The organism is Anaerococcus obesiensis ph10 (assembly GCF_000311745.1).
In the GTDB taxonomy this organism is placed as follows: domain Bacteria; phylum Bacillota; class Clostridia; order Tissierellales; family Peptoniphilaceae; genus Anaerococcus; species Anaerococcus vaginalis.
This window is the reverse complement of sequence record NZ_HE978531.1, coordinates 57,672-115,342: the sequence shown is the minus strand read 5'-3', so window position 1 is coordinate 115,342 and position 57,671 is coordinate 57,672. Positions and strand designations below refer to the sequence as shown.

Annotated in this window: 51 protein-coding genes and 6 pseudogenes (2 of these 57 cut by a window edge); 11 read left to right on the top strand and 46 right to left on the bottom strand. The window is 28.6% G+C overall.

Features of this window, described 5'->3' with window-relative positions:
• From asnS to hflX, 15 genes and pseudogenes are all read right to left on the bottom strand, one after another.
• A protein-coding gene (gene asnS / locus HGAG_RS00630; protein WP_019117474.1) for an asparagine--tRNA ligase crosses the window boundary here: on the bottom strand, positions 1-659 show its beginning. It extends 730 nt beyond the left edge of the window; 659 of the gene's 1,389 nt are visible here — the first part of the coding sequence; it begins with the start codon at positions 657-659; the stop codon falls past the left edge of the window.
• Positions 640-1,971 carry a replication-associated recombination protein A gene (locus HGAG_RS00625; protein ID WP_019117473.1) on the bottom strand — a complete coding sequence of 444 codons (1,332 nt, stop codon included), beginning with the start codon at positions 1,969-1,971 and terminating at the stop codon, positions 640-642. Before HGAG_RS00625 ends, asnS begins: the two co-directional genes overlap by 20 nt.
• Before the next feature lie 89 nt (positions 1,972-2,060).
• Positions 2,061-2,510 (bottom strand): annotated as a pseudogene (gene nrdR / locus HGAG_RS00620) (transcriptional regulator NrdR); the annotation flags it as partial.
• 1 nt (position 2,511) lies between these two features.
• Positions 2,512-3,597, bottom strand: coding sequence for a cell division protein FtsZ (gene ftsZ, locus HGAG_RS00615; protein WP_019117471.1), 1,086 nt, complete (start codon positions 3,595-3,597; stop codon positions 2,512-2,514).
• 121 nt (positions 3,598-3,718) lie between these two features.
• Positions 3,719-4,342 carry a cell division protein FtsQ/DivIB gene (locus tag HGAG_RS10310; protein ID WP_244263785.1) on the bottom strand — a complete coding sequence of 208 codons (624 nt, stop codon included), beginning with the start codon at positions 4,340-4,342 and terminating at the stop codon, positions 3,719-3,721.
• A 79-nt stretch (positions 4,343-4,421) separates the two neighbouring features.
• Positions 4,422-5,506 (bottom strand): annotated as a pseudogene (gene murG / locus HGAG_RS12430) (undecaprenyldiphospho-muramoylpentapeptide beta-N-acetylglucosaminyltransferase).
• Positions 5,507-6,817, bottom strand: a complete 1,311-nt coding sequence (gene murD, locus HGAG_RS00600; protein WP_019117469.1) for a UDP-N-acetylmuramoyl-L-alanine--D-glutamate ligase — start codon at positions 6,815-6,817, stop codon at positions 5,507-5,509.
• The gene (gene mraY / locus HGAG_RS00595) at positions 6,814-7,764 is read right to left on the bottom strand and encodes a phospho-N-acetylmuramoyl-pentapeptide-transferase (protein WP_019117468.1); all 951 of its coding nucleotides are present in this window, start codon (positions 7,762-7,764) and stop codon (positions 6,814-6,816) included. The genes murD and mraY overlap by 4 nt, the downstream gene beginning before the upstream one ends.
• 5 nt (positions 7,765-7,769) lie before the next feature.
• The gene (locus HGAG_RS00590) at positions 7,770-8,183 is read right to left on the bottom strand and encodes a septum formation initiator (RefSeq protein WP_244263784.1); all 414 of its coding nucleotides are present in this window, start codon (positions 8,181-8,183) and stop codon (positions 7,770-7,772) included.
• Positions 8,170-9,090 carry a 16S rRNA (cytosine(1402)-N(4))-methyltransferase RsmH gene (gene rsmH, locus HGAG_RS00585; protein WP_019117466.1) on the bottom strand — a complete coding sequence of 307 codons (921 nt, stop codon included), beginning with the start codon at positions 9,088-9,090 and terminating at the stop codon, positions 8,170-8,172. The genes HGAG_RS00590 and rsmH overlap by 14 nt, the downstream gene beginning before the upstream one ends.
• A 1-nt stretch (position 9,091) precedes the next feature.
• Complete coding sequence (mraZ, locus tag HGAG_RS00580; RefSeq protein WP_019117465.1) at positions 9,092-9,505, bottom strand: division/cell wall cluster transcriptional repressor MraZ; 414 nt, start codon at positions 9,503-9,505, stop codon at positions 9,092-9,094.
• Positions 9,506-9,903: 398 nt separating this feature from the next.
• Positions 9,904-10,665 (bottom strand): prolipoprotein diacylglyceryl transferase, encoded by a 762-nt coding sequence (gene lgt / locus HGAG_RS00575; RefSeq protein WP_019117464.1) that lies wholly within the window; start codon positions 10,663-10,665, stop codon positions 9,904-9,906.
• 1 nt (position 10,666) lies between these two features.
• Positions 10,667-11,404: a YebC/PmpR family DNA-binding transcriptional regulator gene (locus HGAG_RS00570; protein ID WP_004839067.1), complete on the bottom strand. Its 738-nt coding sequence runs from the start codon at positions 11,402-11,404 to the stop codon at positions 10,667-10,669.
• A 14-nt stretch (positions 11,405-11,418) separates the two neighbouring features.
• A complete protein-coding gene (locus tag HGAG_RS00565; RefSeq protein WP_026074021.1) occupies positions 11,419-12,066 on the bottom strand; it encodes a YigZ family protein in 648 nt (215 codons plus the stop codon).
• Positions 12,041-13,276: a GTPase HflX gene (hflX, locus tag HGAG_RS00560; RefSeq protein ID WP_004839069.1), complete on the bottom strand. Its 1,236-nt coding sequence runs from the start codon at positions 13,274-13,276 to the stop codon at positions 12,041-12,043. The genes HGAG_RS00565 and hflX overlap by 26 nt, the downstream gene beginning before the upstream one ends.
• Before the next feature lie 180 nt (positions 13,277-13,456).
• Here hflX and HGAG_RS00555 point away from each other — a divergent pair, with 180 nt between their 5' ends.
• Positions 13,457-16,336 (top strand): penicillin-binding protein 1A, encoded by a 2,880-nt coding sequence (locus HGAG_RS00555; RefSeq protein WP_019117462.1) that lies wholly within the window; start codon positions 13,457-13,459, stop codon positions 16,334-16,336.
• Positions 16,337-16,380: 44 nt separating this feature from the next.
• Here the strand turns inward: HGAG_RS00555 and HGAG_RS00550 are convergent, their stop codons facing one another.
• From HGAG_RS00550 to HGAG_RS00540, 3 genes are all read right to left on the bottom strand, one after another.
• Positions 16,381-16,887 (bottom strand): AAA family ATPase, encoded by a 507-nt coding sequence (locus tag HGAG_RS00550; RefSeq protein ID WP_019117461.1) that lies wholly within the window; start codon positions 16,885-16,887, stop codon positions 16,381-16,383.
• Positions 16,888-16,938: 51 nt separating this feature from the next.
• Complete coding sequence (gene thyA / locus HGAG_RS00545) at positions 16,939-17,802, bottom strand: thymidylate synthase (protein ID WP_019117460.1); 864 nt, start codon at positions 17,800-17,802, stop codon at positions 16,939-16,941.
• A 103-nt stretch (positions 17,803-17,905) separates the two neighbouring features.
• Complete coding sequence (locus tag HGAG_RS00540; RefSeq protein WP_019117459.1) at positions 17,906-18,148, bottom strand: GlsB/YeaQ/YmgE family stress response membrane protein; 243 nt, start codon at positions 18,146-18,148, stop codon at positions 17,906-17,908.
• 172 nt (positions 18,149-18,320) lie between these two features.
• On the opposite strand from HGAG_RS00540, the gene HGAG_RS00535 reads away from it, so the two are divergent.
• From HGAG_RS00535 to HGAG_RS10295, 4 genes and pseudogenes are all read left to right on the top strand, one after another.
• Positions 18,321-19,034 (top strand): response regulator transcription factor, encoded by a 714-nt coding sequence (locus HGAG_RS00535; RefSeq protein WP_004839074.1) that lies wholly within the window; start codon positions 18,321-18,323, stop codon positions 19,032-19,034.
• A pseudogene (locus HGAG_RS10300) lies at positions 18,985-20,330 on the top strand (sensor histidine kinase). The gene HGAG_RS00535 and the pseudogene HGAG_RS10300 overlap by 50 nt, the downstream one beginning before the upstream one ends.
• 65 nt (positions 20,331-20,395) lie before the next feature.
• Entirely contained in the window at positions 20,396-20,611 is a 216-nt protein-coding gene (locus HGAG_RS11795) for a hypothetical protein (protein WP_019117458.1), read from the top strand.
• Positions 20,612-20,675: 64 nt separating this feature from the next.
• Positions 20,676-21,794 (top strand): S41 family peptidase, encoded by a 1,119-nt coding sequence (locus HGAG_RS10295; RefSeq protein ID WP_019117457.1) that lies wholly within the window; start codon positions 20,676-20,678, stop codon positions 21,792-21,794.
• Positions 21,795-21,916: 122 nt separating this feature from the next.
• Here HGAG_RS10295 and HGAG_RS00520 read toward each other — a convergent pair whose 3' ends face one another.
• From HGAG_RS00520 to ulaG, 12 genes are all read right to left on the bottom strand, one after another.
• Complete coding sequence (locus tag HGAG_RS00520; RefSeq protein ID WP_019117456.1) at positions 21,917-22,990, bottom strand: hypothetical protein; 1,074 nt, start codon at positions 22,988-22,990, stop codon at positions 21,917-21,919.
• 190 nt (positions 22,991-23,180) lie between these two features.
• Complete coding sequence (locus HGAG_RS00515; protein ID WP_019117455.1) at positions 23,181-24,107, bottom strand: hypothetical protein; 927 nt, start codon at positions 24,105-24,107, stop codon at positions 23,181-23,183.
• Between the two features lie 128 nt (positions 24,108-24,235).
• Complete coding sequence (tkt, locus tag HGAG_RS00510) at positions 24,236-26,224, bottom strand: transketolase (protein WP_019117454.1); 1,989 nt, start codon at positions 26,222-26,224, stop codon at positions 24,236-24,238.
• A 96-nt stretch (positions 26,225-26,320) separates the two neighbouring features.
• The gene (fsa, locus tag HGAG_RS00505) at positions 26,321-26,968 is read right to left on the bottom strand and encodes a fructose-6-phosphate aldolase (RefSeq protein ID WP_004839080.1); all 648 of its coding nucleotides are present in this window, start codon (positions 26,966-26,968) and stop codon (positions 26,321-26,323) included.
• Between the two features lie 26 nt (positions 26,969-26,994).
• A complete protein-coding gene (locus HGAG_RS00500) occupies positions 26,995-27,630 on the bottom strand; it encodes a 3-keto-L-gulonate-6-phosphate decarboxylase UlaD (protein WP_019117453.1) in 636 nt (211 codons plus the stop codon).
• 10 nt (positions 27,631-27,640) lie between these two features.
• Positions 27,641-28,060 carry a TIM barrel protein gene (locus tag HGAG_RS11790; RefSeq protein WP_244263782.1) on the bottom strand — a complete coding sequence of 140 codons (420 nt, stop codon included), beginning with the start codon at positions 28,058-28,060 and terminating at the stop codon, positions 27,641-27,643.
• Positions 28,061-28,077: 17 nt separating this feature from the next.
• On the bottom strand, positions 28,078-28,470 hold the full coding sequence (locus tag HGAG_RS11785) for a TIM barrel protein (protein WP_019117451.1): 393 nt from the start codon (positions 28,468-28,470) through the stop codon (positions 28,078-28,080).
• Positions 28,457-29,149, bottom strand: coding sequence for an L-ribulose-5-phosphate 4-epimerase (locus HGAG_RS00490; RefSeq protein WP_019117450.1), 693 nt, complete (start codon positions 29,147-29,149; stop codon positions 28,457-28,459). The genes HGAG_RS11785 and HGAG_RS00490 overlap by 14 nt, the downstream gene beginning before the upstream one ends.
• 10 nt (positions 29,150-29,159) lie before the next feature.
• Complete coding sequence (locus HGAG_RS00485) at positions 29,160-29,456, bottom strand: PTS sugar transporter subunit IIB (RefSeq protein WP_004839084.1); 297 nt, start codon at positions 29,454-29,456, stop codon at positions 29,160-29,162.
• Positions 29,457-29,465: 9 nt separating this feature from the next.
• A complete protein-coding gene (locus HGAG_RS00480) occupies positions 29,466-30,929 on the bottom strand; it encodes a PTS ascorbate transporter subunit IIC (protein WP_019117449.1) in 1,464 nt (487 codons plus the stop codon).
• A gap of 9 nt (positions 30,930-30,938) precedes the next feature.
• Positions 30,939-31,394: a PTS sugar transporter subunit IIA gene (locus tag HGAG_RS00475; RefSeq protein WP_019117448.1), complete on the bottom strand. Its 456-nt coding sequence runs from the start codon at positions 31,392-31,394 to the stop codon at positions 30,939-30,941.
• 54 nt (positions 31,395-31,448) lie between these two features.
• Entirely contained in the window at positions 31,449-32,513 is a 1,065-nt protein-coding gene (gene ulaG / locus HGAG_RS00470) for an L-ascorbate 6-phosphate lactonase (RefSeq protein ID WP_004839087.1), read from the bottom strand.
• 226 nt (positions 32,514-32,739) lie between these two features.
• On the opposite strand from ulaG, the gene HGAG_RS00465 reads away from it, so the two are divergent.
• On the top strand, positions 32,740-33,495 hold the full coding sequence (locus HGAG_RS00465) for a DeoR/GlpR family DNA-binding transcription regulator (protein WP_004839088.1): 756 nt from the start codon (positions 32,740-32,742) through the stop codon (positions 33,493-33,495).
• A 152-nt stretch (positions 33,496-33,647) separates the two neighbouring features.
• Here HGAG_RS00465 and HGAG_RS00460 read toward each other — a convergent pair whose 3' ends face one another.
• On the bottom strand, positions 33,648-34,139 hold the full coding sequence (locus HGAG_RS00460; protein ID WP_019117447.1) for a macro domain-containing protein: 492 nt from the start codon (positions 34,137-34,139) through the stop codon (positions 33,648-33,650).
• Between the two features lie 182 nt (positions 34,140-34,321).
• On the opposite strand from HGAG_RS00460, the gene HGAG_RS00455 reads away from it, so the two are divergent.
• Positions 34,322-34,594, top strand: a complete 273-nt coding sequence (locus HGAG_RS00455) for a YkvA family protein (RefSeq protein ID WP_019117446.1) — start codon at positions 34,322-34,324, stop codon at positions 34,592-34,594.
• A 21-nt stretch (positions 34,595-34,615) separates the two neighbouring features.
• On the opposite strand, the gene HGAG_RS00450 is transcribed toward HGAG_RS00455, so the two are convergent.
• The 8 genes and pseudogenes from HGAG_RS00450 to HGAG_RS00415 all read right to left on the bottom strand — a co-directional run bounded on the left by HGAG_RS00450 (position 34,616) and on the right by HGAG_RS00415 (position 43,662).
• A complete protein-coding gene (locus HGAG_RS00450; RefSeq protein ID WP_019117445.1) occupies positions 34,616-36,247 on the bottom strand; it encodes a hypothetical protein in 1,632 nt (543 codons plus the stop codon).
• On the bottom strand, positions 36,240-36,995 hold the full coding sequence (locus HGAG_RS00445; RefSeq protein ID WP_026074020.1) for an ABC transporter ATP-binding protein: 756 nt from the start codon (positions 36,993-36,995) through the stop codon (positions 36,240-36,242). Before HGAG_RS00445 ends, HGAG_RS00450 begins: the two co-directional genes overlap by 8 nt.
• A gap of 118 nt (positions 36,996-37,113) precedes the next feature.
• Positions 37,114-37,754: pseudogene (gene pcp / locus HGAG_RS10285) on the bottom strand (pyroglutamyl-peptidase I).
• Positions 37,729-39,036 (bottom strand): amidohydrolase, encoded by a 1,308-nt coding sequence (locus HGAG_RS00435; protein WP_019117443.1) that lies wholly within the window; start codon positions 39,034-39,036, stop codon positions 37,729-37,731. Before HGAG_RS00435 ends, pcp begins: the two are co-directional and overlap by 26 nt.
• A gap of 59 nt (positions 39,037-39,095) precedes the next feature.
• Positions 39,096-40,103, bottom strand: coding sequence for an alpha/beta fold hydrolase (locus HGAG_RS00430; protein ID WP_019117442.1), 1,008 nt, complete (start codon positions 40,101-40,103; stop codon positions 39,096-39,098).
• Between the two features lies 1 nt (position 40,104).
• On the bottom strand, positions 40,105-40,305 hold the full coding sequence (locus HGAG_RS00425; protein ID WP_019117441.1) for a cold-shock protein: 201 nt from the start codon (positions 40,303-40,305) through the stop codon (positions 40,105-40,107).
• A 2-nt stretch (positions 40,306-40,307) separates the two neighbouring features.
• Positions 40,308-40,922 carry a class I SAM-dependent DNA methyltransferase gene (locus HGAG_RS10280; RefSeq protein WP_244263781.1) on the bottom strand — a complete coding sequence of 205 codons (615 nt, stop codon included), beginning with the start codon at positions 40,920-40,922 and terminating at the stop codon, positions 40,308-40,310.
• Positions 40,923-41,034: 112 nt separating this feature from the next.
• On the bottom strand, positions 41,035-43,662 hold the full coding sequence (locus tag HGAG_RS00415) for a valine--tRNA ligase (RefSeq protein WP_019117440.1): 2,628 nt from the start codon (positions 43,660-43,662) through the stop codon (positions 41,035-41,037).
• 447 nt (positions 43,663-44,109) lie between these two features.
• On the opposite strand from HGAG_RS00415, the gene HGAG_RS00410 reads away from it, so the two are divergent.
• Positions 44,110-44,931, top strand: coding sequence for a pyruvate, water dikinase regulatory protein (locus HGAG_RS00410; RefSeq protein ID WP_019117439.1), 822 nt, complete (start codon positions 44,110-44,112; stop codon positions 44,929-44,931).
• Positions 44,924-47,555: pseudogene (ppdK, locus tag HGAG_RS10275) on the top strand (pyruvate, phosphate dikinase). Before HGAG_RS00410 ends, ppdK begins: the two are co-directional and overlap by 8 nt.
• Positions 47,556-47,653: 98 nt before the next feature.
• Here ppdK and HGAG_RS00400 read toward each other — a convergent pair.
• The 3 genes from HGAG_RS00400 to HGAG_RS11560 are packed head-to-tail and all read right to left on the bottom strand — an operon-like array spanning position 47,654 to position 49,608.
• Entirely contained in the window at positions 47,654-48,583 is a 930-nt protein-coding gene (locus tag HGAG_RS00400; protein WP_019117438.1) for a TlpA family protein disulfide reductase, read from the bottom strand.
• The gene (locus HGAG_RS00395; protein WP_019117437.1) at positions 48,573-49,499 is read right to left on the bottom strand and encodes a 4Fe-4S binding protein; all 927 of its coding nucleotides are present in this window, start codon (positions 49,497-49,499) and stop codon (positions 48,573-48,575) included. Before HGAG_RS00395 ends, HGAG_RS00400 begins: the two co-directional genes overlap by 11 nt.
• Positions 49,486-49,608, bottom strand: coding sequence for a CD1871A family CXXC motif-containing protein (locus HGAG_RS11560; protein ID WP_425277031.1), 123 nt, complete (start codon positions 49,606-49,608; stop codon positions 49,486-49,488). Before HGAG_RS11560 ends, HGAG_RS00395 begins: the two co-directional genes overlap by 14 nt.
• Positions 49,609-49,745: 137 nt before the next feature.
• On the opposite strand from HGAG_RS11560, the gene HGAG_RS00390 reads away from it, so the two are divergent.
• Together HGAG_RS00390 and HGAG_RS00385 are read left to right on the top strand one after the other, a co-directional pair.
• Positions 49,746-50,420: a response regulator transcription factor gene (locus HGAG_RS00390; protein ID WP_019117436.1), complete on the top strand. Its 675-nt coding sequence runs from the start codon at positions 49,746-49,748 to the stop codon at positions 50,418-50,420.
• A complete protein-coding gene (locus tag HGAG_RS00385) occupies positions 50,417-51,541 on the top strand; it encodes a HAMP domain-containing sensor histidine kinase (protein ID WP_019117435.1) in 1,125 nt (374 codons plus the stop codon). Before HGAG_RS00390 ends, HGAG_RS00385 begins: the two co-directional genes overlap by 4 nt.
• Positions 51,542-51,587: 46 nt before the next feature.
• On the opposite strand, the gene HGAG_RS00380 is transcribed toward HGAG_RS00385, so the two are convergent.
• The 4 genes and pseudogenes from HGAG_RS00380 to secA form a co-directional block, all read right to left on the bottom strand.
• Positions 51,588-52,838: a dicarboxylate/amino acid:cation symporter gene (locus tag HGAG_RS00380; protein WP_019117434.1), complete on the bottom strand. Its 1,251-nt coding sequence runs from the start codon at positions 52,836-52,838 to the stop codon at positions 51,588-51,590.
• 141 nt (positions 52,839-52,979) lie between these two features.
• Entirely contained in the window at positions 52,980-54,068 is a 1,089-nt protein-coding gene (gene trpS, locus HGAG_RS00375; RefSeq protein WP_019117433.1) for a tryptophan--tRNA ligase, read from the bottom strand.
• A 34-nt stretch (positions 54,069-54,102) separates the two neighbouring features.
• The gene (prfB, locus tag HGAG_RS00370; RefSeq protein WP_019117432.1) at positions 54,103-55,212 is read right to left on the bottom strand and encodes a peptide chain release factor 2; all 1,110 of its coding nucleotides are present in this window, start codon (positions 55,210-55,212) and stop codon (positions 54,103-54,105) included.
• Positions 55,213-57,671: pseudogene (gene secA, locus HGAG_RS10270) on the bottom strand (preprotein translocase subunit SecA) (it continues 255 nt past the right edge of the window).

Genomic DNA, 57,671 nt, shown 5'->3' with positions numbered 1-57,671 from the left:
ATATTAGATAAGGCAAGAGCATAATCTTCTGCCTCAAGTTGTCCTGAAACTGTCAAATAAGATTTTTTTCCAAAGAAATCTTTAGAATAATCAACTTTTCCATCCTTATTTAAATCTAATTTATCTAAATTTTGGGTAGTAACTTGGAACATTTCTCCAGCACCTTCTGTATCAGATGCAGTAATTAATGGAGCATTTAAATAAATAAATCCTCTTTCTTGGAAAAATTTATGAAGAGCATAGGCAAGTTTTGACCTTAATCTAAAAACTGCCCTGTAAGTATTAGTTCTAGCTCTTAAATGAGGAATGGTTCTCATATATTCAAGAGATTGTTTTTGTTTTTGAATAGGAAATTTCTCATCACTGTGACCTAAAACTTCTACAGATTTTGCTTGAAGTTCGTAGGCTTGTTTGGCATTATTTGTTTTTACAAGAATTCCTCTAATTTTTAATGATGCTGAAAGATGTTCTTTTTGTAAATCTTCAAAATTTTCTAATTCTTTTCCAACAACAATTTGAAGATTTTTAAAAATTGTCCCATCATTTAATTCAATAAATCCGACATTTTTTGTAAATCGCGCCTGTCTAATCCATCCTTCAACTGTAATTTCTTGGTCGATGTATTTTTCAACATCTTTTTTAATCTCTCTTAATTTCATCCTTATTTCCTCTCTTAATTTTTTCTAAATTTTCATTAAGTATTTTTTCATAACCTATATTTTTTGGCTTATAAAATTTTTCATCTACAAATCCATCTGGAAGATAGTCTTGTTTTACATATCCATCATAATCATGAGGATATAAATAAGTATCTTTAACTAAATTTTTACTTCCTTTATAATGGGTATCTTTTAATTTATTTGGTACTTCCAAATCTTTTTCATTTTTTACAAAATCCATAGCCTTATTTATAGCAAGGTATGTAGAATTATTTTTCTTTGCTAAAGATAAATATATACAAGTCTCTGCCAAAATAATTCTTGCCTCTGGCATACCTACAGTATTAATTGCTGTAAAAGTGTTTGTCGCAAGGCTTAAAGCGTAGGGATCAGCAAGCGAAATATCTTCTGATGCAAAAATAATCATTCTTCTTGCTATAAATTTTATATCTTCTCCGCTATTTAACATTTTTGCCAAATAATAAACCGCTGCATCAGGATCTGAGCCACGCATAGATTTTATAAAAGCAGAAATAGTATCATAATGTCTATCTCCATCCCTATCATAAATAGAAATTTTCTTTTGGATAGAATTTATAATACTTTTTCGATCAACTACTATTATACCTTCTTTATCTTCTTGTGAAAATATTGCAATTTCTAAAGCATTCAACAAGGCTCTACAATCCCCGTTAGAATATTTAACCAAAGTATTTCTGGCATCATCATCAATTTTTATATTTTTATTTTGTAAAAGCCTATCTCGACTTAAAGCCATATATATTAATTTTTTTAAATCATCATCTGTATGTGCTTTTAATTCAAATACATACATTCTAGAAATTAAAGCTTTATTTACTTCAAAATATGGATTTTCTGTTGTAGCTCCTATCAAAATAATCGTAGAATCTTCAACAAAAGGCAGTAAATAATCTTGTTGACTTTTATTAAATCTATGAATTTCGTCAATAAATAAAATAGTTTTTTTATTTTCAAATTTCAAATTATCTTTTGCAATTTGAATTTTTTTCTTTAAGTCATTGATTCCACTAGCTACCGCAGAAACTTTTTCAAAAGCCATATTAGTTGAATTTGAAATAATTTTTGCAAGAGTAGTTTTGCCAACTCCTGGAGGTCCATAAAAAATAGAAGAATAAATTCTATCAGATTTTATCATTCTTCTTAAAATTTTTCCTTCTCCTAGAAGATGATCTTGTCCTAAAAAATCTTCAATTTTTTCAGGTCTCATCCTGTCAGCTAATGGCGCAGACTTTTCTAGTTCTCTTAATTTATTTAATTCAAATAAGTCCATTTTATCCAATCTTTCAAAAAAAGGACTGTTGCAAAATGAATTTGTTTTTTGTCATTTTCATCTTGCAATAGCCCCTTAAATTTTCTAATTTTTTCTTTTAAATTTTTAATCTCTCTATAGAAACTCTCAACATCTTTAAATTCCCTATATACTGATGCAAATCTCACATAAGCTACAGGATCTAATTGTTTTAGATGCTCCATGACAAATTTTCCTATGGTAGTGGATGATACTTCCTTTTTACCAATATGATTTATAGAAACTTCTATATCATCTGCTATTTTTTCAATGTCTTCCATGCTTACAGGTCTTTTTTCGCAAGATTTTACAATTCCACTTATAAGTTTTGACCTATCAAAAGATTCTCTAGTATTATCTTTTTTTACAACCATTAAAGTTTGGTCTTCATATCTTTCATAAGTTGAAAATCTTTTATTACAAGCTTGACATAGCCTTCTTCTTCTAATAGCATGATTATCTTCTGTTGCTCTAGAGTCTATAACTTTTGTATCATTTGAGTCACAATATGGACACTTCATTTTATTTTAAGAAATCTGGAAGATCTATATCGTCAAATGGATTTGAAGAACTTTGTTTTTTTGGTGTTTGTCTTTGGCTAACACCTTGTGAAGATCTTCTGTTTTCTAAAACTTCTCTTCTTGTTTGGTTGTCTTGATCAAATCCTGTGGCAATTACAGTTATTTTAATGTCATCGCCCAATGATTCATCGCTTCCTACACCAAAAATTATATTTGCATCTGAATCTATATGTTCTCTAATTAATTCTGCTGCTTCGTTTGCTTCCATTAAACCAACTTCTGCTGCAGTTACGTTTAATAATACTGCGTTAGCTCCTTCGATTGATGTTTCAAGTAATGGAGAATTTACAGCTGCTTTTGCTGCATCTACTGCTCTGTTTTCTCCGCTTGCTCTACCAATTCCCATGTGAGCTATTCCTTGATCTGACATAATTGATTTAACATCAGCAAAATCAAGGTTGATTACATTTGGTACAGCTATAAGTTCTGAAATACCACTTACAGCATCCATAAGTACTTGGTCAGCCATTTTAAATGCGTCTACCATTGATGTTCTTTTTTCTACAATTTGTAAAAGTCTATCATTTGGTATTGTAATTAATGTATCCACACATTCTTTTAATGCTTCAATTCCACCTTCTGCAGATGTTTGTCTTTTTCTTCCTTCAAATGTGAAAGGACGAGTTACAACACCTACTGTAAGTATTCCTTGTTCTTTTGCTTTTCTTGCTACAACAGGGGCTGCTCCAGTACCAGTTCCACCGCCCATTCCAGCAGTGATAAATACCATGTCTGCTCCCTTTAGTGATTCATCAATTTCTGATTCACTTTCTTCAGCAGCTTTTTCACCAATTTCAGGATTAGCTCCAGCTCCAAGTCCTCTTGTAAGCTTTGCTCCTATTTGTAATTTGATGTCAGCATTTGCTTCATTTAAAGTTTGAAGGTCTGTATTTAATGCAATAAATTCAACTCCAGAAAGGCCGCCCTCTCTCATTCTACTTATAGCATTATTTCCGCCACCACCAACTCCTATTACTTTTATTTTGGCTAAGGCGTTATTTTCTACTTCCATGTTAATATTTGCCATCTTCATCCCCCGTTTCATTAAGATTAATATTTTTAATTATTTTCATCTTTTTCGTCAAGACTTTTTTCTTCAACTTCAACTACTGGATTCTTACCCTTATTTAGGCTAATTGAATAAGCTTTTATTTTTTATTTTCTATATCCTTTAAAACTGAATCAAGTAGTTTAAGTTTATAATTATAATTTTTTAAATCTCCGAAATTAATCTGAATATCATTTATTATTATACCAATTTCATTATAGTTTTCCAAGTCTATTTCTTTTATGTCTTTAGCATATTTTAGCTTTTGAATAGAATCGATAAATTTTATTAGATTTTTTTTATCGGTAAAATTTTTTCCAATTTCTGGTTTGTTTTTTATTCCTTTGATTTTTAGTAAATTATTATTTTCTTCATTTGCTGTTTTATCCAATACTTTTCCTGTATTTGCAATAACATAGTTATCTTTTTTGTATCTTGCAAGCATATAAGGATATTCTTCTTTTACTCTTACTATAATTTTATCTGGAAGTTCTTTTTCTATTTTGGCGCTTTTTATTATTTTTTCTTTTTTTAGATTTTCTATGCTTTCTTTCTCATCGTATAAAATTATATTTGTTCCCATTGGATTATTTAATTTTGATAAAATTTGATCATTTGATAAAATTTTATTTCCTTTTATGTATACTTGAGAAATTTTATAGTAATCATGCCTAAACAAATTAACAATTAATATAGCTGCGATTACTATTATTAAAAAAATCACAAAAAAAGGAGTAAATAATTTTTGTTTTCTTTTTAATTTTTTTCTGCCTTTATTTTTTTGTCTATTTTTTTTGCTCATTTCACATACCCATAACTTTTTTTATCAAATCATAAATTTCATCACTTGCATTAGGATTTTGTAATAAGCTTGCCTTCTCGCCCATTTCCTTTATTTTTTCTTTATCTTCTACAATATCAAGTATATTTTCATAAAGAATCTTCCCATTTAATTCTTTTTCTAAAATCATTGAGCAAGCACCTTTTTTTAAATATGATCTTGCATTATATTCTTGATGGTTTTCTGTTGTGTAGGCTTTTGGTATTAAAATTGATGCTTTTTTTAGATTTGATATTTCGCTTAAACTCATAGCCCCAGATGATGCTATTACCAAATCACTTACCGCATAAAATAAATCTATATTATCTATATAAGAAAATGCCTTTATAAACTCATTTTCTTTTGTATTTTTTATAAATTCATCATAATTTTTTAATCCAGTTTGATGGAGCAAATAAAATTTCCCGTCCAAAAATTCACTCATTTGTTTTACTGCATCATTTAGATATTTTGAACCATTAGAACCTCCAAAAGAAAAAACTACTGGTCTATCTTTTTTTATTCCTAACTTTTCCAAATCTTCTTGACTGTATGATGTATTAAAATTAGTTCTTACTGGATTTCCTGTTACATAAACATTTTTTTATTTTTCAAATGTTTTTTTGCTTCTTCAAATGATATACAAACAAGATCGACTTTGTTTGACAAAAATCTTGTAGTAACTCCTGGAAAAGAATTTGATTCATGTATCAAAGTTTTTATATTTTTCTTGCTTGCTTGATAGAGAATTGGTGCACAAACATAACCACCTGTTCCTATAACAAGATCTGGTTTGAATTCTTTAATAATTTTTTTTGCTTCTTTGAAACCTCTTAAATTTGTCAAAAGAGATTTAAAAAGTCTTTTGGAAATTTTTCTTGGTAGACCCATAGCCTCAATAGCTCTAAATTTGTAACCATATTTATTTACAATTCTTTTTTCTGGGCCATCATTTAATCCCACATAAAGAATTTCCAAATCATCTATTTCTTCTTCTAATTTTTGGCACATGGCTATGGCTGGATAAATATGTCCGCCAGTTCCACCGCCAGATACTATTACTCTCATCTAATCTTCCTTTTCTAAAACTCTTTTTTTGAAATCATCTCCTCTTTGCATGTAATTGTCATACATTCCCCAACTAGCACTTGCAGGAGAGAGCAAAACCGTATCAGAATCTTTCATTATTTCAAAAGATTTATTTACAGCTTCTTTCATATCATTTACTAAATAATAATTAATTTTATATTTCTCGCAAAGATTTTGTAAAATTTCTTTTGTTTGACCCATTAAAATCATAGTTTTTATTTTTTTCTTTGTATCTTCAAATAAGGGCGTATAATCAATTTTTTTATCATAGCCACCTGCAATTAGAATTACATTTTTATCAAAACTATTTATTGCTTTTATTGCAGAATCTACATTAGTAGCCTTAGAATCATTGTAAAAAGATACATTTCTAATTTTTTTTACAAACTCAAGTCTATGATCAATAGCCTTAAAAGTTTTTGTATATTTTATAATTTTATCAAGATCAAGGCCAAATAAATACAAGCAAAGAATAGCACAAGATACATTTAAAAGATTGTGATCTCCTACAATTTTTAAATCATCTCTTTTTAATAAATAAATTTCTTTTTTGTCTTTTAAATAAAGAGAGTCATCTTTCAAATATATTCCTTTTTGAACTTCTTCTTTTATAGAAAATTCGTATATTTTGGATTTGAATTTATTTTTATTTTTTCTTAAAATTTCATCATCATGATTTATTACAAGGTAGTCTTTATCATCTTGATTTATAGCAATTTTTAACTTATCTTCTATATAATTTTCAAATGATCCGTGCCAATCTATGTGATCTGGCGTAATATTTAAAATACCTGCTATATGTGGCTTAAAAAATTTGGTATTGTGAAGTTGAAATGAAGATATTTCTTCAACAAAAATATCATCATTATTATACATTTGCCACAAGATGCCTTCGCCAATATTTCCTACCCCAATAGCTTTTTTACCACTTTGATTTAAAATATGGCTAATAAGCGATGTGGTTGTTGTTTTGCCATTTGTTCCTGTAATTGCTATATTTTTTTTATCTTTAAAAAGTCTATATGACAATTCAATATCAGTAATTATCTCATTATTTTTTTCTAAAATTTTTATAATATCATCGTCTGGTCTAATTCCTGGAGATTTTACTACAAAATCATATTTTTCTTCAATTTTAATATCAGAAATAGGGCTATAATTATAGCCCTCTAATCTTTCATCAGTATTTTTATTTTTATCGAAAGTAAAAACTTCATAACCTAATTTGTCAAAAGTTTTTACTGTAGATATTCCTGTAATTCCTAAACCGTAAACTAAAACTTTTTTCATAATACTATCAATAAAGTAATCAAAGATAAAATTACTGATACTATTGTAAAACCAGTAACTATTTTTGGTTCTTTGTATCCTTTCAATTCATAATGATGGTGGATTGGAGTCATCAAAAATATTCTCTTTTTATTTCTAAATTTGTATGAGGCAACTTGAATTATTACACTTAAAGCCTCAGCCACATAAACTCCCCCAAGTATAATTAAAAATAAAGTTATTCCCATATTTATGGCAAGTCCAACTACAGCTCCACCGATTGCCATAGAACCTGTATCTCCCATAAATACACTTGCTGGATTTGAGTTATAAAATAAAAATCCTAAAACAGAACCAAGCATAATACTTGCAAACAATTCATCTTCTATATTTTGACTTAAAATTATAAATGTTAAAAATACTGGAATAGAAACTTGACTAGATAAACCATCTAGCCCATCAGTTAAATTTACAGCATTTGAAGTTCCAATCATAATAAACATCATTATAGGAATTCCTAAAATTGAAACATTTAATCTAATATCTGTAAAAGGAATCCACAATTTTGTTATTGTATCATTTTGGAAAATAAAACATAAAATTGCAATTAAAAATGATAAAGCAACTTGAAGAATTATTTTTTGCTTAGCAGTTAATCCTAATGATCTTTTTAAAATTAATTTTCTAAAATCATCAATAAAACCTATAGCTCCAAATCCAAAAGTTGCTAACAATAATATAAAAGTTTTCATAGAAAAAGGAACAAATATCAATGTCAAAACAAGTGCTGATATTAAAAATATAATACCACCCATAGTTGGCGTACCTGCTTTTCCATAATGACTTTTTGGTCCTTCTTGTCTAATATTTTGTCCAATATGACTTGATCTTAAAATTGGAATTATAATTTTTCCCAAAATCAAAGTTAATATTAAACTTATTAAAATAATTAAAATCGTATTTTTCATCTCTCCTACCTATCAATATTAAGATATACAACATTACCTTCATTTTCATAAATCATGCCAAGATTTTCCATCGCATATCTTTGAATTTCTTTCAAACTAACTGAATCTTCAAGATCACTATTTAATCTATCCCTTGTTAATTGATAAGATGTATATTGACTTTGTAATTTATTATACTCTTTTATTCTATTATTCAATTTAATATAATTATGTAAAGAAATAAAACCCATAAAAATAAAAGATAAAAATAATAAAGCTAATATATTTCTCTTAAACTTCCTATCTTTTTTTTGGAGTTTATTATATCTAAACTTAATATCATAAGAAGTTTGATCGTGCAAACTTAGCTTTAATTTTTTATTTAAATTTTTATTTATTTTTCTTTTTTTCAAAGCGTTTGACATATCAAATCCTCTCACAAACTCTAAGCTTAGCACTATGAGACCTATTATTATTTTTCAATTCATCTTTGCTTGGCAAAATAGGTTTTTTGCTAATTAATTTAACCTTTTTTTCATGATTGCAAACACAAACAGGAAAATCAGGTGGACAAATACATTTTTTACTCATCTCTTTAAATTTATTTTTAACGATCCTGTCTTCCAAAGAATGAAAAGTTATTACACATAATCTTCCATTTTTGTTTAGACGATCAACTATTTTTTCTAAAGTATTTTCCAAAACTTCAAGCTCTCTATTAACTTCAATTCTTAAAGCTTGGAATACTCTTTTTTCAGGATGAGCTTCGCTAGTATTTACAGATTTCATAACAATATTTCGGAGTTGTAAAGTTGTATTAATTTCGTGCATTTTTCTGTAATCTACTATTGCTTTAGCAATTGTTTTGGAATATCTTTCCTCTCCATATTCAGAAAAAATTTTCCAAAGCTCATCCAAAGAGTAATCATTGACAATTTGTTTTGCTGTTAACTCATTATCTTTGTTCATCCTCATATCCAATGGACCGTCTTTCATATAAGAAAAACCTCGATCTTCATTGTCAATTTGGTAAGAACTTACGCCAATATCCATCAAAGCGCCATCTATCCTATTAAACCCAGCTTCATCAAGAACATTTTCAATATTTTCAAAATTCTCATTAAAATATAAGACATTAGAAAAATCTTTCAAATTTTCTCTAGCTGCTTTGATAGCATCCTTATCTTGATCTAAGCCAATCAAAAGACCCTTTGGTGATAATTTTTTTAAAATTTCTTTAGAATGGCCTCCCTTACCTAAAGTTAAGTCAGCATATATTCCATCTTCTTTTATATTTAAGTTTTCAATAGTTTCATTTAACAAAACTGATTTATGAGAAAATTCCATATTACTGATCCATAATTTCTGATAAGTTCACTTCAACATCACCAATATAATCATTCCAATTATTCAAATCCCATATTTCTATGTTTGAATTATTTCCGATTATAATAGCCTCTTTGCCTAAATTAGCATAGTCGCGTAATTGCTTATTTAATAAAACTCGCCCTTGTTTATCCAAATAAGCCTTGATAGTGGAAGAAAAAAACAATCTTTTTATCGCCCTGTTGTTTTTATTTTGGTAGGATAATTCTTCGTACTTTTTAGCACGTTTTTCAAATTCCTCAATAGTATACAAAACTAATGAGCGTTCTGGGCCCTTGGTTACATAAAATTCATTACCAAGATCATCTCTAAATTCACTTGGCATCATTATTCTATTTTTAGAATCTAATTTGTGAATGAATTCTCCTAAAAACATGACCCACCTTCTACCACTTATTTCCACTTCACATATATTTTATACCAAAATCTGTAAATTGTAAAGGATTAAAAAATTTATTTTTTAAAATTTTTTTGAAATTTTTAATTTTTTTATATTTTTTAAAAAAAGTGGTTTGAATTCCCAAAATAAAATTTAAAAATAAAAAAACAGCCGAAGCTGTTTAAGAATATCGACAAAGTATACAAACCCTCATGCTAAGAATATCATACGGAAAAAATTGATTTGATTTCAAATTGAAAAATTCGTCAAAATCGCATTGTTTGAGCGTTAGCGAGTTTGCGATTTTAGAATTTTGAAATTTAGAAATCAACAATTTTTGGAGTCAGATATTCGTGCTTGAGGGTTTGTCTACGCTATGAAACAGCCTAAGCTGTTTATTTTTTTATATATGGTTTTAAGTTTATATTTTTATATTTTACAAACAAATAAATTCCTACGATTAAATAAATCACACTTGTAAGTTGTGCCATTCTTATTGGCCCTATCATTAGAGAATCTGTTCTAAGTCCTTCTACAAAAAATCTCAAAATTCCGTAAGCGATAAAATATATTGCTGTTTGAATTCCTTTTTTTGGATTTTTTTTCCTATAATTTATTAAAAATAAAAATATTAAAAAATCTCCAATTGATTCATACAAAAATGTAGGATGAACTTTTACTCCATCAACTATTATTGCCCATGGCAAATTTGTAGCAGTCCCATGTGCTTCTCCATTTACAAAATTACCCCACCTTCCGATAGCTTGACCAAAGGCTAAAGATGGTGCCATTACATCTAAAATATCTATCAAAGGAATTTCTTTTTTCTTGGCATAAAAATAAATACCAATTATTGCAAATAAAATTCCTCCGTGGATAGCAAGTCCTCCTGCTCTGAAATTTAAAATTTGAATTGGATTATTTTTATACATATCCCATTCAAAAATCACATACCAAGCTCTTGCTCCAATAATTGCAAGTGGCAAAATCACAAAAAGTAAGTCGTAAATAAAATCTTCTTTAAATCCTCTTTTTACAAATTCTTTTTGGGCAAATTTTGCTCCAATTAAAACTCCGGTAATAATTAATATTGCATACCAATATATATCAATTCCAAAAAGAGAAAATGCTACTCTATCTATATTAAAATTTAACATATTATTCTTCTATATTATCTGGCACATTCCAATTTGTATAAACTTCTTGAACGTCATCGTTATCTTCAAGGGCATCAATTAATTTCATTATTTGTTTATTATTTGATTCTTGTGCATCAATCAAATTATCTGCTATATATGAAATATCTGCCTTTGCAAGTTTATAATTTTCTTTTTTTATTCCATCAAGAACTGTTTGGAAGTCTTCAACGCTTGTTATTATTTGATAAACATCTCCTTCGTCTGTTACGTCTTCTGCTCCAAAATCAATAACTTCTAACATCAATTCATCAAAATCAATTTCATCTTTTTCGATTTCAATAAGTCCTTTTCTGTTAAACATAAACATAACTGAACCATCTGTTCCAAGATTTCCACCGTTTTTATCAAAAATGTGTCTAATATCTGGAGCTGTTCTATTTTTATTGTCTGTAAGACAATCTACAATTACAGCTACTCCATCTTTGGCATAGCCTTCGTAAATTATTCTTTCAAAATTTGCCCCGCTTGTGTCGCCGCTTGCTTTTTTTATTGCTCTTTCTATATTATCATTTGGCATATTTTCTGCTTTTGCCTTGTCGATTGCTGCTTTCAAAGCTGGATTATATTCTGGATTATCTCCACCTTCTCTTACTGCAACTGAAATATTTCTACCAAGTTTTGTAAAAATTTTTCCACGTCTTGCGTCTTCACTACCTTTTTTATTTTTAATTTTGCTCCACTTATTATGTCCTGACATATTTCCTCCTATTTTTAATCTTCGTATAACATTATTTCATCAATTTTTTCTATTATTATATTCGATGATGTCATATCAATAAGTTTTTTTTCAAATTTTTCAAAATCTTCCTTTTTAATATATAAATTTATTCTAACATTTTCAAGAAAGTCCTTTTCTATAATAATATATTTTTCCTCATTTAGGAAGTTTTCTATTATTCCTAGTAAATTATAATCGAAAATTATTTTACTTTCTACAAAAATTTTTCTACAAGTAATATTTCCATCAAGGCAATCTGAAACTCCTCTTGTGTATGCTCTTACTAGACCGCCTTTCCCAAGTTTTTTACCACCAAAATACCTAGTTACAATTGCAACTACATTAAAAAGTTTTTCTTTTTCTAAAACCGAAAGCATGGGAAGACCTGCTGAGCCTTGTGGCTCTCCATCATCAGAATATCTTTTTATTTCTGGTTTTTCATTTATTATATATGCATGGCAATTGTGGTTGGCATCCTTGTATTTTTCTTTGATTTTTTCAATAAAAGAAATGGCATCTTTTTCGCTTTCCACATATTTCATATTAGTGATAAAAATTGATTTTTCTATTTCAAATTCATCTTTAATTTCGCCCTTGATGGTTTTATAATCTTCGCTAATTTTTCTCGATATATCTTTCATATTTATTGTAGTCTTTCTTTGAAATATCAAACTCTAATATTGATGAACTCTCATCATAATCTTTATTGTCAATGTCGTAATTTGTCATTATATAATCTAAAACTTTACCATCTTCGTATGGTATTTTCATTTTTACTTTTATATAATCATCTTTTATAACATCAACAATTTTTTCTTTCAATTTTATAATATCATCTTGATTTTTTGCTGATATATAAATTTTTTCTTCTTTTCTCTTATATCCTAAAAGAAGTGTATCATTTTCTATTTTGTCTATTTTATTAAAAACATAAAGAATTTTTTTATTTCCAACGTCAATATCATCCAAAGCCTTATCTATTGTTTTCAACTGAGTTTCAATATCGTATGATGAATCTATGACAACTAAAAGCATATCTGAAAATTTTATTTCCTCAAGCGTTGTAAGAAAAGAATCATTTAATTCTTTTGACAAATTATCAATAAATCCTACTGTATCAGTCAAAGTAACCTTGGTATTTGAAAAATCTAGTCTTCTTGTTGATGTATCCAAAGTTGCAAACAACAAATCATCAGAATATACATATTTTTCTTTACCAAAAATTTTTAGCATATTATTTAATATTGTAGATTTTCCTGCGTTGGTGTAGCCCAAAAGTGAAATATTTAAAATCTTATCTCTTGATTTTCTATTTACACTTTTTGTTTTTTCCAAATCTTTTAGTTTTTCTTCAAGACTTCTTATATCACGAACTATAGCTCTCTTATCAGTTTCAAGCATAGTTTCGCCTGGTCCTCTTGTTCCAATTCCACCTGATTGACGAGAAAGATAAGCAAACCATTTGTTAATTCTTGGCAACTGATATTTTAATTGAGCAAGTTTAATTTTTAATTTTGCTTCTTTTGTATTTGCTCTTTGAGCAAAAATATCCAAAATTAAAGTTGTCCAATCAACGACGTGAAGTTTCATTTTCTCTTCAAGATTTCTAAGTTGAGATGCCGAAAGCTCCACATCAAAAACTACAGTTTTTACATCTAATTTTTTTGCTATATCTTCAATTTCAGAAACTTTTCCAGAACCTATGTAGTAGGCAGGATTTACTTTCGAAATAACTTGACTGATTTTTGCAACAGATTTTCCGCCTGCTGTGTTAATTAATGATTCAAGCTCAAACTCTTTATTTGGATTTTCATTTTTTTCAAAAACATTTACTTGTATAACTTCTTGCATAAACTTCCTTTCTATTAAGATTATACAATTTATTGAATCAAATTAAAGAATCTAAAAATAATCTCCAATATTTATTTGAATAAAATAGATTAAATTTTTAAAAAATGATAAAATAATAATAAGTTTAAATTTATGATTAATTTGAAATAAAAAATAAAGACTTTAAGCAAGGAGGTCAAAATGAATAAAAAAATTTCCTCTATAGTTTTAAAAGTTTTACTTATAGCGTTTTTTGCCTTAGGCATATTGGCAACTATATTTGCAGGATTAGTTGGCGGAGGAATAATTGAGGTTATGAAAAAATCTCCAAAGGTTAATCCCGATAATATAAAATATGAAATGAGTGAAAATTCAACTATAGTTGATAAAGATGGAAATGAAATTGATTCTATTAGGACTAGCGAAAATAGGGAAATTGTTGATTACGATAAAATTCCTGAAAATATGAAAAATGCTTTTGTAGCAGTTGAAGACAGAAGATTTTACAAACATGGTGGAATTGATCCAATGTCAATAATTGGTTCTGCTTTTCAAAATTTAAAAAGCGGATCAATAGTAAGAGGCGGATCAACTCTAACTCAACAGCTTGCAAGAAACACTTATCTTTCAAACGACCAAACTTATGAAAGAAAAATTAAGGAAATATTTCTTGCCCTAGAAATCGAAAAAAATTTAAACAAAGATGAAATACTCGAAGCTTATATGAATAGAGTTTTTCTAGGACAAAATGTTTATGGAGTTCAGGCTGCAGCTCAAACATATTTTTCAAAAGACGTAGGAGAATTAACACTTGCCGAATGCGCAGCCATTGCAGGAATCGTTCAATCCCCTACAGAATTTGCTTTATTTAAATCAATCCCAACATCTGAAGTTACAAACCAAAGAGTTTTAGGAGAATTTTCAATAGATGGACAAAAATATGCAGCTATTTATAATCCAAAACCATTTGAAAGACAAAAAGATGTTCTTTTAAAAATGAAAGAAGAAGGATATATTTCTCAAAAAGAATATCAACAAGCTTTAAACGAAGATGTAGCTAGCAATATTAAGCCACCGAAAGACAAAAAACCATTAATGGCTTCTTATTTTAATACACTTTTAGAAAAACAAGTAGTAGAAAAACTACAAGAACTTTATGATATTGATGAAAAACAAGCTTATAACAAGTTGTATTATGGTGGTTTAAAAATTACAACTACTATAGATACAAAAATGCAAGAACAACTTGAAAATATTTATGATGATTTTTCAGAATATATAATGGGAAACACTCAAGGCTGGTATAATGCCCCATTACTTTCTCTACTATATGATAATTTTGGAAATATTATTAACGAACAAGGAGAAGTTTTATACTATGCAAAATCAAATGTTATTAATGATAACAATGATTTTACTTTGTCAGCTGATGAAGCCTACTTTGATGAAAATGAAAATTTCATAATAAATTCAAACAAAGTTCGCCTAGACCAAACTAATATAATTTTGAAAAAATTTTATACATTAGATGACAAAAATTCAAATCTAAGAACTCATAAAACAGGCTTAATACAATTAACTTCAAACGAAAATGTCAAAAAAGGAAATGATGGCTCAATTATAATTACATCAAAATATTTAAAAGCACACAAAGATTTAATTACAAAAAACGAATCAGGATCTTATTCTTTTAATAAATCTTATTATGATATTGATCTTGAAGGAGTTATTCAGCCACAATCATCTACTGTTGTAATTGACCATAAAAATGGAGAAGTAAAAGCTGTTGTTGGTGGACGTGATCAAAAAGGTCTTAAAACACTAAATAGAGCCATAGATCAGCCAAGACAACCTGGCTCCTCAATTAAACCTCTAGCTACCTATACCCCAGCTTTAGACAACGGATATAATTTGGCAACTGGGATTGATGATGTTCCATTTATGAGAAATGAACAAGGAGAAATTTGGCCAGAAAATGTATATAAATATTACAAAGGTATTGTAAGTTTAAGAGATTCTTTGGTATATTCAATTAATACTAACGCAGTTAGAACCCTTAAAGATATAGGAATAGATAAATCAAAAGAATATCTCGAAAACTTTGGTTTAATAAAAAAAGATAAAAATGATAATTTTATTACTAAAGAAGAAGATAGCGCTCATAACGATGAAAATTTAGCAGCGTTAGGACTTGGAGCAATGACAAGAGGTCTATCAGTTTTAGATATGACTGCAGCATACGCAGCTCTTGCAAATGGCGGAGAGTATATTGAACCTCTAACTTTTTCTAAAATTGAAGATAATAGAAATAAAGTAATTTTTGATTCAAATAAAATCAATAAAAATAAGGTTACTAGTCCAGAAACTGCTTATCAAATAACATCTGCTTTACAATCAACTGGAGAAAGTTACCAGACTATCTACTTAGATGGTACTGATTATGCTACCAAAACTGGTACTAGTGATGATAGTGTTGATTTTTGGTGTGTAGGATATAGTCCTTATTATACAGTTGGAGTTTGGATGGGGTCTGACGATCAAAATTTATCTTTAAATGGCTATTCATATAATAGAGCAGCTAGTATGTGGAATGTAGTTAATAGAAATCTTTTAGAAGAATATGAAACTGCAAAATTCGAAGAGCCAGAAGGAATAATCCATGCAAAAGTTGATACAATAAGCGGAAAACTTCCAACCTATGCATCTTATTCAGATCCTAGAGGCACTGTCAAAGATGAAATATTTACAAAAGACAATCTTCCAAAAGATGAAGATGATATGCACGTTTGGATCACAGTTGATAAAAGAAACAATTTGCTTGCAACAAATAAAACCCCTAAATCCTTACAAGCAACTAGAGCCTTTGTTGATAGAAAAAAATCTTATGATCCTAATAAATGGGATGGAATAATACCAGAAGATTGGAAATATAATATTCCTTATATGTATTCTCCTTTAGGAGCTGAAAAGCCAAAATCAGACGACAATTCTAATGAAAAGGATAAAAAAGATAAGGATGAAAAATCTAAAGATAATAAAGAAAATAAAAATAATAAAAACAATACAAATAATGGTCAATAATATAAAAATAATTTACATTAAAAAAAGAGCTTTAAGCTCTTTTTTTATGCAATAGATTGTAAAAACAAATCTTTTTTATTGTCATTGTCTATTATTACAATCTTTTTTTCTAATTTTAACTTATTTAATTTTTCTAGGATTTTATCTCTTTCGTTTTTATCAAAGTTTAATAGCCAAGAGATATAATCTTTATTTAATTTTTCAGTCCTATCTAGACTTGGATCGTCTTCATTATTTTTTTCTGTTAGTGATCTTTTTACTGATCTTTTTAAATTTGTTACTGGTGGAAAATCTAAAAAAATAATCGTATCACTAGCCTTTAATCTTAAATCCAAAGTGTCTGGATAGTAGCCGTCAAAAATAAATGATTTTTTGTTTTCTATTATATTTTTTTGAATTTTTAAAAATTCCTCATCGCTAATGTGATCTTTATCGTTTATCCACCATATTTTATTTAAGTAAAAAACTTCTATATTAAGCTTTTCTCCTAGCTGTTTGGCAAGAGTTGATTTTCCAGAACCTCCTGATCCAATTATAGTTATTTTTTCCATAATTCCTCCATACCGATTGACTATACTTAAAAAATATTTCTTTGCAACAAGCTACAAAGCAATATCTATGTCGTATTTTGTTTGGTCTGGATAATAGTCTATTAATTTAAAATCATCTATTGTAAAGTCTTTAAATTCTTTTATAGCTGGATTTATTTCAAGCCTTGGCTTACTTTTTTCATCGACTTTTATTTCTAATATTTTTTTTACGCTTGGTATGTGTTTTTTGTAAATGTGGTAATTTTGAATAAAGTGAACAAAATCTCCTGCCTTATATCCTGTAACTTGGGCAACCATTCTTAATAAAACGTAATATTGGAAAGCATTTATTCCTCCTGGTGCTGCGGCTGCCAAAAAATCTCCACTTCTTTGTACCAAAGTAAGGTTTAAATATTCTCCGCTTACTGTCCACATTGTCAAAAATGCACATGGTATCAAAGTCATATCTGCCATATCGTCTACATCAATCAAATTCATAATTAATCTTCTGTTTAGAGGATTATTTTTTATTTGGTCTATTAAACGTTCGATTTGATTTGTCATTTGTCCTGTTTCTGGTGATTTGAATTTTTTATTTATTTGATAGCCATAGGCTGTTCCTAGATTGCCATCTTCATTTTTCCATGAATCCCAATAATTTACTTTGTATTTTTCTTTTAATAAATTTACATCATTTGACCTATCTTGATAAATCCACAAAATTTCTTTTATAGCTGATTTCCAAGCAATTTTTCTTAAACTTATTAGAGGCAATTCTCCTTTCTCATATCTTACGACTTGTTGGGGCAAATATTTTGTGTAAGCACTTTCTCCATCATCCCAAACAGGTCTTACCTCTTTGTTTAATTCTTCTTCGTCATAGCCTTTTTCTAAAATTTCTTTTGCGATTTTTATATATTTTTCATTTACATCCATAATTATATTATAGCAAACCCTCCTGATATTTGATAGCAATTTAAAATTTTTTAAAATGTTTACAAAAAAAGACTGGCTAAACCAGTCTTTAAAATTTTTTAATTTATTTTTTCTTTGTTATTAAATTATAAATATAAATTAAAATTACAGAACCTAGGATTCCTGAAATTAAACTTCCTACAAATCCTGATACGCTTATGTTTACCATTCCAAGTATCCAAGAGCCAATTGCTCCTCCGATAACTCCTACTACTATATTTGCTATAGCTCCCATTTGAGCATCTGTTTTCATTATCATACTTGCAATCCATCCGCACAATGCGCCTATTATAATTGAACTAATCATATTTCTCTCCTTCATATATTTTTTAATTTTTGTAATTATCTTACATATTATTTATACCCAGCTTATTTAAAATCTATCATTTTTTTAAATTTTTCACATAATATAAACTAATTAATAGGATATATTAATTTTAACAATTTTAATAAGGTATAATAAAACAGAGGTGAAACAGATGAATGATATAAATATTTTAATTATTGAAGATGAACAAGGTATTTCAAAAATTATTAAATCTTATCTTGAAAAAGAAGGCTACAATGTCTTTCAAGCTTTTGATGGCAAGGAAGGTTTAGATTTTTTTGAAAATGAACAAATTGATTTGATCTTGCTTGATTTGATGATTCCAAAAATTTCTGGCGAAGATCTTATTAAAGAGATTAGAAACAAGTCTAATGTTCCTGTTATCATGGTTACTGCCAAGGTAAGTGAGGAAAATATTATAAATGGTTTAAAACTTGGCGCTGATGATTATGTTACTAAACCTTTTTCTCCAAAGGAACTTATGCAAAGAATCAAAACTGTTCTTAGAAGAATTGAAAAATATAATATTCCAAGAGCTGACATTATAAAAACAACTGATGGCAGACTTGAAATGGATCTTGAATATAATAGATTTTTCAAAGATGGAGAAGAAATTTTCCTTACAAAAAATGAATTCCAAATAATTAAAACTCTATTTTCAAATCCTAATAAGATTTTTACTAGAGAAGAAATTATAGAAATCACTTTTGGTTTTGACTATGACGCCTACGACAGAGCTATTGATACTCACATTAAAAATATCAGACAAAAAATTGAAGATAATCCAAAAAAACCTGACTATATAAAAACAATTTATGGTATGGGTTATAAATCTGGTGGTGTCGATGACGTCTCTTCGAAATAAAATAATTAGAAACTTTGTTGGAGGAATTTTTGCCTGCATCTTAGTTTTTTCTATTGCAATTTCTTATTTATTAAGTATCTATACAAAAAATTTCCTTGCAACAACTGAGGATAATATGCCTTTGAATATTAAAAAGCAATTTGAAAGTCTTTTGACTGATAATGATGTTTATACTATGAAAGAAAGACTTGGCAAATATTCTAAGGCTTTAAATATTGATATAGAAATTTTAGATAAAAACAATGAGCCAGTAATGCGTTTTAAGGGAAGAAATGACAATGAAAATCCTCTTACTACTACAAAAAGTTACGATATTATAAATCCTAATCTCAATGATTATAGGGGTCAATTAATTATAACTTATGACACTGGTGAAATGGCAGCTAATGAACTTTTAAATAATTTTAGAAATTCAATCATAATTGCAATTGTTATGTCTCTTACTATTGGGATAATTATTGCCTTGGTGCTTTCTACAAATATAACTAATCCTATAAAGCAAATTTCTGATGCAACTTTAAAAATTAAAGATGGCGATTATGATATTAATTTAAAAGAAAGCAAAATTATTGAGCTTGAAAATTTACAAAATAATATAAGGTATCTTTCAAGGAATTTAAAAAATCAAAAATATGTAAGAAAGCAATACGCCCAAGATATTTCTCATGAACTTAGAACTCCAATTACAAATCTACAACTTTATATTGAAGCTATAAAAGATGGAGTTATTGATGTTGATGAGCAAACTCTTTCTTCTTTATTGGAAGAAACTCACAGACTTGAAGGGCTTGTTGTAAATTTAAATAAATCTTTCAATGATAATTCTGAATATTTAAAAATAAATAAAAAAGAATTCGACTTATCTCAACATATAAAACTTATTCTTGATACAATAAAACCAAGACTTACAAAACTTGATATTTCTTTGATTGAAGAAATAAAAGATGGAGTTATGATTTATTCTGATAAGGATAAGATAAGCCAAATAATTCAAAATTTAATTTCAAATGCTATAAAAGCTATAAAAGAAGATGGCTTGATTAGAGTAAGCCTTTATGAAGATAAAAATAATATTTATATTGATATAAAGGATAATGGTGTTGGAATATCTGATGAAAAAAAGAAGTTATTTTTGAGAGATTTTATAGAATTGATGATGCAAGAAACACAAAAACAAACGGACATGGTCTAGGTCTTTCTATTACAAAAAACTTCGTTGAAAGTCTTGGAGGAAAAATAAAATTAAAATCAAAACTAGGAAAAGGCTCAACTTTTTCAGTTATTTTCCCTAAATAATTTTATATATTACAAAAAATTTTGTATATAAATTATTTTTTGATATATTATAATACAGGTGAATTATGAAAAGTAAAAATAATAAAAGAAATAAAAAAGATCAGTCCGCATCAAGACACACGAAAAAAAAAGTAAGAAAAAAAGATATAAAAATTAAATCAAAAAATACAAATATTAATAAAAGATCAAAAAAAAGATTAAAGGAAAAAAAGAGAAAATATATGAGAAGAAGGCTTGCCCTTCTTCTTATCTTGGTTTTTTTAATATTTTTTTATTGTTAAAGCTATTTTTTCTTCAAAAAATAAATTCGAAACTTATAAATATCCAAAATTTAGAGATAATGTAATGAAATCTGTAAGTAAAGAAATTTTTATTGGAAATACTGAAGAAAGAACACTTACAAGTGCAGAAAAAATTGCAGATTTTAATAAACTTACTTATTATGTAAGCAGAAATTACGCTATTGATAAGGAAAACAAAGAAAATTTCAAATCTCTAATGAATCAAACAGACGCTTACAAAAAAAGAATTAAAAATTCAAAATCAGACCAAGAATTTTTTGATGCAATTCAATCATATCTTTCAATCCTCGATGATAATAGAACAAATGTAATTGATATTAAAACTTATAGAAGCATATTTGGATATTACAAAGAAAATAAAGACTCTCCTAGGGGAAAAATTTTAGGAGATGCTCAAGTTGTAAATAGGTACAAAAGACTTCTTGGAAGAAAAGATGATTTAGAAAAAATAGAATTTAAGGAAAATAAAAATATTTTAGAGATAAATATGCCAAGTTTTAATTCAAATGATTTGGAAAAAGACAAAGAAAATTTGAAAAAAATATTGCAAAATAATCAAGAAATTCAAAATATTTTTATTAACTTATCAAATAACGAATCAATTGATGACAAATATGCAAACGAAATTCTTCCTTTGCTAATTCATAAAGATTATTCATACGAAAAAGTTGTATTTTATAGGGGAAATTTATTAAAACAAAGTCTTTCCTACATGAAAAATAACAAGGATAAGGTCAACACTTACTCCTCATTTATGAAAAATCAATCAATAAAATTCCCTGAAAAATCACAAGGCATAAATAAAAATGATTTTATGTATTATGATCAAATAAAAACTGAAATCAAAAAGGATTCCAATTTGCCAGACAAAAAAATATATATATTGACAAATGATAATACAAAAAATGACGCCATTAGATTTGCAAATATTTTAAAAAATACTTCAGATGCTTATGTTGTAAAAAATGGATTTGAAGGAGATAAGTCCAAAAGCGATATTATTTATCATATGAGAACTGAAATTATAAAATTAGATCATTCCGGAATTTTAGTTTCCATTGATTGCGCAAAAAGTTTAGATGAAGATGATAAATATTTAAAATATAGCCAAATTATAAATGCACAAAATCCTTACAAGCAAGTTTTATCTATAATAAAATAATAAAAACTTAATTTTTCCACCTGCCTAGTAGGTGGTTTTTTTCTATCTTATGTTCATTCAAATTATTTAAGCGTACAAAAAAATCCTAAAGGAAATTCCCTTTAGGATTTTTTAATTTATTTTTAAAGATTATTTACGTATTGTTCTCCAATTTTTGCTGTATAAACTTCAATTGCAAGTCCAACAATTAAGAATAAAAATACTAATACAGCTCCAGCTGATGCTTTATTTGTTGCAGATTCTGCCCCATCTTTTGCTTGTTCAACTGTTTTATCTACATCTTTTTTGGCTTTTTCTAAAGAATCTTTTGCATTTTCAATTTGTTTACTAGCTTCTTTTGATGCCTTATCCATTCCATCATAAATATTATTTACAGCCTCTTCGCTTTCCTTTTCAGAAAGATCTGAATTTTTGTAAACTTCTTCTTGGATTGTTTTTTTATCAACAGAATCAGTAATATTTTTAGCCTTTTTCTCTAAAGATTTTGCTAAATCATCAATTATTTGATCAGAATTTTCTGGATTTGTTACAAGTTCTTTTCCAGCTTCTGCAATTTCATCTTTTGATTCATCAAGTTGAGATTTTAAATATCCAGGTTGAAGTTCTTTAACATCAGTTTCTTTTAAAGCATCTTCTATATTTTTTTCAAGCTCTTTTGTATCAACTTCAGAAATTGAATCTCCAACACTTGATAGAACATTTCCTGCCCCATCAGCTGCTGTGCTTGCTACGCTTCCTGCAACATTTCCTGCAGTGTTTGCTACAGATTTTGCAGCAGAAGTTGCAAGTCCAAAAGCAGATGATAAAATGCTAGTTACCAAACCAAATAATAACATTATTGATAAAGCCCAGCTCATAAATCCATGAAGTAAAGATTGTCCTTTTGAAAAAGCTCCAGAAATAAATCCAGAAATTGCAAAAGAAATTATCAAAATAATTATTGTAGCAATTCCTACACCAATTCCCATAGATTGAAGTGGATTTTCATTATTTGGTGAAAAAATTCCAAGACCTAAAGCTCCAACAAGTAAACTTAATACTGTAAAAACAGCTGCAAATGAAATTGCACCAGCGATAATTGAACCCCAAGAAATACTATTATCTCTAGAATAATCATCGTTGTATCTAGCTCTTTTGTGCTCCCTCATTTCGGAAGTTCTTTTCTTCCTATTATTTTCATTATAATTTTCAGTCATAATTCCTCCTTTAAAATTTTATAAAATATAAATAATTTATACATTAAGATTATACTGGAAATATTTTAAGAATCAATTTCAAATTTTCAAATAATTAATTTTTCTAAAGGATTAGTAAATAAAATTAAAATATCCGTTAATATTTTTGTAATTTTTATTTATTTTTATATAAAAAATTTAATATCCATTTTTATTTTTTATATTTGTATAAACTTTGAGCCTCTTCAATTTCTCTTATCATATCTCTGCCCTTTAACATTTTTTTGATATTTTTTACATCCAAAATCAATACATCAGCTGCAATCAATTCGTTTTTTGATTCTTCTTGCAAAAAAGATGTATTTATTACAAGAACAGGTCTTACTCTTTCATTTTTTAATTTTTCAAAATTATCAGCAAGTTTTCTTGCAAATCCTTTATCAATATCTCTTTGCGATTTATAATTTCTAATCTCAATCGCGTATCTTCTTTCATTTTTCTTGGCATATAAATCAAATTTATTGCTTCTTTCAAAGCCTTCTTGATAAGGTTCAACCCAATAAGAAGTACTTTTTAAAGCTTTTGAAATTAACTTTTGATTTGTCAAATCTTCATTTAACATTTTTAAGGCGTTCAAAAGATTTTTTGGTTTTATTTTAAAAATCGCTGTAGTTTTCGCCTCATCTTTGCCAATTATTTTTTCATCAAAACCAACCATCAAATCTTCAACTATATTAAAAGAGCCGTGTGCTATTGCATTTCTAATATGTCTTAACAAGGATTCAGTTTTTGTTTCCCCATCAGATTGAGTCAGAATTAATTTTTGAGAATTTGTACAAATTCTTTTTTTATATTCAGATGCAATTTTTTCGTCAATTTCATTTGTAAACAAACAATCCTCATCTCTTAAATCCATATAAGTCATTATTTCTACAAAAGTATAATAATCATATTCCTTATTTGAAATCAATTCATTTGATTTTGATTGGATCGATGAAATATCTGGCACATACCACAACAAATACGCAAGAGCAGCCCACATATCACTTGATAATTTTATGGGAATTTCCTTATGTATTAGTGAATACTCTCTAGGATTTTTACAATTGTCTTTTTCAAATTTTTCTGTTAATTCCATTTTTACTTCCTTTTTTTATTTTCATTATAATTTTACCCATTAGAAAATTAAAATAAGAAGAATATAAAAAACTCATATCAATAATATTTTATCAATATGAGTTTCTTATAATTTATGTCTTTATGTTTTTATTTGAAAAATTTATTTGTAATTTTTTCTTTTATTTTTTCTACACAAAATCCTAATTCTTCTTGGACTTCTTCTCCTTTGCCGGAAATCCCAAACCTATCTATGCCGATATTTAATCCATCATCTCCAGTAAATTCGCTCCAGCCAAATGTTGATGCCATTTCTATTGAAACTTTTTTTACATTTTTTGGTAAAATTTCATTTTTGTATGAATCTTCTTGCATCCTAAATAATTCCATTGATGGCATTGATACAACTTTTACTTTTTTATTTTCTTCTTCAAGCTTTTTTGAAACTTCTAGGGCAAGAGAAACTTCTGAGCCTGTAGCTATTAAAATTAATTCTGGATTTTCGCAATCTTTTATTACGTAAGCTCCCCTATTAATATCTTCTAAATTTTCTGTTTGTTTTAAATTTGGAAGATTTTGTCTTGTCAAAGAAAGTATTACTGGTGTATTTTGACTTTCTAAGGCAATTTTCCAAGCAAGTCTTGTTTCATTTGCATCTGCTGGCCTTATAACTATAGTATTTGGAATTGACCTTAGCATTGCTAATTGTTCAATAGGTTCGTGAGTTGGTCCGTCTTCTCCAACAGCAATTGAATCATGTGTAAAAACATAAGTTAAAGCATGACCTGATAAAGCTGATAGTCTAATTGCAGCTTTCAAATAATCTGCAAAAACAAAGAAAGTTGACACATGATGAAAACTTCCGCCGTGAGCTATGATTCCATTTCCAATTGCTGCCATAGCAAATTCACGAACTCCATAAAAAATATTTCTTCCACAAGAATTTTCATCACTAAAACCTTTCTCATCTTTTATATCAGTCTTGTTTGATGAAAATAAATCAGCAGAGCCTCCCCAGAAATTTCTTGTGATTTTTGAAAGATCTTGAATAATTTCTCCGCTTGATGCTCTTGTTGCAAGAGCTTTCATTGATGAATCATATTTTTTTACATCTTTCATAAAATCTTTAGGAAGTTTTCTATTAATTCCTATCATTAATTCCTTATAATCTTCTGGATATTTTTCCTCATAATTTTTAAGAATTTCATCCCATTTTTCGTTTTCTTCTTTGCCATTTTTTAAAATTCCATCTTCAAAAGTTTTATAAACTTCATCTGGCACTTCAAAATCTTCAAATTCCCAGCCATAATTTTTTTTGGCTAAAGAAAAATCATCTTCTCCTATCGGAGCACCATGAACTTTATTTGTTCCTTGATTTTTTGAACCATATCCTATAATAGTTTTTACTTCAATCAATGTTGGACCATTTTGATTTTCTTTTGCTTTTATTATAGCCTTATAAATTTCTTCAAGATTATTTCCATCTTTTACTTTTAAATAATTCCAATTTTGTGCACTAACTCTTTTTTCAACATTTTCAGAAAATGATGATGAAAGATTACCATCTAAACAAATATCGTTTGAATCATATAAAACGATTAATTTATTTAGGTTAAGATGTCCTGCAAGACTCATCGCCTCATAAGAAATCCCCTCCATAAGATCGCCATCTCCACAAAGAGCATAGGTATAATGGTCAATAATTTTTAAATCATTTTTATTGTAAAGAGCTTGCATGTGTTTTTCTGCAATAGCAAGACCTACAGCTTGACCTATACCTTGACCAAGAGGCCCAGTTGTAACCTCTACTCCTTTGGTGTGTGAATATTCTGGATGTCCTGGAGTTTTTGAACCTTTTTGTCTAAATTGTTTTAAATCATCAATTGATAAATCATATCCTGACAAATGCAAAAGCGAATAAAGCATTGCAGAGCCATGGCCTGCTGATAAAACAAACCTATCTCTATCAAACCAATTTTCATTTTTTGGATTTGCTTTTAAAATTTTATTAAACAAAACATAAGCCATAGGACTTGCTCCCATAGGAAGTCCAGGATGGCCACTATTTGCTTTTTCTATTTGAGCAAGGGACAAACATCTTATAGCATTAACTGCTAGTTGATCATTTTTTGTAAACATTGATTCTCCTTATATATTTTTATTTGTAAATTTTATTTTTGAATAAGAAAAAGGCTTTGCAAAATATTTTAAACATTGTGCAAAGCCATTTTTTAATTAACGATTTTCGAAAGCTTCCCAATCTTTTTTAAATGATTCTATGCCTGCATCTGTCAATGGATGAGACCATAGTTTTTCGAATAAAGTTCCTGGGATTGTTGCTATGTGAGCTCCCGCTAAAGCAGCTTCTTCTAGATGACCAATATGTCTTATGCTTGCTGCAATTATTTGTGAATCATATCCGTAAATATCTATAACATCTCTTAATTCACTTACTAATTTTGCTCCAGATTCTCCCATGTCATCTATTCTTCCCATAAATGGAGAAATATATGTTGCTCCAGCTTTCATAGCCATTAATCCTTGAGATACAGAAAATATTAGTGTACAGTTAGTTTTTATTTTTTCTTTTGACAAAATATTTATTGCTTTCAATCCTTCTTCTGTCATAGGAATTTTTACAACAATATTTTCTGCCCATTTTGATAAAGCTCTTGCTTGTTCAACCATTCCCTCACATTCATAGCTTGTTACTTCTGCTGATACAGGACCATCTACAAGCTTACAAATTTCTTTTACGACCTCTTCAAAATCTCTACCTTCTTTTTTTATAATAGATGGATTTGTTGTTACTCCGTCGCAAAGTCCAAGGTCGTTTACTCTTTTTATTTCTTCAATATTTGCTGTGTCTAAGAAAAATTTCATTTTAACTCCTAACTTTCTTCTAACAATTAAAATATTTCGTTTATTTTATTTTTAAAATCAATGGCAGCTTGTTTAGGATTTTCCGCTTCTGCTATAGATCTACCTGCTATAAAAGCATTAACATTTATTCCCTTAAATAATTCAAGAGTATCTACATCAAGCCCACCTGTAACTGAAACCTTAAAGCCCATTTCTACCAATTTTTTAATTTTATCTAAATCTTTATCTCCCCAGCTTTGTCCACTAAGAAGGGCATCTCTTGATTGATGATAAACAACTTGTTCTATTCCAATATTTTTCCAATCTTTTGCTTGATCGAATGTCCAATCTCCATATAATTCTACTTGAAGTTCGTCTATTTCTTTGTTAGCCGCTTGCATTGTTTGTATTGTTGCACAGCAGATAACAGTCATCCAATCAGCTCCTGCATCTTTGCAATTTTTAGCGACAGTTTTTCCAGCATCTGCACATTTTGTATCTGCAAGAATTGTTTTTTCTGGATATAAAGCTCTTATTGCTCTTACAGGTTCCATACCATCTTGCAAGCAAAGTACAGTTCCAACTTCTAAAATATCTACTACATCTCCAACTTCTCTAACTGTAACTAGAGCTTCACTTAAAGATTGACTATCAAGCGCTATTTGTAGTTTTGGTTTTGCCATAACTTTCTCCTTATTTTAGTTTTTCACTTAAAAATTCGTAAGAATTTTTTATTATTTCCTTATAATTTTCTTCTCCATGATCCCAAAATTCGCCAGTATAGATTTGAACTTTTTGATTTTTTAATTCTTTTATACATCTTTCATATTCTGTATGACCACCAGATCCAAATTGCATATCCCTATAAATTCCAGGATTTGTTTCTTTAAGGTGAGCTGCAAAAATATGTCCCTTGCCTTTTTTTATGTCTTCAACTACATCCTTGTTATATTTTACAGATGCGTTTTTTAAGTTGCCAATATCTGGATATATTCCAAGATATGGACTATCAACAAGATTAACATATTCCATAGCTTTTTCTACAGTATCCATAAATTCTGTTTCCATGGTTTCAAAAGCAAGTATAACTCCATATTTTGATGCAAAGTCCACCGCTTTAAATAAATTTTCTATAAAATATTTTTTGTTTTTTCATTTGATTTTTCGTAATAAACATCATAACCTGCAAGTTGAATTATTTTTATAGAATTAATATCAGCAAATTCTAAAGCTTTTTGCATAATGTCAAGGCTTTTTTTTCTGATTTGTTCGTCATTTGAACCAAAAGGATACTTTCTATGTCCTGACAAACACATTGTCCTTACTCTCATGTCATTATCAATTTGTGCCTTTAGAAGTTTTTTGGAAAAACCATTTGTAAGCCTATTTAATTTTTCATCTGACTCATCTATGCTAATTTCTAACTGATTAAATCCTATTTTTTTTGCAAGTTTTAATTTTTCATTTATATCTAATCTATTTGGCAGAGCCTTTTCGTATATTCCTAGATTAATTTTGTCCATAATAAGCATCTTTTCCATGTTTTCTTAGGTAATGTTTATCAAGAAGATTATCACTCATAGATTCATTTTTTCCAAGAGAAACTAAGTGCCAATTCATAAAAGCAACTTCTTCTAAGACTACTGAATGAAATACTGAATCATTTGCATCTTTTCCAAACACAAATGGGCCATGATTTGCTACCAACACAGCTGGCACATCTTTTGGAGAAATATTTTTTTCTTCAAAACATTCTATTATTACAAGACCAGTATTTTTTTCGTAGTCATTTTTGATTTCTTCTTTTTTCATATCTCTTGTTACAGGAATACTTCCGTAAAAATAATCTGCATGAGTTGTTCCCATAGCTTTTATATCAAGCTTTGCTTGTGACATAATTGTTGCCCATCTTGAATGAGTATGAGTTATACCACCAATTTCTTTATACTTTTTATAAAGTTCAAGATGTGTTGGAGTATCGCTAGAAGGTTTTAAATTACCTTCTACGATATTTCCATCTAAATCAACAACAATCATATCACTTGCTTTCATGCTATCATAATCAACACCTGATGGTTTTATTACAACATATTTTCTATCTGGAGTGATTTCTGAAACATTTCCCCAAGTAAATTTAACTAGATCATATTTTGGCAATAATAAATTTGCCTTGTAGACCCTTTCTTTTATATCTTCTAGCATTTTAACCAACTTATTTTTCTAAAAGATTATGTTCTTTAATCTTTTCAATAGCTTCATCTTTAGAAAGAATATTTTTCATTCCAATTATTTCAACACCTTTTGATTTTAACGCATCAAAATCTTTGGTGAAATTAATAGCACAGAATATAACATCAGCATTTCTACCTGTAGATTTTCCTTCTGACAAGGAGCAATGAGATATATCAAGTTTTCCTTTATAATCCAACTCTTTAAATGCTTGTTTGATTTTATTCATCATCATTAAAGAAGTTCCAGCTCCATTTGCACACGCTACTATTACTTTCATTTTTTCCTCCTATTTGTTTTCAATTGTTTCTTTGTACTTTTCGTAATCCTCAGTTATCATGAAATAACCTTTTTTGTTCTTTTTGTATTGAATTTGAGGTATAACTATCAAGAAAATTGCTACTATTGCTACACCAACATATTGGATATTATTAATCAATACTGTAAATGCTGGCCATACTGTTGCCCAGTCGAACATTCCTAAGTATCCACCATATTGAGCAAGTCCTGTATATGTTGCTATAAAAGCAGAACCAAATACTTGAATTAGTCCAGATATAAATGGCATCAAGAAAGCTGCTTTATATCCTCCTCTATTATTAGCATATACCCCAATTACGGCATTATCAAAAAATAAAGGTACAAATCCTGCAATTATTAATGTAGGAGATTTTAGTAAAAATAGGATTGCTATTGCTAAAAATTGACCTAAAGCACCAAACATAAATCCAATTGTAACAGCATTTGCTGCACCAAATCCGAAAACTGCAGCACAGTCTATTCCTGGAAGAGCTCCTGGTAAAAGTTTATTTTGAATTCCATCAAATGATGCAGTCAACTCTCCAACGAAAGTTCTAACTCCTAATTGTAAAATAGCTAAATTTACAGCAAAACTAAATGATGATTGAAGTATATAGAAGAAGAAATTATCTTCCATTGTTAAAGCTTCTTGAGCTACTAAATATTCTTTTCCCAAAACACCTTGGATTATTCCAAAGAATAAAGTCATTAGTATAGCAGTTGCTACCATATTTTCATTGAAAATTGACAAAAATCCAGGAAGTTCTATATCATCAATATCTTTACTTTGATCTTTTTTATTTGCAAATAATTTATCACTTAACCAGCAAGCAAGTCTAATACCAAACATTTGTTGGTGAGCTATACAAAAACCAGCCCCATCAGTTAAGCGTTGTGTATCTTCAACTGTTAAGTTACTACCAACAGCCCAATAAAGTCCTAAAAGAATTGCCATTATAACAAGTATAGGAGTTTGTCCTAACTTTGGAAAGCAAAAAACTATTAACCAAAAAGCTGTAGCAGCTTGTTGCATTTGTACGTGTCCTGTTGTAAAAACAGCTCTCATTTTTGTAATATTTTTTAATCTTACCAAAATAATATTTACAATAAAGGCAACCAATAACAAAATCATTACTTGAGAAAATGATTTACCTAAATGTTCCATACCTTCAGTAACTGCGTTTTGTCCAAAATAAGGATCTATTACAGTTGCAGAAATATTAAATCTGTCCTTTAGTCCTGTAAGAATCGGTCTAAATGTTGAAACAAGTCCACCAGAACCTACCATCAAAATCATATATCCTACAGTAGCCTTAATAAAACCAGCTAAAGCTTCATACCATTTTTTTCCATCTAACAAATAACCAATTAAAACCAAAAATCCTATAAAAAACGCTGGTTTTGTGAGAATATTTTTTACAAATCCATTTAAAATACTTAAAATTATATCCATATTTTTCTCCTAAATATTATATTTTTTTGAAATTTTTATTAAATCATCTACGTTCTTAGCTTGATTAAAAGCTTCTACTATTTCTTCATCACACAAAATATCAGAAAGTTGTGCTATATTTTCCAAATGTTTTTCATTATTTTCACTTGCTATTGTAAAAAATATTTTCGCATCCTTATCCCTATCATTTTCATCAAATACAACTGGATTTTCTACTTTCATAAAAGCTACAGCAGTATCTTTCACTCCATCAGCACATTCTTGACAATGTGGCATGGCAACTCCAGGAATTAAAACTATGTATGGACCATATTTTTCAACTGTTTCTATAACTTGTTTAGCATACGAATCATCTACAATATCCTTTTCCACTAGCTTATTACAAGATTTTATAATAGCATCTTGCCAGGTATCGATTTTATCATAAAAATCAAATAAACCCTTTTCAATAATTTCACTAATCATTATTATCCTCACTTATATGTAGGCGCTGCCAAAAATTTGACAGCACTTATTATTTTACAAAATAGATTTAAAAGGAACATTCCTTTCATTATCAAATGCATCTTCAAATCCAGGTCTATATCTAAATTCTAATTCATCTTTCATCTTAGGCCATACGTATTTGCCACCTACATCCCAAATATATGGATGGAATTTATATTTTGACCTATCTTTTCTATATTGCCATAAATATTTTATTTCTTTAGGATCAGCTTTGAAGTTAGTCCAAACATCATAGTGAATTGGAATTACAACTTCGCATCCTACTGATTCAGCCATTCTTAAAATATCAATTGAAGTCATCTTGTCTTGATTTCCAACAGGATTATCTCCATAAGAACCAAACGCAATATCTACGTCATATTTTTTTCCAACTTCTGCAAAACCAATTGAAAAATGAGAATCACCTGTATGATATACGCTACCAGCTGGCATTTTTATTAAATAATTTACAGCCTTTTGATCCATATTTGTAGGACAAACTCCTTCAATATCTTCTCCTACTTCAGTAGTAACCAAACAAGTTCTATCAAAACTGTCCAAAACAACTATAGTAGTATCTTTAATTTTAATTTCATCTCCTGGTTTAACCATTTTGCATCTTTCTTCTGGAACACCATAAGACAACCATTTTTTTACAGATTCTTCAGGACCTATAAAAGGAACATCTTCTGGACAATTTTTCAAAACTGCTGCAGCAAAGAAAGGATCAATATGATCATTATGATAATGAGTAGATAAAACTGCATCAACATTTTTAACTGCAAAAGGATCAAAGACAATTGGATTTGCTCTTAAATTTGGTTGAAGAGCTTTTCCACCAGTCATATTTCTCATTTGATGATATGGTTGCATCTCTTTAACTTTTTTTGTTCTCTTTCCATTACCAAACCAAAGATCCACAGCTATGTTAGTATTATTTTCAGTTTTAAACCAAATACCAGTACATCCTATCCACCACATAGCAAATGTGCCTTTTTCTACAACTTCTTCATCAATTTCTTCATTTAGCCACGTTCCCCATTCTGGAAAAGCATTTAAAATCCAATTTTCTCTTGTGATTTCGTCAACTTTGCTCATTAATACCTCCAATTTTTCATTTTCTTTTTTTCTTTGATATTATAATATAATAATTATTTTGAACGGTCAAGCATAAAAAACACATTTTTGCATATATTTTACGATTGTTTCTTTCGTTATTTGATTTTTTTATAATTTAGAAAGGTTTTTTTTAAAATTCTAATCAAATTAATGGATTCTTTTGATTTTTTTGTAAGTATAGGTTATCATTTAAAGAGAGGTAGTTATGAAAATTAAAAAAACAATCGTAAATAACAGAAGAAATAATATATTAAAATTTATAAAGGATAATAAACAAGCAAAAACAAATGAGCTTGTCGAAATATTTAAAGTTTCTGAAATAACAATAAGAAGAGATTTGGATTATCTTCAATCAATAGGAAAAATAGAAAGATTTTATGGAGGAGCAGAATATAACGAATCCAACAGCTGTAAAAATCTAACTATTGAAAATAACAAAGAAAAAATCGCAAAAAAATGTGCCGATTTTATAAAAGAAAATGATGATATTTTTATAAATTCATCATCGACAGCCCTAGGAGTTTTAAAATATCTCAAAAATAAAAGGATAAATGTTATAACAAATAACGCAAAAGCATCTTATATTGATATAGACCCCTTAGTCAATGTGATTTTAACTGGCGGCAGGGTTTCTTATCCAAAAAACGCACTTACCGGTACTTTTGCTTTAAATAATCTCAAAACTGTTGCATCAGATATTTCAATCCTAGGAATTTCTGGTGTATCTGAAAGCGGAGAATTAACTACGTCAGTTATAGATGAAGTTGAAATAAACCAATATATGATAAATGAATCTACAAGCAAAAATATTTTGGTATGCGATTCAAGCAAATTTTCAAAAACCGCAAATTTTAAAATAGGAACAATAGAAAATATAGATATTCTGATAACAGATAGCTCTATGCCAAGAAGTATTTTAGAATATGCCGAAAGTTTAGGAATCAAAGTTATACTTGTATAAGACAAGTTTTAAATAACGATTTTATGATTGAATTGAATGTTTATAAAGAAAAAAGAATTAGCTCTTAGGCAAAAGGCTAATTCTTTTTTTGTAAAAATATTTAATTTTATCGGCATTTTTTTATTTTTCAAAAATGAAATAAATTAATTTGCTTATCCCATAATTAAAGATAAAATATTTTTCCCATAAGTTGATAGGTAAACTTCCATTTCATTATCTTTTAAAAATTCATCTATTGTATTTTTTGCAATTATAAAAGCATCTTTGTCAGGATAGCCATAAATTCCTGATGAAATTAAGGGAAAAGCTATAGACTTTATTCCTTTTTTCTTGGCAATATTTAAAGAATTTTTGTAGGCATCTTGAAGGATTTTTTGACAAGCTTCCTTATACATTTCATTATAAACAGGGCCTACTGCATGGATTATATATTTTTGATAAAGTTTAAATCCATCTGTAATCACAGCCTCGCCTGGTTTAATTGGGGATAATTTTTGACAAGCTTTTTTTAACTTTTCTCTTCCTGCTTTTTCAAAAATTTGCCCGCAAATTCCGCCACCTTCAACCAAGTCTACGTTCGCAGCATTTACAATTGCATCTACATTTAATTTTAAAATATCTATATCAATAACTTTTAACGCCATAATAACTCCTTTTATATATTATAACTTGAAATTTAAAAAAATCATAATATACTATTCTTGTAGGATTTTTTTAAAATTTAAAATTAATATAATTAATTTACAAGTGTAAAATTTAAAGTATAATTAAAATGAAAATAAGAATACTTTAAATTTTATTTTAAAAAGAAAGTAAGGGATAAATAATGATAAATAAATTTACAAAAATCAAAAATTTCATACCAGTCTATTTTAAGGCAATGAGAAATAAAGAAACTCCAAAACTTGCAAAAATTTTGGGACTTGGAGCAATTTTATATGCAGTAATGCCCGCTGATTTTGTAAATGATATGATTCCATTTTTGGGGATTTTGGATGATGCTATTGTCCTCCCATTTTTAATATATGTAACAAGCAAAATGATTCCTGATTCAATAATGCAAAAGGAAAAAGTTGAATATATAGAAGAAAACAAATAAAAAGACCCAGCAGGGTCTTTTTTATTGCTTAATTTTAAAGGTTTTTGGTGCAAATTTATATATTAAAAAACTTGCAAGCCCTACAAAGGCAACCATAAAAATTGAAATTATTAACATAAATTTAATCTCTCCAATTTTTGTTGCCAAAGCTGGAAGTCCAAATATAAAAATATAATACAAAAATATATTCATTAAAACTAAAACTACAGATTTTTGTTTTCCTTCCTTGTCAAAGGGTTGGATTATATAATATTGAAACAAGGGCAAAACTGTAAAAAATATTGCATTTAACAGGATATAAAAAATCGGCAATAATAAATTTAAATCAGTTTTAATCAAAAATTTTATTGCAAATCCAATATAAATTACAAACATAGCTCCCATAGGAATAAGCATAAGTTTAAAAATCGAATTTAATCTTAGCCAAAACATTTTCAACAAATTCTTATCTTCCCTATAAAAATTGTAATACAAAAGCGAAGAGTCGCAGTTTTTATAAAATGCCATTAGTATTATATCTTGTTTAAATAAAATATATGAAATTATTGGAATTATAAATATTAAGATTTTATAAATTTCTTTTGCCTTCATTGTAAGGCTTGATGCAAATAAAAATCCACCAATTCCTATAATAAGAAAAATTCCACTTTTTATTAAAGTTGGCTTTAAAAGATGTCTTTTGTGTCTTTTAAAAAATATCTTATTTAGATAGACAAAGCCTTCTCCCTTAATATTTTCTTTTTTATTTATATCTTTATTTTCAATTTTTACTACACCATCTTGAATATTTTTCGCATCTTTAACCGCAATTTTATATACATTTATTGTTTTTTCGATTATTTTGTCATAGCCCTTGAAATTTTTAAAATATTTCACTGCAAATGGAAATAAACTTAAATTAATAAAGAAAAATCCAAGACTTAGGATTTTAAAATCAAACTTTATAACAAGAGCTATCAAACTTATTAGCAAATCCAAAATTAAAATCAAAATGATTTGTAAAAAAGGTCTATCTTCAAAAAATGATTTTTCTCTTTTTTCATATATTTTTGTCCAAAATCCTGTAATATTTATATTATAAAAATAAATACCAAGACTAAATAAAAATGTATAGATAGGATTAATATTTGCAAATATTTTTCCAAAAATCACAAATCCCAAAGTTCTTCCAATAAAAATTAAAAATGGCTGTAAATACAAAAATATGTGCGCCAAATCATTTGGAAAAAAATTAAAATTTTTACTTAAATCTGAAAATACATTTCCATTATCTGTTAGCATTGATGATGTAATCATATTTGTTATATAAAAAACAAAAGGAATACAAGTTAGAAGAACTGCTCCCAGACTTAAATCAAAATTTTCCCTAAAAAATAAGGGAGATTTATCAGAAATTTCAAATAAAAATTTTAACATAGTCCTTGAAATTATTATTGCAAATCCAAAAGTTAAAATCGATTTGATAAATTGCCAAATTATAGAAAAAATCGGAACAAATGTATTTACAATTTCTTTTAAATCATAAAAATAATACTTATCTCCCAAGTGCTTTCCAATTATTGGAATTTTTCTTATACCGTAAACCATTCCATTAAAAACTTTGGTGATCTTTATTCTTTCAATTAATAGAAATTTTGAAAAATACCTACTCATCTTTATCACCCAAATTTTCATCATCTAAATTTATATCAATATTTTCAATATTTTTGCTTGTCAAAAGCTTTATTATTTTATCTTCAAAATCCTTATCTTCTGAAACCTTTTTATCAACTTTTTGTAAATTTTTGTCATGGAGAAGAACAATATCATCGCAAATATCTTTTGCTAGTTGCAAAATATGGGTTGAAAAAATAATTATATGGTCTTTGTGAATATCTCTAATTATTTTTTTCATTTCAAGTTGAACAACTACATCAAGACTTGTAAGCGGCTCATCCATCAAAATTACCTTTGGTTTTAAAATCAAAAACATAAGCATTTGAAGTTTGTTTTTCATTCCCGTTGAATAATCTTGAATTAATCTATCGGCATCTTCCATGTCAAAATCCACAAGAGAAAAATATTCTTCGACAGACTTAAAATCTTTTATTATTTCTTTGTTTGCCTCTACAAAAAATTTTATAAATTCTCGCCCTGTAAGAAATTTGGGAAGATCTGGCTCTGCCACCATAAAAAATACATCCCTAAAATCAAGTTCTTTCTTTTCATTTTCATCAAGAAGAAAAATATTTCCAGAATCTTTTTTTATTTGCTCACTAATCAAAGAAAAAAGTGTAGTTTTTCCTGCACCATTTCTTCCCAAAAGGGCATAAACAACCCCCTGGTCAAAAGTGTAATCTATATTTTTCAAAACTTCTTTTTTGCCAAATTTTTTGGAAAGATTTTTTATTTCAAGTTTCATAAGAACTCCTTTAAGAAAATTTATATTTATTTTATTAATAATATTATTTATTTTATCACTAATCTTTTTCATTATAACAAAAAAATAAGCAAGTACAAAACTTGCTTTTTTACAAAAATTATGAAATTTTTCCATCAGAAATTTTCAAATCTTCTCCGTCATGGTTTATTATAGTTTTTATGGCAATATTTATTGCTTTTAAAGAATTTTCCAAATCCATTGAAGGTGTGTTCGCTTTATTTAAAACTTGTTCTGGTAAATATGGAATATGGATAAATCCTGCTCTTATATTTTTATATTTTTTTGCCAAATACAAGGCCTCATACATCAAATGATTACATACAAAAGTTCCTGCTGAGTTTGAAATTTCTGCTGGAATTTTTTCTTTTTTATCTCTTCTACAATTTTTTTAATTGGAAGATTTGAAAAATAAGCATTTTCTCCGTCTCTTCTTATTTTTTCATCAATCGGTTTTTTACCATCATTATCAGAAATTCTTGCATCATCAATATTAATTGCAATTCTTTCAACAGAAATAGAGCTTCTTCCTCCAGCTTGCCCAATACACAAAATTACATCTGGCCTTATTTTTTTAATATTTTCTTCCAAAATTTCTCCTGATTTTTTGAAAACTGTTGGAATTTCTATTTTAAAAATTTGGGCGCCTTCAATTTTTTCTTCAACTTTTTTAACAAGTTCAATTGATGGATTTATTTTTTCTTTATCAAAAGGATCAAATCCTGTAAGCAATATTTTCATTTTCTACCCTTTCATAATCAATCTTATCAATTTTTTCTATATATTTTACAAAATCTACCATTAGGTTGACTCCTCTTAGCATATCTTTTTCGTTAATATCAAATTCTTCGCTGTGATGGCTGTCTTTTAAATTTGAGCCTAAAATAAAATGAACTGTCTTGCCACCAGCTTTTCTCACTTCATTTAATAAATAAGCAATATCTTCAGAGCCTTTCAAATTTGCATCTACAAGTTTGTAGGATTTTTCTTTATAATAATTTCTAAGATTTTTTATAAATTCTTCATCATAAGAAATAAGTGATGGAGCTTGTCCCTTTATTTCTATTTCATAAGAACAATCATAAGAGATAGCTGAGCCTTCAACGATTCTATTTACTCCATCGTATAAATAAGAAATTATATGATCATTTTCTCCCCTAATCTCCATTTCGATTTTCGCCTTATTAGCTATTATATTTCTTCCACTTCCTGCATTTAATTTCCCAACATTAATTCTTGCCTCTCCCATAGAATGTTGAGCAAGACTATTAAAATTTAAAACTGCACTTGATGCAGCCAAAAGTGCATTATGACCTTTTTCGGGACTTGCTCCAGCATGAGATGCCTTGCCTTTAAAAATAATATCAATTTTTTTTGTAGCAAGAAATCCATGACTTCCCACACCAATTTCTCCACTTTTTACGTCCATTCCAATATGCATGCCCGCCAAATAATCAAGTTTATCTATAATCGGATTATTCATTAGAGAATAAGCTCCTCTTACTCCTTCTTCTGCTGGTTGAAAAATAAAAATAATTTTTCCTTTTAATTTTTTTATATTTGATGCAAGAATTTTTGCAAGCTCAATCCCAATTGACATGTGAGCGTCGTGACCGCAAGCGTGCATGGCAAAAGAATTTTTTGATGAAAAATTTAAAATATTTGGCAAATGTCCAAGTGAATTACTTTCGCAAAGTTCATTTGCATCTATATCAAATCTAAATCCAATATTTGGTCCAATTTTTTTCGTATCCAAAACAGCGATAAGACCTGTGTAAGAATCCAAAATTTCTTCCTTTTTTTCTATATCAGAAATAGAAATGGAATTTTTATAAGACTCTAGAATTGATTTTTCTGGAAGTCCCATCCTTTTATTGAAATAAATTTCTTTTCCATAATAAAGGTCGAGATTATAATTTTTCAACTCTTCAATAATTTTTGCAGTAGTCAAAAATTCCATCCAAGCAGGTTCGGCATATTTGTGAAAATGTCTTCTTAATCTAATAAGCTCTTCTTCAATCATTTTATTTCCCTATTTTAAAAATCATTTTTTCCTATCACATTAAAAAAATGAGCCTAAACTCATTTTTTAAAAAACATATCAATATCTTCAAAAACTTCAAATCTTTCATCTTCATTTAAAACTTCATGTTTCATGTGATCGTAAGTTTTGAAATATAAATTTTCGTAACCAATAGAAGATAAAATATTTTTTGTATTCAATAGTCCCTTATCTCCACCAGTAACGTCATCATCAACTCCATTAAATGAAGCTATTTGTAAATTTTTATTTTTTAGCTTAAATTTATTTTTCTTGTTTAAATTATTTACAAGAGTAAACAGGCAAACATTACTTCTTGCCAAAAATCCTTCAAGGCGCATTGGGTCATTGTTTTTAATCTTTACATTTTCTTCATTATAGGAAATCCAAGATGGATCTTTTGATGAAATTCCAGAAAGTTTATCAAGAATTTTAGATTTTCTTTTTTCTCCCAAATAAAATGTTACAATATTTCCAATAAAAATTCCAAGACTTGCTATTGGAATATAAGCTACAGTTCCTGTCAAAACTAATTTATCAATTGTATCATCATATTTTTGCAAATAATTTCTACAAATCAAAGATCCCATAGAATGACCTATCATATAAATTTTTTTGTCCTTGTAATACATTCTAATATATTTATTTATAACAAATTGATCGTCAACAAGCTCATCTTTTTCCTTAATAAATCCAGAAGGATGATTTTCAGAAATAGATTTTCCATGTCCCCTATTATCAGAAATGATAACAGCATAACCTCTTTCATTTAAAAATTTAATAAAATGCAAATAATTAAGTGAATGTTCAAGCATACCATGAACAATTTGAACAACAGCTTTTGGATTTTCAACATCAAAACGGTTAGCATAAATATCAAAACCATCAGAATTTGTCAAAATCACCTTACACCTATTGTCATTAATCATACTTTCTTCTTTGATAAAAAATCTTGAACCATTTTTTAAATCAAGATAAGTTTTTTTCCTATACAAATAATAAATTTGAGGAAGAAAAATCAAAAACAAAATCAAAATAAAATATTTCATCTTAACTCCTTTTTTTCACATTAAAGGCAGTATCTCCCCTGCCCAAATCTTTCACATCAAATTCAACCCTTGCACCATTTTCTATAGTTTTATATTCTTTGTCAGAAATTATTTCAGAATAATGGAAAAAATAGTCGCCACTTTCTGATTCTATAAAACCAAATCCTTTTTTCTCATCAAAAAATTTAACTTTTCCTTCCATATTCACTCCTTTTTAGCCTTAAACAAAATTCTCAAAGTATCATCTTTGATTTCTTGCATTGTATCTTCATCAAAAATTTCAATTTCAGAAAAATTATTTTCTTTTAAAACTTTTTTCATAAAATCTACAGAATAAATTCTTTCAACTTGATTTTCAATAATTCTTTGGTAAGTTCCGTCCTCATTTTCAACAAAAAAGTTTAATTCCATATCAATTATATCGCCATCTTTAATATTATCCCAAGTATAAAAAATATCTTCATACTCATAAATATAAGATTTTGAGCCAAAAACTTCTTCCATTTTATATTCTGAATTTATATCAAAAATCAAAAGTCCACCTTTTTTCAAATTTTTATAAGAATTTTCTATTAATTTTTTCAAATCTTTTTCATCCAAAATATAATTTATAGAATCAAGCAAGATTACAATTAAATCATAGGAATTTTCATTTTGAAAATTTACCATATTATAATTATACAAAGATACATTTTCTTCTTGAAATTTTTTCGAAAAAACTTCAAGCATAGATTTTGATAAGTCTAAGGCGTCAATTTTTTCAAAAAAATCAAAAAAATGATTGGTTAGCATGCCCGTTCCGCATGCTAACTCTAACATTTTTTCTTTTTTATATTATTTTTAATAACCAAAGATTTTATATTTTCTGCATATTTTTCATAATCAAGGTCAAAAGATAATTTATCATAAATATAAGCAAAATCTTTATACATTATTTATCTTCTATTTCCTTGTAAGATTCTTGAGTTTTTTCAAGTAAGTCTTTATATTTTTCTAATTTTTCACGTTCTTCATTTACAACTGCTTCTGGCGCTTTTGAAACAAAGCCTTGATTGTTGAGTTTGCCCTCAGCTCTTTTAATTTCGGATTCTAATTTTTTGATTTCATCTTTTAATCTTTTTCTTTCCTTATCATAATCAATTAAATTTTCTAAAGGAATATAAATTTTAAAATCATTAAAAATCAAACTAACCGCATCTTCAACTTCTTTATCTTCGCTTATAATTGAAATCTCTCCAGATTTTGAAAGATTTACAAATTGTCCCTTCAAAATTTCTAGGAAATTTCTTGTATTTTCATCAGATGAGTAAATTATCAAATCTTGTCTTGTTTTTGATCCAAGATTTAAAGTTTGTCTTTGATTTCTTATAGCTTTTATAGCTTCAATTGCTCCATCAACAACCCTTGCCTCGCTATCAAAATTAAAATCATCCCTAACTTGTGGCCAAGATTCAACTATAAGCATATCTTTTTTATTTGGTAATTGCTTATAAATTTCTTCAGTAATAAATGGCATAAATGGATGAAGAAGTGAAATCATATCTTTTAAAACATAAAGCAAAACTTTTTTAACTGTAGCTTTTTTATTTTCATCATCAGAATTTAATCTTTCCTTGGCAAATTCAATATACCAATCGCAAAATTCTTCCCAAATAAAATCTTCAATTCTGCTTGCAGCAAGACCAATTTCATATTTATCAAGATTTTTAGAAACTTCTTCAACAACATTGTTTAATCTTTTTAAAATCCACTTATCTTCAAGACTTAAATCTAAATTTTTAAATTCGATATCATCATTTTCATCAACGTTCATCAATACAAATCTTGTAGCATTCCACAATTTATTGGCAAAATTTCTGCTTGCTACAATTCTTTTTTCATCGTAACGCATATCATTTCCAGGAGAATTTCCTGTAATAATTGTAAATCTTAAAGCATCTGCTCCGTATTTATTTACAACATCAATTGGATCAACTCCATTTCCAAGAGACTTACTCATCTTTCTTCCTTGTGGATCTCTAATTAGTCCTGTGAAAAGTACGTGGTCAAAAGGAGTTTTATTTGTATTGTAAAGTGAAGAAAATACCATTCTTATAACCCAGAAAAATATAATATCATAACCTGTTACAAGAATATCTGTTGGGAAGAAATATTTATAATCTTCAGTTTCTTCTGGCCAACCTAAAGTTGCAAAAGGCCAAAGAGCTGATGAAAACCAAGTATCTAGAGTATCTTCTTCTTGAGTGACTTTTTTCCCATCCAAATATCCATTTTCATCTGGATCATCTTCCGAAACAATAATTTCTCCATCTTCTGTATAGAAAACTGGAAGTCTGTGACCCCACCATAATTGTCTAGAAATACACCAATCTCTAATATTTTCTAGCCAATTCATGTAGGTTTTTCCCAAAGAATCTGGGATTAAATTTAAATCTCCATTTTTATAAACTTCGATTGCATCCTTTGCCAAATCTTCCATTTTAACAAACCATTGTTTTGAAATTAATGGTTCAATTACAACATTTGTTCTTTCACTATATCCTACTGCATGCTCAATTGTTTCAGTTTTTACCAAAAGATTTTCTTTTTCCAAATCTTCAATAATTAGTTTTCTAGCATCATACCTATCAAGACCAGAATATTTTCCATACCCTTCTTTAATTTTTGCACCTTCATCAATAACTACGCATTGACCAAGCTTATGTCTTTTTCCAACTTCAAAATCGTTAGGGTCATGAGATGGAGTGATTTTTACACAACCTGTACCAAATTCCATATCAACATAAGAATCTTCAATCAAAGGAATTTTTCTGCCTACAAGTGGCAAAATTAAATTCTTCCCAATTTTATCTTTAAACCTTTCGTCTTCTGGATTTACAGCAACAGCCAAATCTCCAAGCATTGTTTCAGGCCTTGTTGTAGCAATTGTTATAAAATCATTACTATCTTCAAAGAAATATTTTATATACCACAAATGTCCTTCTTGGTCTTTGTGATAAACTTCTGCATCAGAAAGAGCAGTTTTTGCTTCAGGATCCCAATTTACAATTCTATTTCCCCTATAAATTAATCCCTCATCATACATTTTTTTGAAAACTTTTCTTACAGCTCTTGTAAGATTTTTATCCATAGTAAAAGAATCACGATCCCAATCGCAAGAAACTCCTACAGTTCTTAATTGTCTTTTGATTGTTCCACCGTATTCTTCTGTCCAATCCCAACATTCTTCCAAAAATTTATCACGACCAAGTTCATCTTTTGATTTTCCTTCGTTTTTTATTTTTTCTACAACTTTTGCCTCAGTCGAAATAGATGCGTGATCTGTTCCTGGAATCCAACAAGCTTCATAACCTTGCATTCTTTTATATCTAATAATAATATCTTGAATTGTATTGTTTAGGGCATGGCCCAAGTGTAATTTTCCTGTAATATTTGGTGGTGGCATAACAATAGTAAATGGTTTTTTATTTTCATTAACTCTTGCCTTAAAATATCCACCTTCTTCCCATTTTTTATAAATTTCTTTTTCAAATTTTTGTGGTTCGTATTTTGTTTGCATAATTTCTCCTTATTTTCAAAATATAAAATTAAAAATAAATAATAAAAAAAGTAACACAATTCTCAAGGACGAGATTATCGCGTTACCACCTATCTTCCTTTTTTTAAAAAAAGGCTCTTATTTGCATTCATGCATGCTACATTAAACTATTTCAAAACAACCTTCATAGTTTCAATTTAAAGACTTTCAGCATCCGTCTTCTCTCTAAAAAATTTCCCCTACTACTCCTTTTTGTCAAAGTTTATTATTCAATTCTTTTTCTTATTATATTTTAAATTATTTTTTTGTCAATTTCACTTGTAAAAGTTAATGTTGAAAATTCAAATAATATATTTGTAAAATATTAATAATTATTAGTTTTAATGATTGAAAAATGTTTTCAGCTCTTGGATTTTTGATTAAAAATGCTATAATATTAATAGAATCTTATATTAAAGAGGTGACAGGATGAAGCTTAGTGTAAACATTATCTCTGACACAAGTGGATACGCTACAGAAAAAATTGTAAAAGTATCTCTTAGTCAATTTAATGTTGAATCAATTACAAATATATATCCAGATGTAAGAGATATAGATTCTCTTAAAGATATATTAAATTTTATAATTGAAACTTGCGATAATTTCATTATCTATCACTCCTTTCAAGATTCAAGGATGAATGTTTATATCAATGATTTTTGTGAGCTAAATAATATTACTTATGTTGATATAACCGGCTATTCCATAAGGACTATTTCTAAAAAACTTGAATTAGAACCAAAATATGCTTTTTCTGAAGAGTCCCTTTATGAAACTGACCGATTTAAAACATTAAATTCATTAGATTTTGCCATCAAATATGACGATGGAAAAGATTTTAGGTCACTTAAAGCTTGTGATATAGCAATAATTGGAGTATCTCGTTCTTCTAAAACGCCATTATCAATTTATATGGCAAGCAAGGGCTATAAAGTTTGTAATATTCCTATACTTTTAAATACTAGCCTGCCCGATGAACTTTTTGAAATTGATAGCAAGAAAATATTCGGTCTAACTATCGATAAAAATATTTTAAAGTCTTTTAGGGAAGAAAGACTTAAAAGTTTGGGCTTATCTGGAAAAAGTCAATATTCAGATATAAGAGCAATTCAAAAAGAATTGGACTATGCCAAAGCGATTATGGAAGATTTAGATTGTGTCATGATTGATGTTACATATAAATCTATAGAAGAAACGTCTGATATAATAATTAATCATATTAACAGTAGGAAAGGGGAAAAAAATGACTGAAAAATATGTTTACAATTTTAACGAAGGCGACAAGGACATGCGCTCTTTGCTCGGTGGTAAAGGCGCAAATCTAGCAGAAATGACAAATATGGGAATCAATGTCCCATACGGTTTTACGGTTACAACTGAAGCATGTGCAAGATTTTACAAAGAAGATCAAAAAATCTGGGAAGATCTTAAAAAAGAAATTACAAATCACATCAAAGATTTAGAAGAACATAATGGAAAAACTTTTGGTTCAACAGAAGATCCACTCCTTGTATCTGTAAGAAGTGGTGCTCCAATTTCTATGCCAGGTATGATGGATACAATTTTAAATCTTGGTTTAAATGATGATGCTGTTATAGGTCTTAGCAAAAAAACAAACAACGAAAGATTCGCTTACGATTCTTACAGAAGATTTATTCAAATGTTTGCTGATGTAGCAATGGGAATCAATAAAAATAATTTTGAAAAGGTTCTTAGTGCAAAAAAAAGTTGAAAAAGGCGTAACAGAAGATACTGAACTTGATGCTAACGACTTAAAAGATGTTGTAGAAAAATACAAAAAAGTTTATAAAGATATTGAAGGAGAGGATTTCCCTCAAGAGCCAAGAGAACAATTAGACAAAGCTATTACTGCTGTATTTGCATCTTGGAATAATGAACGTGCAATTTTATATAGAAGATTAAATGATATTGATGATTCTATGGGAACTGCTGTAAATGTTCAATCAATGGTATTTGGAAATATGGGAGAAACTTCTGGAACAGGTGTAGCTTTCTCAAGAAACCCTGCAACTGGTGAGAATAAATTATTTGGTGAATATTTAATGAACGCTCAAGGCGAAGACGTTGTAGCTGGAGTTAGAACACCAAAAGAAATTGCAACATTAAAGGATTCATTACCAGAAGTTTTTGATCAATTCCATGATACTGCAGAAAAACTTGAACAACATTACAAAGATATGCAAGATATGGAATTTACAATCCAAGAAGGACAATTATACTTACTTCAAACAAGAAACGGTAAAAGAACTGCTCATGCTGCAGTAAAAGTTGCAGTTGATATGGTTCATGAAGGACTTCTTAATGAAAAAGAAGCAGTTTTAAGAATTGATCCTAAAGATCTTGATGGTCTACTCCACCCTACACTTTCTCAAAAATCTATAAAAGAAAATAAACCTGTTGCTAAAGGTCTTGCAGCAAGTCCAGGAGCTGCTGTAGGTTACATTGCATTTACTGCAAAAGAAGCTAAAAAAAGAGCTGCAAAAGGTATAAATGTAATCTTAGTTCGTGAAGAAACTTCTCCAGAAGATCTTGAAGGAATGGTTTCAGCAGTTGGAATTCTTACAGCAAGAGGCGGAATGACAAGCCACGCTGCTGTAGTTGCTAGAGGAATGGGAAAATGTTGTGTATCTGGTGCTCATGAAATATATGTAAATGAAGATGAAAGATTCGTAAGAATTGATGGCAAAAAATATTCAGACCAAGATGTACTTTCAATAGATGGTTCTACTGGAAATATTTACGTTGGAGCTTTAGAAACTGAAAATCCAAAACTTGAAGGTACATTTGGAGAATTCATGAGCTGGGTTGACAAATATCGTGATATGAAAGTAAGAACTAATGCAGATACACCTCACGATGCTAAACAAGCTTTAGAATTTGGTGCTGAAGGAATTGGTTTATGTAGAACTGAACACATGTTCTTTAAGGCTGATAGAATTTTCCAAGTTAGAAAAATGATTTTAGCTCACAATTTCGAAACAAGAAAAGAAGCTTTAGATAAAATTCTTCCAATGCAAGAAGATGATTTCTATCAAATTTATTCTCTAATGGGCGAAAGACCTGTTACTGTAAGACTTCTTGATCCACCTCTTCACGAATTTTTACCAAGAGGACAAGAAGAAATTAGAACTCTTGCTGAAGATTTAAATATGGAAATATCTGAAGTTAAAAAGAGAATCTTAGATCTTGAAGAAGTAAACCCAATGCTTGGATTTAGAGGACTAAGACTTGGCGTAAGATATCCCGAAATTTCAAAAATGCAAGCTCGTGCTATAATTCAAGCTGCAATGCATTGTCATGAAGATGGAATTAATGTTGTTCCAGAAATAATGATTCCACTTTCATCTGATGTTAAAGAACTTGCTTATGTAAAAAATCAAGTAAGAGAAGAAATTGAAAAAGTATTTGAAGAAAAAGGAAAGAAAATTGACTACTTATTAGGAACAATGATTGAAATTCCTAGAGCTGCTATAACAGCTGATCAAATTGGAGAAATTACTGACTTCTTCTCATTTGGTACAAACGACTTAACACAAATGACTTTTGGTCTTTCAAGAGATGACGCTGGTAAATTCTTGGATCTTTACTTAGACAAAGATATCTTTGCAAAAGATCCATTCCAAGTTCTAGACCAAAAAGGTGTTGGTTTCTTAGTTGAAACTGCTGTTGAACGTGGTAAAAAAGCAAATCCAAATCTTCACTTAGGAATTTGTGGAGAACACGGCGGAGAACCTACTACTGTTAAATATTTATATAATGTAGGACTTGATTATGTATCATGTTCTCCATTTAGAGTTCCAATTGCAAAACTTGCAGCAGCTCAAGAAGCAATTGAACATCCAAGAAATAAATAATTTAAAAATTAATACAAAAATACCAGAGTTTTAAAACTCTGGTATTTTTGATTCATCAAGAAGGATAATATAAATCTAAATTCGAAAATTTTCATTTTCTACATTTTGTCTTTTATTATTTTTTCTATCATTTCTTTTACTTCTTTGTATTTGTCTTCTTTGTCTATTGCTCCTACTATTGGATCTCCAACTATATTTCCTTCGCTATCTACAAGGATTGATGTTGGATATGACATTATTGTTTCTGTGTATTTTTCAAGTTCGCTATCTTTGTCTATAGTAATATTTTTGTATTTTGCTCCTTGTTTTTCTAGGATTTTTTTAGCTTCTTTTATTGTATCTTCCTCACCTACTTTGGCTTCTGAATTTATTCCTATTACTTGTCCACCTATTTTTTCTATTTCATCATTTAATTGTTGTAATTTTGGAAGCTCTCCTACGCATGGTGCACAGCCGTTAAACCAGAAATTTACGAGTGTTAATTTTTTATCTTTGAATATGTCTTTTGTAACATCATTTCCATCAAAATCTTTTGAATTGAATGTTGGGAATTTTTTTAATTCTTTTGTTGAAACTGCTCCATCTTCCTTTTTGTTTGATGAGCTTTCGTTTCCTGCTTTTAATTTTGTAATTTCTTCTTCTAATTTTGCAATTTCTTCTACGTCTTTTGTCAAAAGCTCATAGTCTTCTTTGGATAATTCATCTTTTGCTTTTTCTACTAAATCTTTTAAATATGCATCGTATCCTTTATCTTTATTATCTTCTGCACTTGACTTATCTGCTTTTGAAAATGCTACTTGCCATTGCTTATCGTGTGAAGCTAAGATGTCATTTTGTTTTTTCATCAACTCGTCAATTTTAGCTTTATTATCGTCCATCTTATTTGAATTATTTGAATTACTTTCAACTTTTTCTACTGATGAAGGATTTGAGTTCATATTGTCTTTGTTTTCTTGTTTTGAACAAGCTGTTAATGCTAATACTAATGTTGCTGATAATGCTAATACTTTTACTTTTTTAAATTTCATTTTTTTCTCCTTTAATGTCTTCTTTTAAATTTTCTTTTTTATTTTCTTCTTTTTTCTTATCGAGTCCAAATTGATATTTGAGGGCACAGGTTGGACACGATGTGATACACATTCCACACCTTATACATTCGGTATGGTTTTGGTCTTTTCTAACGTCTACATCCATTTTACAGGCTTTTACGCATTTTTTGCAGGATATGCACTTGTTGTTGTCAAAATTAATTTTGAATAGGGATATTTTATTAAATAGGGCATAAAATGCTCCCAAAGGGCAAATCCATTTGCAAAATGGTCTAAAAAATATTATTGATAGGATTACAGTTATTATCAAAATTGTAAGTTTTAGGTTAAATAATGAACCTAAGCTTGCTCTTATTGATGTGTCTACTAAGGAAAGCGGGATTGCTCCTTCTAGAACTCCTGCTGGGCAAATATACTTACAAAAATATGGATTGCCCATTCCCAATTCATTTACTACAAGAACTGGCAAAATAATAACGGCAACTACAAGTATCAAATATTTTATGTATCTTAATGGTTTTAATTTTTTTGTTGAAAATTTTTTGCATGGAATCTTGTGTAAAATTTCTTGGATAAAACCAAATGGACACAAAAATCCACAAACTAATCTTCCTACCATTACTCCAACAAAAATCAAAAATCCGCTTATATAATAGGAAAATTTGAATTTTGATGAGCCAACTACTGCCTGATATGCTCCTATTGGACAAGCTCCTGTTGCTGCTGGGCAAGAATAGCAATTAAGTCCAGGAACGCAAATCTTTTTTATATTCCCCCTATAAATTACTCCTTTTAAAAAATTAGGAAGGTGAATATTTGTCATAAGACTTGCTAAAATTTGGATTAGCCACCTAAATTTTGCTATAGTTTTTGATCTAATCTTATCCAATTCCAACACACTCCAGACATAATTTTATCGCCTTGCTAAAAACCGTATCTACTTCTCCACGGAAGGCTCCATAAGAAATAAAACCTATTGCAAGGATCAAAAATCCTATTTGTATATTTTTCTTTTTCTTAATTTCTATATCAATCACCTCTTTACAAATTAATAATAACAGATTAGATATAAATTTTCTGTTAAGATTTTCTTAACATATATTTTATTATGATTTGATATAATACTTATAAAGGAGAAAACATGAAAATATTAATAGTAGAAGATGAAAAAATATTAAATAATACAATAAATAAATCTTTAAAAGATGCAGGTTATGAAGTTGAATCCGCTTTTGACGGTTTTGATGCTATGGAAATGATAGAAATTGAATCTTATGATCTTATAGTTTTAGATTTAAATCTTCCAAATATGGATGGAATGGAAATTTTGAAAAATTTGAGAAAAGAAGATGTTGAAACAAAAGTTTTAATCCTATCTGCAAGAAGTCAAATCCAAGATAAGGTTGAAGGTCTTGATGCCGGAGCAAATGATTTTTTGCAAAAGCCATTTCACTTGGACGAATTAAAAGCAAGAGTTAGATCTCTTACAAGAAGAAACTTTATCCAAAATAATACAGAGCTTTCTTTTGACAAGATAAAATTTGATAGTAAAAATAGGACAATTTTTATAGACGACAAAGAATTAAAATTGACAAGAAAAGAATCTGGAATTTTGGAATACTTGCTTTTAAATCAAGGAAGGCCAGTAAGCCAAGAAGAATTAATTGACCACGTTTGGGATTCTAGCGTTGATTTATTAAGCAATTCAATAAGGGTGCATATATCTGCCCTTAGAAAAAAATTAAAACAAGAACTTGGCTATGATCCAATTGAAAATAGGATTGGAATAGGATATTTATTGAGGAAAATAAAATGAAAAAAATGTCATTAAGACTTCGAATCGCCATTTTAACAAGTATTTTGATAGCTCTTACAAGTTTAACCATGAATTTTTTTATGAACAAAACCGCATATTTTTATATAGATTCTTTGGGTGGATATGTCGATAAGATGGAAAACAAAGAAGATTTGTATATAAATATTGACAAGGATAAAATTGGCGATTTTGATACAAATTTTTCAGACCAAGTCACAATTACAAAAAATAATTTTTCAAAAAAATCTTGGATAATAACAAGTTTAGTTACAATTTTTGGAGGAATAATTTCCTACTTTCTAAGTGGCAAATTTCTAGAACCCCTTGATAAATTTTCAAATCAAATTGAGCAAATCCAGCTTAAAAATATAACCGATTACGAAGTAAAAGAAAATCCAATAAAAGAATTTCAAAAATTAACCAAATCTTTTAACCAAATGCTAGAAAGATTAAACGAATCCTACAAAAATGAAAGAGAATTTACAGCAAGAGCAGCTCACGAGTTGAGAACTCCCCTTACCATAATAAATTCACAAATCGACCTATTCGAAGAAGAAAATATGGATGAAGATGAAATTAAAAATCTTGTAACAATGATAAAAAACGAATCAGATAGACTTTCAAAACTTGTAACAAGCCTTTTAGATTTAAGCGAATTAAGGTCAGTTACAAGAAATGAAAAAATAGAGCTTTCCTCTTTAATTGAAGAGGCAATTCAAGACTTATCATTTATATCCGACAAAAAAAATATAAACATAGAAAATCTTTGCCAAGAAATATATATAGAAGGAAGTGATTTACTAATCTATAGAGTATTTTATAATTTGATAGAAAACGCAATAAAATACAACAACAATAATGGATTCGTAAAAATTTATTCCAAAAAAAATAAAGATTTTGCAGAAATATACGTAGAAGATAGTGGAATAGGAATAGCAAAAAGCGAAAAAGAAAATATCTTCAAAGCCTTTTATAGAATAAAAGCAAATGAAGAAATAGGATCAGGACTAGGACTTTCTCTAGTAAAAGAAACAATAAAACTTCATAGAGGAAAAATTAAAGTTTTAGACAAAGACAAAGGAAGCCTAATAAAAGTTTCCCTACCAATTTCTAATTTATAAATAATTTTAAGCACAAAAAAACTAGGCGCAAAGCCTAGTTTTTTAATTAAATTTCTTCAGCATTTATAATTTCATCATTGAAACCGTCTTTGTAGTCATCATTTTTAACTATATGTTTATTAAATATTTTATCTATACCAATAGAGATTGCTGTATCTCCTGATATATTTGCAGCGGTTCCAAATGAATCTTGAGTTAGATATAGTGTAATCAATAATGATGCAAGCTCTCCTTCTGAAGGAATTCCTACAACTGGTAAAAATGGTAGGGCACTCATTACAGCTCCACCTGGTGCTCCAGGGGCTGCAACCATAGCTATTCCCAAAATTGCCATATATCTTAACATTAATAAATAAGAATGATCCATTCCATACATGGTTAAAATTGTAAATGTGCAAGCTGTAATTGTAATCATTGAGCCTGGCATGTGAACTGTAGCTCCAAGAGGAATTACAAAATCTCTTATTCCCTTGCTAACACTATTTGACTTAGCACATTCTAAGTTTACAGGAATTGTAGCAACAGATGATTGAGTTCCAACAGCTGTTAAATATCCTTTGATTTGATTTTTGATTAAAACAAGAGGATTTTTCTTTGTATAAAGACCATTTATTATAAATAAAGCAGATATGTATAATAAGTGAAGAGCAATTACACACAAGAATATTTTCCAGAAAATTGAAAGAACTGCAAATACAGAACCTGTAAATGCCATTTTTGAGAAATTACCAAAAATAAAAAATGGTAATAATGGTACAATTGCTGTTGATAAAACTTTTGTAATTATCTCATTAAATTCTCCAATTAAACCGTAAGAATATTCTCCCTTACCATGTTTTCTTAACCAAGAAATTGAAATTCCCATCATAAAAGCAAAAATAATTGCTGATGTAACATCAAAAAATGGTGTGATAGGCACTTCAAAAAATGGATTAACTTCAATTTCACTTGAAGCTTGGATCTTAGCAACTTGATCTTGACTAATAAAAGCTGGGAAAATATTTGAACTCATTAAATAAGATAATGAACCACCAACTATAGTTGATGTATAAGCAATAAGAACAGTTACAGCAAGTAACCTTCCAGCTCCTTCTCCAAGATCTGCTATTCCTTTAGTAACAAAAGCGATTATCATAAGTGGGATAACAAAGTTTAAAAATGCACCGAAAATTGATGAGAATGTAACTGCAATTCTTACAAACCATTCAGGCAAATATAAACCAGCTAAAGTACCTAAGGCAATCGCTATCAATAATTTAGGTATTAAACCAAGTTTTTTCTTTTCAGATTTACTCATAAAAATTTAAACACTCCTTTTTTAGCTATATTTTTATGTAAAATATATAGCTCGTAACGTGACTACCTATCCATTATAGGACATAAAGAAAAAAAGTGCAAATAAAATTGCACTTTTTTAACAAATTATTATCAATTTTTCTTATTTTTGGTTATATTTTCTTTGAAGTTCAGAAATTAAATTATTATCATCAAAATAATTTATGCCCATAGCGTCTTTTACTTGTTCAAGTTTCATTTTTCCATAAGCACTTGCCTCTTTCGAACCATTTTCCATAATTTCAAATAATTTGGAAATATCTTTTTCATAATAAGCTCTTTTTTCTCTAACAGGAACAAGAAAATCTTCCAAAACTTTATTTAAGAATTTTTTAATTTTCACATCTCCAAGACCACCACGTCTATAATGATCTTTTAATTCATCTAAATTTTTATATTCTGGCAAATATTTTTCAAAATGATAATCTTCACAAAAAGCATCAAGATAAGTAAATACAGAATTTCCTTCAACCTTTCCTGGATCTGTAATTTTTATATGTCCTGGATCTGTAAACATTGACATTACTTTTTTCTTTACTTCTTCTTTTGAATCTGATAAGTAAATACAATTATCCAAAGACTTACTCATTTTTGCATTTCCATCAATTCCTGGAAGTCTTCTACAAACTTTATTTTCTGGAATTACTGCTTTTGGTTCTCTAAAAATTTCTTTGTAAGTACTATTAAATGAACGAACCAATTCTCTAGCTTGTTCAAGCATTGGCTCTTGGTCTTCTCCAACTGGAACAATATTAGAATCAAACAAAATAATATCTGAAGTTTGGCTAACAGGATAAATTAAAAATCCAGTAGGAAGACTTGTTTCAAAATTTTTAGATTTTATTTCGCTTTTTACAGTAGGATTTCTTTCAAGCCTTGATAGGGTAACTAAATTTAATAAATAAAAAGTTAATTCTGTAAGCTCTTTTACATAAGATTGAACAAAAAATGTTACCTTATTTGGATCAAGTCCAACTGATAAATAATCAAGCATAACTTCTGTAATATTTTCTCTGATTTTTTTTGGATTATCAAAATTATCAGTAAGAGCTTGAGCATCGGCAATCATAACATACATTTTGTCATAATTTCCTTCATTTTGCATTTTAACCCTATTTTTTAATGAGCCAACATAATGGCCCAAATGAAGTTTTCCTGTTGGTCTATCTCCAGTTAAAATTATATTTTTCATTTTTTCTCCTTTTTAATAAAAAATAAGGGAAAGATTATTCCCTTCCCTTATTAGCTAAATATTCATCTATAAATCCGTCAATATCTCCATCCATTACGCTTTCAACATTTCCAACTTCAAAATTTGTTCTATGATCTTTAACCAAAGTGTATGGATGAAATACATAAGATCTTATTTGATTTCCCCAAGCTATTTGGGTGTAATTTCCTTGAATATCTTCAATTTTTTCCCTGTGTTCTTCTTCTTTAATTTGAGTAAGTTTTGCCAAAAGAAGCCTCATTGCTGTTTCTTTATTTTGAGTTTGACTTCTTTCAGCTTGACTTGATGCTATAACTCCTGTTGGGATGTGGGTAATTCTTACAGCAGAATCAGTTTTATTAACATGTTGTCCACCAGCTCCACTTGCCCTATAAGTATCAATCCTCAAATCTTTTGGATCAATTTCTACACTCATATCATCATTTAATTCAGGAAAAATATCAACTGATGCAAAAGAAGTGTGGCGTCTTTTTGAAGAATCAAAAGGAGAAATCCTTACAAGCCTGTGAACGCCTTTTTCTCCTTTTAAATATCCATAAGCAAAAGAACCTTTCACATGAATTGTTGCAGATTTTATACCACCAGCTTCTTCGTTATTTAAATCTGTTACATCAAATTTAAAATTTCTTTTTTCGAAAAATCTTGTGTACATTCTCATAAGCATTTCTGCCCAATCAGTAGCTTCAAGTCCACCAGCTCCAGCATGTATTACAAGATAGGCATTATTTTTGTCATATTCTCCATCAAGCTCAGTTTTTATTTTAAAAGATCCTATTTCTTTTTTTAATGAATTTAAAATTTCTTCAATTTCATTCAAACTTTCTAAATCTTCATTGCTTTCTTCAATTATATCCAAAAGATCAGATTGGTCTTTTAATTCTTCTTCAAAGCTTGTAAAAGTTTTAAAATTTTCTTTTTTATCTGACAAATCTGCCATTATTTCTTGAGCTTTTTGGCTATCATCCCAAAAATTTTCTTCTAGAGTTTGTTTTTCAATTTGTTTTATTTCTGTATTTAGCTTTTCTGGGTTAAGATGAGAGCCAATCATATCTAGATTTTTATCAAGTTCTTTAATGATTTCTCTTAGCTCATAAATTTCTGCCATCTAATTACCCTTGATGTGTCCTTTTTTAGCTTCTCTTTTTAATCTTCTTCTTTCAGCCCTGTTTGTTGCTTCTTCTGGATTTTCAGGATTTTCAAATCCTTCTTCATCAGGTTTTAAAACTTGTTTTCTTTCAATATTTTGTCTGATTTCAACACCCATCATAAGTCTTACAGTTTCTTCTTGGATGGCATTAGTCATTTCTTCATACATATCAAAACCAGTATTTGTGTAAGCTCTTACAGGATCATCATTTCCCATTGCCCTTACACCAATTTCTTTTCTCATTTGATCCATTGAATCGATATGTTCCATCCATTTTGTATCAATTACTCTAAGTAAAACAACTCTTTCAACTTCTCTCATGTTTTCTTCGCCAAATTGTTTTTCCTTATTTTCATATTTTTCTAAGCTTGTTTGGTAAATATAATCTATTAGTTTTTCTTGAGTAAAATCATTTATATTTTCAAACTTCAATAATTCAACAGGAATTGCAATTGATTTTAAATGATTTAATAAAGCAACCATTTCCCAATTTTCTGGTTTTACTTGTGGATTTGTAAATGAATAAACGGATTGGGAGATTGAATCTTTTATCATTCCAAGAATTGAATCTCTCATATTTTCTCCGTAAAGAACTTGTTTTCTTTCGTTATAGATTATTGTTCTTTGTTTGTTCATTACATCGTCGTATTGAAGAACTCTTTTTCTTGTTGCAAAGTTATTTGCTTCAACTCTTGTTTGAGCTTTTTCAATTGACCTTGTAACCATTTTTGAAACAATTGGTTCATCTTCTGGATAATTATAATTTTCTACAAATTTTGAAATTTGTTCTCCAACATTAAGTCTAATCAAGTCATCTTTTAATGAAATGAAAAATCTTGATTTTCCTGGATCTCCTTGTCTTCCAGAACGACCTCTCAACTGATTATCAATTCTTCGTGATTCGTGTCTTTCTGAACCAATTATATAAAGTCCACCGACTTCTCTAACTTTTTTAGCTTCTTCATCTATGCCAGGTTTTACTAGAGATTTGTAGTGTTTATATTTTTTTCTTGCTTCTAATATTTCTTGGTTGTCTGTTTCTTGGAAAGAGTCAACTTGTTCAAGCAATTCTTCTGAGATTCCTTCTCTTTTCAATCTTTGTTTTGCCATGTGATCGGCATTTCCACCAAGCATAATATCAGTACCACGGCCTGCCATATTTGTTGCGATTGTTACAGAATTTAATCTTCCTGCTTGAGCAACTATATCAGCTTCTCTTTCGTGATTTTTTGCATTTAATACAACGTGTTTTATTTTTCTTTTTTAAGAGCATTTGATAATTTTTCAGAATTTTCTATTGAAATTGTACCTACAAGGATTGGTTGACCTGTTGCATGTACTCTTTTAATTTCTTCAATTATCGCATTATATTTTCCATTTTCATTTATATAAACATAATCTACATCATCAACTCTTTGAATTGGTTTATTTGTAGGAATTTCTACAACATCTAGATTATAAATTTCTGAAAATTCTTCTTCTTCTGTTTTTGCAGTACCAGTCATTCCTGATAATTTATCATACATTCTAAAGTAATTTTGGAAGGTAATTGTTGCAAGAGTTTTTGATTCTGATTGAACTTCAACGCCTTCTTTTGCTTCAATTGCTTGATGAAGACCATCAGAATATCTTCTTCCTTGCATGATACGTCCAGTAAATTCATCTACAATCATAACTTCGCCATTATTTACAACATAATCAATATCTCTTGTCATTGTAGTGTTTGCTTTCAAAGCATTGTTGATGTAGTGAGCAAGTTCAAGATGTTCTGGATCTGATAAATTTTCAATTCCAAAGAATTTTTCTGCCTTTGCTGTACCTTGTTCTGTAAGGTTTGATGATTTTCTTTTTTCATCAACTAAGAAATCTACTTTTTCTACAACAAATTCTCTATCAAATGGATCTTGATCTAAATCTTCGTTTGGATCTAAAATTCTTCCTTCAAGGCCTTTTATAAATTCATCTGCTTTTACATAAGTATCAGTTGATTCATCGCCTTCTCCAGAAATAATAAGTGGTGTTCTAGCTTCATCTATTAAAATTGAGTCAACCTCATCGACTATGGCATAGTGAAGTCCTCTTTGAACCATATTGTCCTTATAAATAACCATGTTATCTCTTAGATAATCAAAACCAAATTGGTTGTTTGTTCCATAAGTTATATCACAGTTATAATTTTTTTGTCTTTCTGAATTTGTAAGTCCATAAATTATACAACCTACTGTAAGACCTAAAAATGAATAAACTTTTCCCATCCACTCTTGGTCACGCTTTGCAAGATAATCATTTACTGTAACTATGTGAACGCCTTTTCCATCAAGGGCATTTAGATAAGCAGGAAGAGTTTCAACCAAAGTTTTTCCTTCTCCTGTTTTCATCTCTGCAATTTGTCCATTATGTAGAACAATTCCACCAAG

Coding starts and splice junctions, on each gene's coding strand:
- HGAG_RS00385 (WP_019117435.1), top strand. CDS start 50,417: ATGAAAAAAATGTCATTAAGACTTCGAATCGCCATTTTAACAAGTATT.
- fsa (WP_004839080.1), bottom strand. CDS start 26,968: ATGAAATTTTTCTTAGACACAGCAAATATTGAAGAAATAAAAAGAGTA.
- HGAG_RS11785 (WP_019117451.1), bottom strand. CDS start 28,470: ATGGACAAAATTAATCTAGGAATATACGAAAAGGCTCTGCCAAATAGA.
- prfB (WP_019117432.1), bottom strand. CDS start 55,212: ATGGCAGAAATTTATGAGCTAAGAGAAATCATTAAAGAACTTGATAAA.
- HGAG_RS00450 (WP_019117445.1), bottom strand. CDS start 36,247: ATGAGTAGGTATTTTTCAAAATTTCTATTAATTGAAAGAATAAAGATC.
- rsmH (WP_019117466.1), bottom strand. CDS start 9,090: ATGGAATTTTCTCATAAATCAGTTTTGTTAAATGAAACTATTGAAAAC.
- HGAG_RS00485 (WP_004839084.1), bottom strand. CDS start 29,456: ATGAAAGTAATAGTAGCGTGTGCAAATGGAGCTGGAACTTCTTTAATG.
- HGAG_RS00570 (WP_004839067.1), bottom strand. CDS start 11,404: ATGTCAGGACATAATAAGTGGAGCAAAATTAAAAATAAAAAAGGTAGT.
- HGAG_RS00550 (WP_019117461.1), bottom strand. CDS start 16,887: ATGGAAAAAATAACTATAATTGGATCAGGAGGTTCTGGAAAATCAACT.
- HGAG_RS00455 (WP_019117446.1), top strand. CDS start 34,322: ATGATAAATAAATTTACAAAAATCAAAAATTTCATACCAGTCTATTTT.
- HGAG_RS00625 (WP_019117473.1), bottom strand. CDS start 1,971: ATGGACTTATTTGAATTAAATAAATTAAGAGAACTAGAAAAGTCTGCG.
- lgt (WP_019117464.1), bottom strand. CDS start 10,665: ATGTTAAATTTTAATATAGATAGAGTAGCATTTTCTCTTTTTGGAATT.
- HGAG_RS00400 (WP_019117438.1), bottom strand. CDS start 48,583: ATGAAATTTAAAAAAGTAAAAGTATTAGCATTATCAGCAACATTAGTA.
- HGAG_RS00445 (WP_026074020.1), bottom strand. CDS start 36,995: ATGAAACTTGAAATAAAAAATCTTTCCAAAAAATTTGGCAAAAAAGAA.
- HGAG_RS10295 (WP_019117457.1), top strand. CDS start 20,676: ATGAAATCTGTAAGTAAAGAAATTTTTATTGGAAATACTGAAGAAAGA.
- trpS (WP_019117433.1), bottom strand. CDS start 54,068: ATGAAAAATATAATTTTAACTGGAGATAGACCAACAGGAAAACTTCAT.
- tkt (WP_019117454.1), bottom strand. CDS start 26,224: ATGTTTACAAAAAATGATCAACTAGCAGTTAATGCTATAAGATGTTTG.
- HGAG_RS00390 (WP_019117436.1), top strand. CDS start 49,746: ATGAAAATATTAATAGTAGAAGATGAAAAAATATTAAATAATACAATA.
- thyA (WP_019117460.1), bottom strand. CDS start 17,802: ATGGATGTAAATGAAAAATATATAAAAATCGCAAAAGAAATTTTAGAA.
- HGAG_RS00475 (WP_019117448.1), bottom strand. CDS start 31,394: ATGATTAGTGAAATTATTGAAAAGGGTTTATTTGATTTTTATGATAAA.
- HGAG_RS00535 (WP_004839074.1), top strand. CDS start 18,321: ATGAATGATATAAATATTTTAATTATTGAAGATGAACAAGGTATTTCA.
- ulaG (WP_004839087.1), bottom strand. CDS start 32,513: ATGAGCAAAGTTGACGAAATCACAAGAGAAAATTGGATTTTAAATGCT.
- HGAG_RS00435 (WP_019117443.1), bottom strand. CDS start 39,036: ATGATTGAAGAAGAGCTTATTAGATTAAGAAGACATTTTCACAAATAT.
- HGAG_RS11795 (WP_019117458.1), top strand. CDS start 20,396: ATGAAAAGTAAAAATAATAAAAGAAATAAAAAAGATCAGTCCGCATCA.
- HGAG_RS00380 (WP_019117434.1), bottom strand. CDS start 52,838: ATGAGTAAATCTGAAAAGAAAAAACTTGGTTTAATACCTAAATTATTG.
- HGAG_RS00430 (WP_019117442.1), bottom strand. CDS start 40,103: ATGAAATATTTTATTTTGATTTTGTTTTTGATTTTTCTTCCTCAAATT.
- HGAG_RS00520 (WP_019117456.1), bottom strand. CDS start 22,990: ATGACTGAAAATTATAATGAAAATAATAGGAAGAAAAGAACTTCCGAA.
- HGAG_RS00540 (WP_019117459.1), bottom strand. CDS start 18,148: ATGATTAGTTCAATTATAATAGGCGCATTGTGCGGATGGATTGCAAGT.
- HGAG_RS00460 (WP_019117447.1), bottom strand. CDS start 34,139: ATGGCGTTAAAAGTTATTGATATAGATATTTTAAAATTAAATGTAGAT.
- HGAG_RS00500 (WP_019117453.1), bottom strand. CDS start 27,630: ATGGCAAAACCAAAACTACAAATAGCGCTTGATAGTCAATCTTTAAGT.
- HGAG_RS10280 (WP_244263781.1), bottom strand. CDS start 40,922: ATGTTAGAGTTAGCATGCGGAACGGGCATGCTAACCAATCATTTTTTT.
- murD (WP_019117469.1), bottom strand. CDS start 6,817: ATGAAAAAAGTTTTAGTTTACGGTTTAGGAATTACAGGAATATCTACA.
- HGAG_RS00480 (WP_019117449.1), bottom strand. CDS start 30,929: ATGGATATAATTTTAAGTATTTTAAATGGATTTGTAAAAAATATTCTC.
- HGAG_RS00555 (WP_019117462.1), top strand. CDS start 13,457: ATGAATAAAAAAATTTCCTCTATAGTTTTAAAAGTTTTACTTATAGCG.
- mraZ (WP_019117465.1), bottom strand. CDS start 9,505: ATGTTTTTAGGAGAATTCATTCACAAATTAGATTCTAAAAATAGAATA.
- HGAG_RS00415 (WP_019117440.1), bottom strand. CDS start 43,662: ATGCAAACAAAATACGAACCACAAAAATTTGAAAAAGAAATTTATAAA.
- HGAG_RS00425 (WP_019117441.1), bottom strand. CDS start 40,305: ATGGAAGGAAAAGTTAAATTTTTTGATGAGAAAAAAGGATTTGGTTTT.
- HGAG_RS00410 (WP_019117439.1), top strand. CDS start 44,110: ATGAAGCTTAGTGTAAACATTATCTCTGACACAAGTGGATACGCTACA.
- ftsZ (WP_019117471.1), bottom strand. CDS start 3,597: ATGGCAAATATTAACATGGAAGTAGAAAATAACGCCTTAGCCAAAATA.
- HGAG_RS00465 (WP_004839088.1), top strand. CDS start 32,740: ATGAAAATTAAAAAAACAATCGTAAATAACAGAAGAAATAATATATTA.
- hflX (WP_004839069.1), bottom strand. CDS start 13,276: ATGCAAGAAGTTATACAAGTAAATGTTTTTGAAAAAAATGAAAATCCA.
- mraY (WP_019117468.1), bottom strand. CDS start 7,764: ATGAAAAATACGATTTTAATTATTTTAATAAGTTTAATATTAACTTTG.
- HGAG_RS00490 (WP_019117450.1), bottom strand. CDS start 29,149: ATGCTAGAAGATATAAAAGAAAGGGTCTACAAGGCAAATTTATTATTG.
- HGAG_RS00515 (WP_019117455.1), bottom strand. CDS start 24,107: ATGGAATTAACAGAAAAATTTGAAAAAGACAATTGTAAAAATCCTAGA.
- HGAG_RS00565 (WP_026074021.1), bottom strand. CDS start 12,066: ATGAAAGATATATCGAGAAAAATTAGCGAAGATTATAAAACCATCAAG.